The organism is Pseudomonas sp. P7779 (assembly GCF_013386315.1).
Classification (GTDB): domain Bacteria; phylum Pseudomonadota; class Gammaproteobacteria; order Pseudomonadales; family Pseudomonadaceae; genus Aquipseudomonas.
This window is the reverse complement of sequence record NZ_JACARZ010000017.1, coordinates 1-56,661: the sequence shown is the minus strand read 5'-3', so window position 1 is coordinate 56,661 and position 56,661 is coordinate 1. Positions and strand designations below refer to the sequence as shown.

The window sequence follows — 56,661 nt, the reverse complement described above, 5'->3', positions numbered from 1 at the left end:
TCCAGCTGACACCGGATTTCGAGATGGCCGAGTTCAAACGTCAGGACCTGGTGTACGAGAAAGAAGATCTGCTGATCTCTGGTCCCGGTAAAAACCCTGATTACAACTTCTATCGTGTTGCAGGTATGGCCGTTGCCGGTAAGCCGAAGGGCGCCGCACAAAACGAAGCCGAGCCGATCAACGTGAAGAGCTTGCTGCCTTAAGGAAGAAAGATGGAATTCGCTTTCTATTTCGCATCGGGTATTGCAGTGGTGTCCACGCTTCGCGTGATCACCAACACTAACCCCGTGCACGCCCTGCTCTACCTGATCATTTCGCTGATCGCCGTGGCCATGACCTTCTTCAGCCTCGGCGCACCGTTCGCCGGTGTGCTGGAAGTGATCGCCTACGCCGGCGCCATCATGGTGCTGTTCGTGTTTGTGGTGATGATGCTCAACCTGGGGCCGGCGTCTGTCGCCCAGGAACGCGTCTGGCTCAAGCCCGGCATCTGGCTCGGCCCGGTGATCCTCGCAGCCCTGCTGCTGGGTGAACTGCTGTATGTGCTGTTCGCTCACCAGAGCGGCCAGGCCATCGGCCACACCACCGTAGACGCGAAAGCCGTGGGCATCAGCCTGTTCGGCCCGTACCTGCTGGTGGTCGAACTGGCTTCGATGCTGCTGCTCGCTGCAGCCATCACCGCCTTCCACTTGGGCCGCAACGAAGCCAAGGAGCAATGACGATGCCTGCTATCCCTTTGGAGCATGGTCTGGCGGTCGCCGGCATCCTGTTCTGCCTTGGCCTGGTCGGCCTGATGGTTCGCCGCAACATTCTGTTCGTGTTGATGAGCCTGGAAATCATGATGAACGCCGCGGCACTCGCGTTCATCGTGGCCGGTAGCCGTTGGGGCCAGCCGGATGGACAAGTGATGTTCATCCTGGTGATCAGCCTGGCAGCCGCCGAGGCCAGTATTGGCCTGGCGATCCTGCTGCAACTGTATCGTCGCTTCCACACGCTTGATATCGACGCTGCCAGTGAGATGCGCGGATGAACATGATCTTTCTGACTTTCGTATTTCCCCTGATCGGTTTCCTGCTGCTGTCGTTCTCCCGTGGACGCTGGTCGGAAAACCTCTCGGCCCTGGTCGGCGTGGGTTCCATTGGCCTGTCGGCAATTGTCGCCGCCTACGTCATCTGGCAATTCAACGTCGCACCGCCTGAAGGCGGTCACTACACCCTGGTGTTGTGGCAGTGGATGTCGGTGGAGGGCTTCAAGCCCAACTTCGCCCTCTACGTCGACGGCCTGTCGATCACCATGCTCGGCGTGGTGGTGGGTGTGGGCTTCCTGATCCACCTGTTCGCGTCCTGGTACATGCGCGGTGAAGCCGGTTACTCGCGCTTCTTCGCCTACACCAACCTGTTTATCGCCAGCATGCTGTTCCTGGTGCTGGGCGATAACCTGTTGTTCCTGTACTTCGGCTGGGAAGGCGTGGGCCTGTGCTCGTACCTGTTGATCGGTTTCTACTACAGCAACCGCAACAACGGTAACGCCGCACTCAAAGCCTTTATCGTGACCCGGATCGGTGACGTGTTCATGGCCATCGGCCTGTTCATCCTGTTCCAACAGGTGGGCACGCTGAACATCCAGGAACTGCTGGTGCTGGCACCGCAGAAATTCCAGGTCGGCGACTTCTGGATCACCCTGGCGACCCTGATGCTGCTGGGTGGCGCTGTCGGTAAATCCGCGCAACTGCCGCTGCAAACCTGGCTGGCGGATGCGATGGCCGGTCCTACCCCGGTTTCGGCACTGATCCATGCCGCGACCATGGTAACCGCCGGTGTCTACCTGATTGCCCGTACCCACGGCCTGTTCACCCTGGCACCGGAGATTCTGCACCTGGTGGGCCTGGTGGGTGGCGTGACCCTGGTACTGGCAGGTTTTGCTGCCCTGGTTCAAACCGACATCAAGCGTATCCTCGCCTACTCGACCATGAGCCAGATCGGCTACATGTTCCTGGCCCTGGGCGTTGGCGCCTGGGACGGCGCGATCTTCCACCTGATGACCCACGCCTTCTTCAAGGCCCTGCTGTTCCTTGCTTCCGGTGCGGTGATCGTTGCCTGCCACCACGAGCAGAACATCTTCAAGATGGGCGGCCTGTGGAAGAAACTGCCGTTGGCCTACGCCAGCTTCATCGTCGGCGGCGCGGCCTTGTCGGCCCTGCCACTGGTGACCGCAGGTTTCTACTCGAAAGACGAAATCCTCTGGGAAGCCTTTGCCAGCGGTAACCACGGCCTGCTGTACGCCGGCCTGGTAGGTGCGTTCATGACCTCGCTGTACACCTTCCGCCTGATCTTCATCACGTTCCACGGTGAAGCCAAGACTGAAGCCCACGCAGGCCATGGCATTTCCCACTGGCTGCCACTGTCGGTGCTGATCATCCTGTCGACCTTCGTCGGCGCCATGATCACCCCGCCACTGGCCGGTGTTTTGCCGGAAAGCGCCGGCCATGCCGGTGGTGCAGCCAAGCACAGCCTGGAAATCGCCTCGGGCGCCATCGCCATCGCGGGTATCCTGCTGGCGGCCCTGCTGTTCCTCGGCAAGCGCCGCTTCGTCACCGCCATCGCCAACAGTGGCATTGGCCGCTTCCTTTCGGCCTGGTGGTTCGCTGCCTGGGGCTTCGACTGGATCTACGACAAACTGTTCGTCAAGCCGTACCTTGCGATCAGCCACGTGCTGCGCAAAGACCCGCTCGACCAGACCATCGGTTTGATCCCGCGTGCCGCCAAGGCCGGTCACACCGCCCTGAGCCGCAGCGAGACCGGCCAATTGCGCTGGTATGCAGCTTCCATGGCGGCCGGTGCCGTCCTGGTAATCGGCGCCATCATCGTGGTCGCGGTCTGACTATGCACATTGCGAACTTTGCGAACTTGCGAAAGGAAACGAGCCCGTCATGATTCTGCCCTGGCTAATCCTGATCCCCTTTATCGGCGGCCTGCTCTGCTGGATGGGTGAACGCTTCGGCGCCACCCTCCCCCGCTGGATTGCGTTGCTGACCATGTCCCTGGAACTCGCGCTCGGCCTCTGGCTGTGGGCCCACGGTGACTATTCATTTGCTCCGGCACCGGGTGTCGATCCCACCTTCGCGCTTGAATTCAAGCACGTGTGGATCCAGCGCTTCGGCATCAACGTGCACCTGGCCCTCGACGGCCTGTCGCTGTTGATGATCCTGCTGACCGGCCTGCTGGGTATCCTCTCGGTACTCTGCTCCTGGAAAGAGATCCAGCGTCACGTGGGCTTCTTCCACCTGAACCTGATGTGGATCCTGGGCGGCGTTGTCGGCGTGTTCCTCGCCCTCGACCTGTTCATGTTCTTCTTCTTCTGGGAAATGATGCTGGTGCCGATGTACTTCCTCATCGCGCTCTGGGGTCACAGTTCTTCGGACGGCAAGAAAACCCGGATCTACGCGGCGACCAAGTTCTTCATCTTCACCCAGGCTTCCGGCCTGATCATGTTGGTGGCGATCCTGGGCCTGGTACTGGTCAACTTCAACAGCACGGGCGTGATCACGTTCAACTACGCCGACCTGTTGAAAACCAAGATGTCCCTGACCACCGAGTACATCCTGATGCTGGGCTTCTTCATCGCGTTCGCGGTGAAGCTGCCGGTGGTGCCGTTCCACTCCTGGTTGCCTGACGCTCACGCCCAGGCGCCGACTGCGGGTTCCGTCGACCTGGCCGGTATCCTGTTGAAGACGGCGGCCTACGGCCTGCTGCGTTTCGCCCTGCCGCTGTTCCCGAATGCCTCGGCCGAGTTCGCGCCGATCGCCATGACCCTTGGTCTGATCGGGATCTTCTACGGTGCGTTCCTGGCCTTCGCCCAAACCGACATCAAGCGTCTGATTGCCTTCTCGTCCGTTTCCCACATGGGCTTCGTACTGATCGGCATCTACTCCGGCAGCCAACTGGCGCTGCAAGGCGCAGTGATCCAGATGCTGGCTCACGGTGTGTCGGCTGCGGCACTGTTTATCCTCAGCGGCCAACTGTACGAGCGCCTGCACACTCGTGACATGCGCGAGATGGGTGGCGTGTGGTCACGTATCGCCTACCTGCCGGCCATCAGCCTGTTCTTCGCCGCCGCATCCCTGGGCTTGCCGGGTACCGGCAACTTCATCGGCGAGTTCCTGATCCTGATGGGTGCCTTCGTGCATACGCCGTGGGTCAGTGCGATCGCTACGTCTGGCCTGGTGTTCGGTTCGGTCTACTCGCTGATCATGATCCACCGCGCATACTTCGGTCCGGCCAAGTCCGACACCGTGTTGCACGGCATGGACGGTCGCGAACTGATCATGGTGCTCGGCCTTGCGGTACTGCTGGTGTTTATCGGCGTGTACCCGCAACCGTTCCTGGATACTTCTGCCGCAACGATGCATGGCGTGCAGCAGTGGTTCGGCACCGCCTTCTCTCAACTCGCTTCGGCCCGGTAAGAGCGCTATGGAATTCACGATCCAACACTTTATCGCGCTTGCGCCGCTGCTGATCACCAGCCTCACCATCGTGGTGGTGATGCTGGCGATCGCCTGGCGCCGCAATCACTCGCAAACGTTCCTGCTGTCCTGTGCGGGCTTGAACCTGGCCCTGCTGTCGATTATCCCGGCACTCAAGGTCGCGCCACTGGCCGTGACCCCGCTGATGATGGTCGATGACTTCGCGCTGCTGTATATCGCGCTGATCCTGGTTGCCACCCTGGCCTGCGTCACGCTCGCCCACGCCTACCTCGGCGAAGGCGGCACCGGCTACCCGGGCAACCGCGAAGAGCTGTACCTGCTGATCCTGCTGGCTGCGGCCGGTGGTATCGTGCTGGTCAGCGCGCAGCACCTGGCCGGCTTGTTCATCGGCCTGGAACTGCTGTCGATCCCGGTCTACGGCCTGGTGGCGTATGCCTTCTTCAACAAGCGCTCCCTGGAAGCCGGCATCAAGTACATGGTGCTGTCGGCTGCCGGTTCGGCATTCCTGTTGTTCGGTATGGCCCTGCTCTACGCAGAAGCCGGCAGCCTGAGCTTCAGCGGTATCGGTCACGCCCTGGCAGCCTCCGGCAGCCCTGCGCCAATTGCCCAACTGGGCCTGGCCATGATGCTGATCGGCCTGGCGTTCAAGCTGTCGCTGGTGCCGTTCCACCTGTGGACCCCGGACGTGTACGAAGGCGCCCCGGCGCCGGTGGCTGCTTTCCTGGCTACCGCGTCGAAAGTCGCCGTGTTTGCCGTGATGGTGCGTCTGTTCCAGATCTCTCCTGCGGCCAACACCGGTGTACTCAGCAACGTGCTGACCATCATCGCCATCGCCTCGATCCTGTTCGGTAACCTGCTGGCGCTGACCCAGAACAACCTCAAGCGTCTGCTGGGTTATTCGTCCATCGCGCACTTCGGTTACCTGCTGATCGCCCTGGTGGCGAGCAAGGGCCTGGCGATGGAAGCCATCGGCGTGTACCTGGTCACCTACGTGATCACAAGCCTGGGTGCATTCGGTGTGATCACGCTGATGTCCTCGCCTTACAAAGGCCGCGACGCCGACGCCCTGTACGAATACCGCGGCCTGTTCTGGCGCCGTCCGTACCTGACCGCCGTACTGACCGTGATGATGCTGTCCCTGGCGGGTATCCCGCTGACTGCGGGCTTCATCGGCAAGTTCTACATCGTGGCCACCGGTGTTGAAGCGCACGAATGGTGGTTGGTTGCTTCCCTGGTACTGGGCAGCGCCATCGGCGTTTTCTACTACCTGCGCGTGATGGTGACCTTGTACCTGATCGAGCCAAACCTGCGCCGTGTGGACGCCGAGTTGCACTGGGAACAGAAAGCAGGCGGCGTGATGCTGCTGGCAATCGCCCTGCTGGCGTTCTTCCTGGGTGTGTACCCACAACCGTTGCTCACCCTGGTGCAGCATGCGGTGATGGCGGGTTGATCGCTTAGTTAAACGCAGCAAGCAAAACGGCGCCTTCGGGCGCCGTTTTGCGTTTCTGGCGTATTAATTTGTTGTCTGACACACAAAGGGAATTTTCCTCGTCGAGATGCCTCCCCTTCCGGCATCACCCTGCCTGGGTCGCTCGTATCGTGGTTGCGTTTTAGGAAACATCCCACAGCAGGGTCACTTGACCCACCGCAGATGGGCCACCAAACTATACGCAGGCTACGTACAGAACATGGATGCTCTATTTATCGAATTGCCGGCCTTTGAGCGGCACCGCAGGGATTATCTGAGTGATGAGTTATTTCACGGCTTTCAACAAGAGTTGATGAGAAACCCGCAAGCGGGCAACGTGATAGAGGGAACCGGCGGGTTACGCAAGGTGCGCTTTGTCGACGAGCGACGCAACAAGGGCAAACGGGGTGGCCTGCGAGTCATCTATTACTGGTGGTCGGGCGGTACGCAGTTCTGGCTGTTCACCCTTTATGGCAAACACGAACAGGACGACCTGAGCGCTCAACACAAAACGGCGCTCAAACACCTGCTGGACAGGGAAATCAAAGCGAGAAAATCTTATGAAACGTGACATCTTTTCCGAACTGGTCGAAGGCTTCGACGCGCTGGCAGATGAACGAGAAGGCAAGGTAACGCTGCGCAGCCACAAGGTGCAGTTGAGCAAGCTGGCACCGCTCACTGCCGACGAAGTAGTCGCTGTGCGTCAACAACTCAATCTGTCGCGCTCGGTGTTTGCGATGTACCTGCGCACCAACACCCGGACCCTGGAAAATTGGGAGCAAGGCCGGGCCACACCCAATGCTCAGGCGGCAACCTTGATTCGGCTGGTGTCGAAGTTTCCGGAGACGGTGGAACGTTTGGCGCTGTTGACCTGATCGATCAATCCAGCCAAGCCCGTCGGCAACGGGACGTTGCCGATGGCTCAAGCCTGCAATCAAATCCTGAACTGCCCCACCAACTGACCCAACCGCTGCCCCAGGTCCGCCAGGCTGCGAGAGGTCTCGGCACCCTGTTGGGTTTCATCGGCCACGCTGTCAACCGCCACCGCGATCTGATGCACGCTGCGGTTGATCTCTTCGGCCACGGCGGTTTGTTCTTCCGCCGCGCTGGCGATCTGCGCGTTCATCGAGTTGATGGTGCCGATCAGTTGCGCCATGGTGTCCAGGGACGCTCCGGCTTCGTTGGCCTGGGCGGACGTGCCGTCGCCGGCATCGCTGGAGCGGCGCATGGATTCCACGGCGGCTTCGGTGCCTTTTTGCAGGCGGTCGATCATGCCCTGGATCTCCTGGGTGCTTTGCTGGGTGCGGCTGGCCAACGCCCGTACTTCGTCGGCGACCACGGCAAAACCACGACCGGCCTCCCCTGCCCGCGCGGCTTCAATGGCGGCGTTGAGGGCGAGCAAGTTGGTCTGTTCGGCAATCGAGCGGATCACGCCAAGCACGCTGACAATCGACGACACATCCTGCTGCAAGCTGTCCAGGGACACGCCGCTGCTGCGGATGTCGTTCACCAGCGCGTGAATCTGCGCGATGCTGCCATCTACGACTTTTTTCGCGGCCTGGCCTTCGGCGTCGGTTTGCTGCGCAGCGACGGCTGCGCCTTGGGCACTGCGCGCCACTTCATGGGCCGCGGAGGACATTTCGTTGATCGCGGTAGCCACCTGGTCGGTCTCGTGTCGCTGGCGCTCCATGGCCTTTTCCGAGCGGTTGGCTTGCTCGGCGACCTGGCTCACCAGGCCGGTAAGCTGGGAGGTCATCTCGGTGATCTGGCGTACCAGGCTGTGGATCTTGTCGACAAAGCGGTTGAAAGAGCCTGCCAGTTCGCCAAGCTCGTCCTGGCTAGTGATGGCCAGGCGGCGGGTCAGGTCACCCTCACCGGCGGCGATGTCGTCGAGGTTGATCTTCATCAGGTGCAACGGCCGCAGGATGGTATTGGCCACCAGCATGCCCACGGCGGCAATCACCAACAGCACCACCACGGCAATGCCGATGATGCTCAGCAGCACACCTTCCATGCGTTTCTCCACCTTGGCCTGAACCTCGGCAACCTGGGCGTCGATGCCGTCCAGGTTCACCGAGGTACCGATCACCATGTCCCACTTGGGCAAGTATTCGGTGTAGCCAAGCTTGGGCACCAGCTCGGTCTGGCCGGGCTGCGTCGAGCTGTATTGCAGGTAGTGGGTGCCGTCCTTGCCGACTTTCACCAGGTCGCGGTTGACGTAGACGCCGTTCGGGTCGCGGTTGTCCTTGAAGCTTTTGCCGACGCCGTCCGGGCTGTTGCCCTTGAACAGGCGAATGGTCTCGGAGTCGTAGCCGAAGAAATAACCGTCCTTGCCATAGCTGGTGTTGGACAGCAGCTTGACCACTTGCGCCCGTGCGGCCGTATCGCCTTGGGCGGCAGCGTCGTACAGCGGCTTGATGGTGGTCATCGCCACCTCGACGTAGCCGCGCAAGGTGGTCTTGGCATCGTTGAGCAGGTTCTGACGGGTTTCTTCGACCTCGTTGCGGGCCTGCTCCCGAAGGATCCACACCGTGGTCAGGCTGATGATCACGGCAAACAACAACACGGGCAGGACAGCAAGGGACAGTACTTTGGCCTTTAGACTCAGACGCATGGCTCTTCTCTCTTGAGGGACAACTCAAGAGGTTAACGGCTAGTTACAATAAATCTGTAGGACAATCCCGTCAGAGCGTCATCGCGGCAAACCAGCCAAACGCCAGCAGCGGAATGTTGTAGTGCAGGAAGGTCGGCACCACGGTGTCCCAGATATGGTGGTGCTGGCCATCGATGTTCAAACCGGAAGTCGGGCCCAGGGTGGAGTCCGACGCAGGCGAGCCGGCATCACCCAATGCCCCGGCCGTGCCGACGATGCACACGATCGCCAGCGGGCTGAAGCCCAGTTGCACGCACAGCGGCACAAAGATCGCCGCCAGGATCGGCACCGTGGAAAACGACGAGCCGATGCCCATGGTCACCAGCAAGCCCACCAGCAGCATCAGCAGCGCGCCCACACCGCGGCTATGGCCGATAAATGCCGCGGAGGCTTGCACGAGTGTCTGCACTTCACCGGTGGCCTTGAGCACTTCGGCAAAGCCTGACGAGGCGATCATGATGAAGCCGATCATCGCCATCATCTTCATGCCTTCGGTGAACAGGTCATCGGTGTCGCGCCAGCGCACGATGCCCGACACCGAAAAGATCAGGAACCCGGCCAGGGCGCCAATGATCATCGAGTCCAGCCACAGCTGGATAATGAACGCCGCCGCAATCGCCAGGCCGGCCACCAGCAGGGTCAGCGGGTTGTAGTGCACCGCCACCTGCTCGACTCGCTCGATCTTCTCCAGGTCGTACACACGCTTCTTGCGGTAGCTGACAAACACCGCCACCAGCAAACCGACCACCATGCCCAGCGCCGGTAGGCCCATGGCATGGGTGACATTGACCTGGCTGATGTCGACACCGCTCTTGGCCACGTTGGCCAGCAGGATCTGATTCAGGAAGATGTTGCCGAAGCCCACCGGCAGAAACATGTAGGGCGTGATCAGGCCGAAGGTCATGACGCAGGCGATGAGACGGCGGTCCAGCTGCAGTTTGGTCAGCACATATAAAAGCGGCGGTACCAGCAGCGGGATAAACGCGATGTGGATCGGCAGGATGTTCTGCGAGGCGATGGCCACCACCCAGAGCAGACCGATCAGCAGCCATTTGACGTGACTGCCGCCCGTGGCTTCCTGGCGATCCACCAGCAGCAGGGCTTTATCGGCCAGCGCATGAGCCAGGCCGGATTTGGCAATCGCCACGGCGAACGCGCCGAGCAGCGCGTAGGACAACGCCACCGTCGCACCGCCACCCAGGCCGCTGTTGAACGCCTTGAGCGTCGCGTCGATACCCAGGCCGCCGGTCAGGCCACCCACCAGGGCGCCGACAATGATCGCGATCACCACATGCACGCGGGACAAGCTGAGCACCAGCATGGTGCCGACCGCGGCGATTACTGCATTAATCATCGTTACCTCAAGACAGAAAACATGAAAAAAGCACGCACCTGCCCGGGCTGCTGTCGGGAACGGCTGCCGCAAACCAGGTTTTAAGGGAGTTTTATTAGAGGGCGCGCACTTTGCAGCACCCGGCCTGCCTTGTCAAAAAAGTGGGGAGAAGGTTTGTCAGTGGTTAGGGGATTTGTCTGTGGCGAGGGGGCTTGTCCTGTGGCGAGGGGGCTTGTCCCCCGTTGGAGTGCGCAGCGCTCCCGCTTTTTTTGGGGCCGCTACGCAGCCCAACGGGGGACAAGCCCCCTCGCCACACAAACAGCTTTAAATTGATCGTTTGAATAAAGAAAATTTCCGAGCGGCCGATACAGGCAGATCGTCTCTGTCGTATCGAAAGGTTAAGGAAGGCTCCATGTCGCTCAGACAGCTGTCCATTCAATGGAAAATTACCCTGCTGGCCGGTCTTTGCCTGCTGGGCATCGTGACCTTGCTGGTAGGTCTCTCGCTGTACCGCATGGCGCAGAGCTCCGACCTGGTCAAGGCTTCCAGTATGGAAATGCTCGACGAAGCCGCCCAGGCGCGCATCGAAGCCCAGGGTGAGGTCCAGGCCTTGGGCATTCGCCAGCAGTTCATGGACGCCTATCAATACGGCCACGGTTTTTCCCGGCAGGTGTTGTTCCTGCGCGAGCAGGCCGAGAAACGCTTCCTGGATGCCTTCGACCTGCGCGAAGACCTGACCCGCCAGGTCAAGGCTGCGCTGCAGGCCAACCCTGACCTGCTGGGCCTGTCCCTGGTATTCGAGGCCAACGCACTGGATGGCAAGGACGAACTGTTCGCCAACCAGCAAGAGCTGGGCAGCAACGACAAGGGCCGCTTTGCGCTGTACTGGTCCCAGCCGACTGCGGGCAAGCTGACTTCAATGTCGCTGCCCGAAAGCGACATGTCCGACACCAGCGTCGGACCCAGCGGCGAAAAAGCCAACGCTTGGTTCACCTGCCCGCGCACCACACTCAAGCCCTGCGTGATCGAGCCGTACTTCTATGTGATCGATGGGCAAAAGGTGCTGATGACCAGCATCGTCTTCCCGCTGATGGTCAACGGCAAAGTCATCGCCTCGCTGTCGGTGGACATCAACCTCAACAGCCTGCAAGCCGTCAGCCAGGGCGCCAGCCAGAAACTCTACGACGGCCAGACCAGCGTCAGCATCATCAGCCCGGTGGGCCTGCTGGCCGGCTACAGTCCGGACGCCGGCAAACTCAGCCAGCGCCTGGATGCCGTCGACACCGCCAACGGCGCGCAATTGATCAGTTCGCTTTCCACCAGCACCCAGACCCGCAGCGTGCGCACCGACCACCAACTCAAGGTGCTCGCGCCGTTCCAGCCGATCCCCGATGGCAAGCCGTGGGGCGTGTTGCTGGATGTTCCGGAAAAAGTCCTGGTGGCTCCGGCTGAAGCCCTGAAGTCCAAACTGGACGCCGATAACGCCAAGGGCACCCTGCTGGAACTGAGCCTGGGCCTGCTGGCAGCAATCGTCGGCCTGTTGCTGGTGTGGCTGATGGCCCGCAGCGTGACCCGGCCGATCCTCGGCGTGGCACGCATGCTGGAAGACATTGCCAGTGGCGAAGGTGACCTGACCCGCCGCCTGGCCTACGACAAACACGACGAACTCGGCGAATTGGCCGGCTGGTTCAACCGCTTCCTCGACAAGCTGCAGCCGATCATTGCCCAGGTCAAACGCTCAGTGCAGGACGCCCGTGGCACCGCCGACCAGTCGGCCGCCATCGCCACTGAAACCAGTGCCGGCATGGAGCAGCAATACCGTCAGGTCGACCAGGTGGCCACCGCCTCCCACGAGATGAGCGCCACCGCCCAGGACGTCGCCCGCAGTGCAGCGCAAGCCGCCCAGGCGGCCCGCGATGCAGATCAGGCGACGCGTGAAGGTTTGACCGTGATCGACCGCACCACCACCAGCATCGGCCACCTGGCGGCGGATATGAGCACCGCGATGACCCAGGTTGAAGGACTGGCGGCCAACAGCGAGAAGATCGGCTCGGTACTGGAAGTGATTCGTGCAATCGCCGAGCAGACCAATCTGCTGGCACTGAACGCCGCTATCGAGGCCGCCCGTGCGGGTGAAGCCGGTCGTGGTTTTGCGGTGGTCGCCGATGAAGTGCGCAACCTGGCGCGACGTACCCAGGAGTCGGTGGAGGAAACCCGCCTGGTGATCGAGCAACTGCAAAGCGGTACCCAGGAAGTGGTCGGTTCCATGAGCAACAGCCATCGCCAGGCCCAGGGCAGCGTCGAACAAGTGGGCCAGGCCGTGACCGCCTTGCGCCAGATCGGCGATGCGGTAACGGTAATCAGCGACATGAACCTGCAGATCGCCAGCGCCGCCGAAGAGCAAAGTGCGGTGGCCGAGGAGATCAACAACAACGTGGCGACGATTCGGGATGTGACGGAGTCGTTGTCCGAACAGGCGAATGAATCGGCGCGGGTCAGCCAGGCGTTGAACAGCCTGGCGAATCAGCAGCAGGGCCTGATGGATCAGTTCAGGGTTTGATGAGTTGCGGGATACTCCGGCAATCAGCCCGAGTATCCCGTAGCAGCTGTCGAGCCTTGGCGAGGCTCGACAGCTGCTACGGTTTGTTTTCAATGGCGGCGTGGCAGGTCGATGATGACCTTTAACCCGCCCAGCTCGCTCTCCTGCAACAGAAGCACCCCGCCCCACACCTCGACAATATCCCGCACGATGCCCAGCCCCAGACCATGCCCGTCAGTCTGCTCATCCAACCGCGTGCCTCGGCTGAACACCTGATCACGCTGGCTCTCGGGAATCCCCGGCCCGTCATCTTCGACAGCCAACCGAAAGCCTTCCGGGGTTTCGCCGATGCTCAACACAATCTCCGCATCCGCCCATTTGCACGCGTTGTCCAGCAGGTTGCCCAACAGTTCCAGCAGGTCTTCGCGGTCCCACGGCAATTGCAAACCGGGCGGCACGCGGTAACTCAAATCCAGGTGTTCGCCATGGATCATGTTCAGGGTCGCAAGCAACCCCGGTAATTCGCCGTCGCAATCGAACAAGGCACCCGGCAGTGTCTCTCCGGCCAGGCGGGCACGATTGAGTTCACGATTAAGCCGTTGCTGCACCTGCTCCAACTGTTCCCGCAGCAGCTTGCTCAGTTGCGGATGGTCCTTGAGCTGTTCACTGGATGCCACGCTCAACAACACCGCCAACGGGGTTTTCAAGGCATGGCCGAGATTGCCCAGGGCATTGCGCGAGCGCTTGAGGCTGTCTTCGGTGTGGGCCAGCAGATGGTTGATCTGCGCCACCAGCGGCTCCAGCTCCACCGGCACTTGGGTATCCAGTTGCGAGCGCTGGCCCTGCTGCAGTTGGGCGATCTGGTTGCGTGCGGTCTCCAGCGGGCGCAAGGCGCGGCGCACGGTGACCCGTTGCAGAATCAGGATCAGCAACAGCGCCGCCAGCCCCAGCACCAGGCCGATCTGGCGCATCAGCCGAAAGCTTTCTCTGACGGGTGTGTAGTCCTGGGCCACGCTGATGGAAATCGACTGGCCAAACCGTTTGTAGTCCGAACGCAGTACCAGCAACTGCTGGCCTTCCGGCCCCAACTGCAGGTTGCCCTTGAGCCCGGCGTGGGGCAACTGCGGCAGTTCCTGGTCCCACAGCGAGCGGGAACGCCAATGGGTGTCGGCAAAATCGATACGGAAATAGTGCCCGGAAAACGGACGCTGGTACGCAGGAGACAACCGCTGCTCATCCAGTTGCACCCCCGCCGGCCCGCGCACCAGCGCCACCAGCAGGTTCTCGCTGTCGTTGCGCAAGCCGGACTCCAGGTAACGTTGCAGGCCCATTTCGAACAGCCACAGGCTGGTCTGCGCCAGCACCAGACCGACGATCACCATCACACTGATCAGCCCCAGGCTCAGGCGCCGCTGGATCGACTTCATGCCGGGCTGGCGCCAAACCGATAACCCTGGCCGCGCCGGGTCTCGATCACGCTGCGGCCCAACTTGCGGCGCAGGTGGTTGACGTGGACCTCCAACACATTGGAGTCACGCTCGGTCTCGCCATCGTACAAATGTTCGGCCAGGTGACTTTTTGAAAGGATTTGCTCGGGGTGCAGCATGAAGTAACGCAGCAGCCGAAACTCGGCCGCGGTCAGCTGGATCTCCTCGCCATCACGCATCACACACTGGCGACCCTCATCCAGGTGCAAGCCGGCAGCCTGCAAGGTGGGCTGATTGGCGTGGCCATGGGAACGACGCAGCAAGGCCTGGATACGCAGGTGCAGCTCTTCGGGATGGAACGGTTTGCTGAGGTAGTCGTCGGCCCCGGCCTTGAGCCCTTCGATGCGCTCGGCCCAGGAGTCGCGGGCAGTGAGGATCAGCACCGGCGTGGCCAGGCCGGCGGCACGCCATTGCGTCAACACCTCAAGCCCGGGCAAACCCGGCAGGCCGAGGTCAAGGATGATCAGGTCGTAGGGTTCGCTGCGCCCCTGATACACCGCATCGCGCCCGTCTGCCAGCCAGTCCACGGCATAGCCCTGGCGATTGAGCCCAGCCATCAGCTCATCGGCCAGGGGTACGTGGTCTTCCACCAGCAGCAGGCGCATCAGTCGTCTTCCTTGTCTTTGAGCAGTTGACCAGTGTTGGCATCGAGTTCGATCTCGCGCACCACGCCTTCCACCGTCAATAGTTCGATTTCATAGATATAGCGCACAGGGCGATCCTTGTGCTCTTCAAGCTCGGCGTCCAGCAGCTTGGCGCCCGGGTAGCGCTCGAAAGCCGGGCCCAGCAGATGCTCAAGCGGCGCGATCACACCCTCCTGGCGCAGGCGCAGCGCTTCGTCCTGGCCCAGGTCACGAGCGGCCAGGCCTGAGCAAAATGCCAGGAGCACCAGCGCCACTTGAACGCTGGTGCGTAGATTTACCTTCATTACGTATCCTGATGATCCTTGAGGACGGCGCCGGTGACGGCGTCCAATTCCAGGTCCCACTCGACGCCCTGGGCGTCGCGCAGTTCAACCTGATAAAGGTACTTGCCGTATTCCTCTTCAAGCTCGGTTTCATGCACGGTGGCGCCGGGATGTTTGGCCAACGCCGTGGCGTTGAGCTTCTCGAAAGACACAATGGTACCAGCGTCGCGCAACTTCAGTGCTTCGTCCGGCCCCAGGTCGCGAGCCTGGGCGACGCCTGCGGTGAGGGCGATGATACTGCTGGCGATCAAGGCTGTGAGGGTTTTCATGGTGAGTCTCCGTTTCGGGATATTTTGCCTACGGGGCTCACGGTACTGGATCCAACTTAACTGAAACTGAATTGCCACCATGGCAATTCTCTGCGAGACCTTTGCCTGCAACCGGCCAAGATTTTCTATACTGCCCTGCTCGCGGTAAATGAGACCGGTATGACTGCCATCCATATGAAGTTCCCCGCCTTGACCCTCAAGGCCGGTAAACGCGCTTTTGCACGCATTCGTGAGCAGGGGCTTGCGCCTGCGGACGTCGGCATCCTTCCCGGCGCTGCCGGCGGGCCCAAGGCGCTGGGCATCCAGGGTCTGGACCTGGCGCTGTTTGGTGACTGGCTGCCCCGGGCGCCCCGCGAGCGTGCGCTGATCGGCGCCTCGATAGGCTCCTGGCGGTTTGCCAGTGCGTGCCTGCCCGACCCGGTGCAAGGCCTGCTCGACCTGGGCCGGCTGTACAACGCACAAAGCTTTGCCAAAGGCGTGACCATGGCCGAAGTCAGCCAGAGCTGCGTGCGCATGCTCGATGACTTGCTGGCCGGCCGCGATGCCCGCGTGCTCGACAACCCGCACTACCGGCTGAACATCATGGTGGTCAAAAGCCATGGCCTGCTCGCCGACGATCATCGCGGTCGGCTTGGTTTGGGGTTGTCCTCGGTGATCGCCGACAACCTGAGGGGCCGCGCGCGGTTGTCCCGGCACTTCGAACGGCTGATCGTCCACGACCCACGCCAGGCGCCACCGCTGCATGCGCTCAAGGATTTCCCGTCGCGCTTCCTTGATCTGGAACTGGGCAACCTGCGCCAGGCCTTGCTGGCGTCGGGCTCGATCCCCATGGTGATGCAAGGCGTACGCGACCTGCCGGGTGCAGGCCAAGGCACTTACCGCGATGGCGGCCTGCTGGACTATCACCTCGACCTGCCCTACCACGGCGATGACATCGTGCTGTACCCGCACTTCACCGACCGGGTCATTCCCGGCTGGTTCGACAAAGGCTTGCCATGGCGCCGCGCCAATCAACAGGGTTTGCAGGATGTCCTGCTGCTGGCGCCGTCGAAGGAATACCTGGCGCGACTGCCCCACGGCAAACTGCCGGACCGCAGTGACTTCAAGCGCTTCATGGGGGATGACCCGGGCCGCAACAAGTACTGGCAAACCGCAATGAGCGAAAGCCAGCGGCTGGGGGATGAGTTTCTGCAACTGGCCGACAATGGCCAATTGGGCGAACGCCTGCTGGCTCTCTAGCGCCCTCTCCGTAGCAGCTGTCGAGCCCAAGCGAGGCTGCGTCGGCAGCACCTCGGTTTGTCAGACAAATCGCAAACGCAGCCTCGCCATGGCTCGACAGCTGCTACGCGGTATGCGCGCGGCCGCGACAAACTGTTAAACTCGCCGCCTGCCAGACACCTCACCGAGCTGAAAAACCCTGTGGAAATCTTCAAAGAGTTTACCTTCGAGTCCGCCCACCGCCTGCCCCACGTTCCGGAAGGCCACAAATGCGGGCGCCTGCATGGCCATTCGTTCAAGGTGGCGATCCACCTCAGCGGCGACCTCGACCCGCACACCGGCTGGATCCGTGACTTCTCGGAGATCAAGGCGATTTTCAAGCCGCTCTACGAACGCCTCGACCACAACTACCTCAACGACATCCCGGGCCTCGAAAACCCCACCAGCGAAGTGCTGGCCAAGTGGATCTGGAATGAACTGAAACCGCTGTTGCCGGAACTCAGCGCGATTCGCATCCATGAGACCTGCACCAGCGGCTGCATCTATCGCGGCGAATAAGCCGGCGATGTAAAAAACCACCCTTGCGGTGGTTTTTTTATGCCGGTGACTCCCTTACAGTCGTGGCCTCTTGTACAGGAAGCGCTGCGATGCCAACCCATATCCGCCCCGCTACCGGCGACGATATCGCCGCAATTGAAGCGATCGTCCACGCCGCCTACTCCCCTTACATCCAGCGAATCGGGCGCAAGCCAGGGCCGATGCTGGATGACTATCGCCAGCAGGTCGCTGCCGAACGGGTGCATGTGCTGGAGAGTGCGGGCCAGGTCCACGGCTTTGTCGTACTGATTCATCACGATGAGTACCTGCTGCTGGATAACCTGGCCGTCGACCCCGGTGCCCAGGGCTTGGGTTACGGGCGCCTGTTGCTGGGCTTCGCGGAAGGCCAGGCCAGGCATGGCTCCATTCGTCTCTACACCAATGAAGCGATGACCGAAAACATCGCCCTGTACACCCGCAAAGGCTATGTGGAAACCCACCGGGCCGAGGAAAACGGCCTGCGTCGGGTCTACATGCAAAAAGACCTCACCGCCTCGCACTGAAGGAGCTCCCATGGAAAACACCTGGCTGGCCCAGGCCAAGCGCCTGCAAGCATTGGCCTCCACGGGGCTGCACTTCTGCACCGATGACTTCGAGCGCGAGCGCCTTGAGGAAATCGCCCAGATTGCCCACAGCATGCTGGCGCAATTGGGCGAAGTACCGCTGGAGCGCATCACCGGGCTGGTGCCGGATTTTGCCAAACGTTATTCGACGCCCATGATTGATGTGCGGGGCGCAGTGATTGACGGTGACCGGATCCTGTTGGTCCGCGAGCTCACGGATGGCTGCTGGGCATTGCCCGGCGGTTATGCGGATATTGGTTTGTCGGCGGCTGAAAACATCGTCAAGGAAATTCGCGAAGAGGCCGGGCTGACGGTCACGGCCAAGGCGCTGTACAGCGTCACCCACAAGGCCAAAGGCTTGTACCGGCCGGATATCCGGGACTTCTACAAACTCTACTTTCTGTGCGAACGGGTTGATCAACTGGCGCCGGCGGCCGGTTTCGAAACCACCGAAGTTGGCTTCTTCAGCCTGGACGATCTGCCGCCGCTGTCCCGTGGCCGCACCATTGAAAGCGACCTTGAGGCCGCTTTTGCCTTTCATCGCGGGCAGACCACTCACACCCTGTTCGATTGAATCACGGGTGATCCAATTTGTATCACCCTGCACCGCTTTCGCGCCTGAGTGGGCAGAAAGACCAATCCCGCCTGCGTGTTTCCCCTGTTTGGCTATAAATACTGTGCAACCTGCACAGTCCTGACCGTGCGCCCGTCACTGCCTCGCACTTGGCACGACGGGTGCAATAGGCCTGCGTCACTCATTCAGGGAGAACGGCACATGACGCAGAACGAACCGGGCAATGACTACCCTCTCAGCGAGGTGCCCATGCATGCCCGCAAAGGCCTGGCCTCCACCGCCATGGTGCTGCTGGGCTTTACCTTTTTTACCGCGACCATGTTCGCCGGCGGCAAGCTGGGGGTGGCCTTCAGCTTTACCCAGATGCTCGGCGTCGTGGCCCTGGGTAACCTGCTGTTGGGTATCTACGCCGCAGGCCTGGGTTACATCGCGTTCAAGAGCGGTTTGAATTCAGTATTGATGGGGCGCTTCTGCTTCGGTGAAGTGGGCAGCAAACTCAGCGACTTGATTCTCGGTTTTACCCAGATCGGCTGGTACGCCTGGGGCACCGCCACCGCAGCCGTAGTACTGGGCAAGTATTTCGAGTTGAGCCAGGGCAGCGTACTCGGGCTGATGGTGCTGTTTGGCATGGTGTTCTGCGCGACGGCCTACGTGGGCTATCGCGGGTTGGAGATTCTGTCCTACATCGCCGTGCCGGCCATGGGTATTTTGTTGTTTCTGTCGATGTGGGTCGCCACCGTCAAGGTCGGCGGGCTCGATGGACTGCTGGCGGTGGTGCCGACCGGTGAGCTGGACATGTCCACGGCTATCACGCTGGTGTTCGGCACCTTTGTCAGCGGCGCGACCCAGGCTACCAACTGGACGCGGTTCTCACGCTCGGCCAGGGTCGCGGTGCTGGCCAGCCTGATCGGCTTCTTTATCGGCAACGGCTTGATGGTGTTGATCGGTGCCTATGGCGCCATCGTCTACCAGCAGCCCGACGTGGTCGAAGTGTTGCTGCTGCAAGGCTTCGCCATGGCGGCCATGGCGATGCTGTTGCTGAATATCTGGAGCACCCAGGACAACACCATCTACAACTTCGCCGTCGCCGGCTGCAACCTGCTGCGCACCAAGCGCCGCAAAACGGTGACCCTGGCCGGTGCGGTGATCGGCACCCTGCTGGCGTTGCTGGGCATGTACGACATGCTGGTGCCCTACCTGATCCTGCTGGGCACGGTGATCCCACCGATTGGCGGGGTGATCATGGCGGATTTCTTCTATCGCTATCGCGGCCACTATCCGCGCCTGGCCGATACACGCCTGCCGGCCTTCAACTGGCCAGGGCTGATCGCCTATGCCGTGGGTACGGTGCTGGCCTTTCATTCACCCTGGGTGGCGCCATTGGTGGGGATCGTGGCGGCGTCCCTGACCTACATCGTGCTGACCAGCGTATTGCGGGTGCGGGCACCTTTGGCTGACGTCCAGGCATGAGCCTGACAATCGCCGACGTGTTGGCCTTGCCCGGCCTTGAATCGATGTGCCTGCGGGCCGGGGAAGCCGGCCTGGAGAACACGGTGCGCTGGCCCTATGTCGCAGAAAACAGCGGCATTGCCGAATGGGTGCTGGGGGGCGAACTGGTGTTCGTCACCGGTATCAATCACCCACGGGACGAGGCCAATCTGTTGGTGCTGCTGGACGAAGCCTGTCAGCGCCAGGTCGCCGGCCTGGTGATCCTCACGGGGCCGGACTATATCCAGGCGATTCCCCAGCGTTTGCTGGAAGCGGCGCAAGCGGCGGGCATGCCGCTGATCGAACAGCCTTACTCGTTGAAGATGGTACTGGTGACCCAGGCCATCGGTTCGGCGTTGATCCAGTCGCAGCAGTTGGGGCGCTCGCGACACGATGTGCTGGAGCGCCTGCTGGCCGGTGATTATCAATCCCTGGATTTGCTGCTGCACCGCGCTGCGCAGTTGGACATGCCGCTGGCCGGCCATTGGCAACTCGTCCAGTTGCAACTGGACGGCAGCGACGCGCTGTTTGCCCAAGGTGAGGCGCCAGTGGTCGAGGCGCAGCTTGCCCGACAACACGATGCGATTACCCGCCGTCTGCGCCAGTTTGCTGCGCAGCATCCGTCGCGCCCGCCCGTGCTGGGGCGTGCCGGACAATGGACGTTGCTGCTGCCTGCGATAGACGCGGGTGCGGCATTGGCGAACCGTCAGTTGTTGGCGGGTTGGTTGAAGGCACTGAATCTGCGCCTGGCACCGTTGAAACTGTTTATCGGCCTGAGTGCTGCCCCGCACCCACCCGCGCGCCTGGCCCAGGCCCTGGATGAGGCGCGCCAGGCATTGGCCGCTGCGCGACGGTTCAGTGAACGCGCCGGGCTGTGTGTCTACGATGAGTTGGGCGTGCTCAAGCTGCTCAGTGGCGTACGTGATCGCGCCCTGCTCGATCAGTTCCTCAACGAACGCCTGGGGCCGCTGCTGCGCCACGACCTGCACCATGGCCCAAGCCTGATGCCGACCCTGGAGGCCTGGTTCCACGAGAATGGTAACCTTGTGGCCGCAGCCCAACGGCTGGCGGTTCACCGCAACACCCTGACGCACCGCGTCCAGCGTATCGAAGCCCTGTGCGGGCTGACGCTGGACAATGCTTATGACCGCCTGGACATCGGCATCGCGCTGATGATCTGGCGGCTGTCTGCCTGACTGTTTTTTGCCAAGAGGAACTTGCCCATGCACATCATCAACGCCCGCCTGCGCAACCGTGAAGGCCTGCATGATCTGCACCTGGAACACGGCCGGATCGCCAGCATCACCCAACAAGGCGCGGCCCCCCTGGCAGGCCCCGACGACCTGGACGCCGCCGGCAACCTGGTGGTCCCGCCTTTCGTCGAGCCGCACATTCACCTCGATGCCACCCTGACCGCCGGCGAGCCGCGCTGGAACATGAGCGGCACCCTGTTTGAAGGCATCGAGTGCTGGGGCGAGCGCAAGGCCACCATCACCCTGGAAGACACCAAGACCCGCTCCAAAAAAACCATCCAGACCCTGGCCGCCCATGGCATCCAGCATGTGCGCACCCATGTCGACGTCACCGACCCGGACCTCACCGCGCTCAAGGCCATGCTTGAAGTACGCGAGGAAAGCGGCCACCTGATCGACCTGCAAATCGTCGCGTTCCCCCAGGAAGGCATCGAGTCCTACCGCAATGGCCGCGAGCTGATGGAAGAGGCCATTCGCCTGGGAGCCGACGTGATCGGCGGCATCCCGCACTTTGAATACACCCGTGACCAAGGGGTGAGTTCGGTGAAGTTCCTGATGGACCTGGCCGAACGCACCGGTTGCCTGGTCGATGTGCACTGCGACGAAACCGACGACCCACACTCGCGCTTTCTTGAAGTGCTGGCCGAAGAAGCCCGCAGCCGTGACATGGGCGCCCGCGTGACCGCCAGCCACACCACGGCCATGGGCTCCTACGACAATGCTTACTGCGCCAAACTCTTCCGCCTGCTGGGGCATTCGGGCATCAGCTTTGTCTCCTGCCCTACCGAAAGCATCCACTTGCAGGGCCGCTTCGACACTTTCCCCAAACGCCGCGGCGTGACCCGGGTCAACGAACTGCTGGAGGCTGGCATGAACGTCTGCTTCGGCCAGGACTCCATCGTCGACCCTTGGTACCCCTTGGGTAACGGCAACATTTTGCGGGTGCTGGAAGCCGGGTTGCATATCTGCCACATGCTTGGCTACCGCAACCTGCAAAGTGCCCTCGACCTGGTCACCGACAACAGCGCCCGGGCGATGGCCCTGGGGGATCGTTATGGCCTGGAACCGGGACGCCCGGCGAACCTGTTGATCCTGTCTGCAGACAGCGACTATGAAGTGATTCGCAGCCAGGGCTTGCCGTTGTATTCGATTCGAGCGGGCAAAGTGTTGATGAAACGCCGGCCGGCGCAGGTGGAGTTTTTGTAGGCTCATACGATTGAATCTATATCGAGGGTTTGTGGCTTTCCCCAGCCATCATCCGATTGTGGCGGGATGCTCGCCACTTGGGTGAGTACGCGATTTTGCGGGTGAGCGAACCAGCGTTTCAGGCTGGATTGCAGGGTTGGGGATGAAGCGTGGCTGCCGTAGACGTCGCGGGCCTGGAGGCGGCGCCAGCGGAGGGTTGCCAGGCGGTCGCGACTACTTTGCAGACGATCAGCTTCGATGCTCAAGGCCTGGATATCTTCATAACCACGCTGATTGGTCGGTCGATAGCGGTCCAGTTCTCGTTTTTTCTCCCGCAGTTGTTGCCGCATGCTGATCAGCGCTTTTTCGATCAGCTCAAATTCACTCGCAGTCACCAGTGTTCCGTCGGCGTCCACGGTTTGCTGCCAGCGGCGTAACGTCGCCCAGGCTGCCGGGATGTAGCTTGCGGTCATAAAGTGCTGCTTGTATTGGACTAGCTGCTTGATCAGGTTGGCCCGGTCCGGCATATCACCGCTGAGTTGAATCGCGCGATTGCATGCAGCTTCTTCGATCGACTCACACCCGGGGTTCCACAATATTGAAGACTGTGTGCCGTCGGGCAAGGCAATCGGCATGAAATGCTGCTGGGAGCCGTGATGCTGATAGGCGTTCCCGCCCACCCGCACCAACCCAAGTGCGAACAGCAGGCCAGCAGGTGCAGGATTGCTGAACAGGGTAACAAGCCCGGGAATCCAGAGTTTGGCAGTTGTGTTCATCCAGGGTGCCGGGACGCTGGGTACCGGGTCGTTATGATTGACGATGCGGTGATGCACCAAAGATGAAGCACCGTCAGTGAACTCAGAGTCGGCAGCGCGGGGAGCGCCATAGGTGTAAAGAAGGATGTTGCGGTCGTAACCTGGAATTCGCCTAAGAGACTCTGCCAGCAGCAGTGCTATGGCGCCGCCGAGACTATGGCCACAAATTATGATGCGCTGGCCTATGTAGAACCGGTCGAGGTAATGCAGCGCAAAATCACGCATCGCCCGATACGCGCCATAAAAGCCCTCATGAACCTTACCAACACCCTCGACAAAAGCGACCTGGTGAGCATTGGCATCACTCAGCCCATCGGAACGGCTTGCAGTGCCCCGCACTGCGATCAGGATCACATGGTCGTGATGGCTGATAAACGCCTGAGTATCAGTGCCATTCTCCTCGTCATCAAAAAAATGCAGCTTCGCTGGGTGGGCCGGGGACTCTCCTTGCCCCGATCGATTTTGCTCATACAACTCAGGATCAAAAGGCAACACCTCGAATCGTTGCGAGTACGGCACGTCTTCATACACGGGATAAAAGTGTTCCACCTGGTCGGAATCGAACTTCCAAGCCTCCTGATAGCCCGACAGTTGTTCGGAAAAAAAATTGCCCACACTGGGCTCTATGGGAAAGCTGACCTGGTCCATCGGCGGAGTCGATGGTTCCTGCCCAAAATCGCAATAACTCAAGGTAGCCATAAGCGCCAACTGATAAAGGTTCAAGGCACAGAACTGGTCTTCAATCGACAACAACGGGCGTAACGCACGCAGCGGCCTTACCTCCAGCACAGTGTGCAGGTCAGGAAATAAAACCAGCCCTGTCAGCTTGGGCTGAGGGGGGCCAAACCCAAGTTCAGCCAGCATGCGGAGCGCATGCCGCGGTGGTCGATGGGTTCTGGGCGCCAAGGGAGGCAAATGAGCAGTGTGCAAGACCAAGTCACTGACCTCGACTTGATAGAATTTGCCTGTTTCCCGCCCTGCCGGGTTTCGCTCGACGCGCTCCCCGTCTACACGTGAAAACCGCGTCTGTTCGGCTCGTACCTGAAGCTCGGTGATAGGCAGTGGATAACAACCACGCGTTTGCAACGTTGCGTAGTAATCCCCGCTCATTTCATATGGCGCATCGAAGATCAGAACCACAGGCCCTCGATATGGGTTGTCCAACTTTGCGAAACCGTTTCCATCCAAACGACCTGCATATTGTTGACCTGTGCTGTCAAAAACCTTGTACGCAAGACCCCCATAAGCGTTTCCGTCACCTGATTCGTCCACCAGACAAAAACTCAGCCAACATCCACGCACTGCACAAGCCGGCATTTTCCCGCTGAAAAAGGGTTGTTTCCATTCTGTAAGCGCCATCGCTGAATATCCTTATTCAGTAAAAGTTAAAGATAAGTACGCTCCCCATCAGATTTCCCCAAACACGAGCCTCACCGTTTTACCGTTCAGCTCATCACGCTGCACACGGCCACCCGTTGCAGTCGTTGGCGGCAGTCCTCTTGCATCTACCAGGTTGCATTGAAATACGTTATCAGTCGCCTGCGTTGGCCCTGCCGGCCTGAGTAACCACTGACAGGCCCCCGGCACCTCCAAGGTACCTGGCCCCGGCATTCGAGACATATGGGGTTCAACCCAATCATGCACACCGATAAACGCAAAATCCCCCCCACTGTCCGACAAGTGCTCAGCCGACTTCGCATAGACATCAAACGTCATGTAACGCAGCACTAACGGACACCCGTTCACCGTCTCCGTCAGAGGCAACTCAAAGCTCGCCCGATTCGCCACCGACTTCTCAAGAGCGTCGAATATCTTGATCTCTGGCAGATCACCTGGACGCCATCGTAAAGTGCAAGTCTCACCTGTTCCGGGGACGTAAGTTGCATCGCCTCTGAGTCTGTAATTCGCCGGCAAATCGACCTCCAAAGTGAAACTATCAGCAGGCTTCATCACACAACCGGAAACACCCAGCACACTGCAAACGAATACCCCTCGCCACACGCCCGACATAATTCCCCTACGCATCCTGCTGCTCCCGCTCCACCCGACGCCACTCCCCAACCACCCGCTGAAAATGATCCTCCGCCACTTCCCCACGCATCGGCTGCCATCGAATAAGCACGTCCCCAGTGGCTTCCAACAGCCGCCGCACGACCAAAAACTCCAGCTGTTCCGGCCTGTCCCATTGCCAGGCCCGCGCTTGCTCCAGCACCTGCGCCAACCAGATTCTCGGGTCTTGAAATTCAACCAGTGCGCTCAACGCCTCGCTGTACTCGGCCAGCAGGTAACGCAGGATATTGGCTTGCAGAATCACTCCCGCCTGGGGATTGGGCACCTCCAGCCACGGCGCAGGATCGGGTACCGGATACGCCCCCGGAGCCGGGTTATCGACACAACTCCAACGCTCACCCTGCCAGTAACACACGCCGATCAGCGGCCCGAGAAAAACAGGCCAGTCCCGAGCAGGCAGGTGAACCAAGGCCCGCGCCAAGGTGCGGTTATCGTGGAAGCGGTACAGCGCCTGACTGCCCGCCGCTCCCACCACCAACCTGTCGCGCCAGTGCCGGGTAACACCCGATAAATCATCACCAGGCAGGCTGCCCAACCAGCCCCAATTAAGCTGGGGGTTTTGCAGCAAACCCACCAATGCGGGCTCGCTGACATGGTCGAGCAACAGGAGCATCGGCCCATCCGCTGCCATTTCCGATGCGACGGTTTCACCATAGAGGCAGCGATACTCAGCGACCGTGCGTGTCGCCAGCAGTACCCCACGCGCATCGCTTTCACCCTGTAGAACCAGGCACAGCCGGCGCCCTGCCTGCTGCTGTTCAGCCATCCACTGGCCAGGCGCGATCTCCATCAAGCCGCCCTCCCCGTGGATTCGCACAGGCCTTCACGGCAGCGCTCGCACACTGGACAGAAGTCCGCATCCAGTCTTCTGGCCAGCTCCATGACTGCGCCTTGGATAACCGAAACCTTCGGCCCATCCGCTGCAAATGCGGGCGAAGCAGCCACGTCACCCGGTCCAACTGGGTTGGCTGTGCGAATCACGGCAGGCGCACCGCCCAACGTGATCGGCCGACTGCTGAAAATCCCGCCAGCCTGAATCAGCAAATGCTCACCACCGGCCTTGAAGCTCAACTGCGCACCGGCATCGATAACCAGGTTGGCCCCCGCCTTCAGATGGACCTGTTGCCCCGCTTCGATCACCAGGGTCTGGCCGACAAGGGTCTGGCTGTTGCCCTGCACGTGCAAGTGATCATCAGCCCCAAGCCGAACCTTGCGGTCGCCGGCGATGCTGCGGTGTTCCTCGTCTTCCAGGGTGGTGGCACTCAAGCCGTGGATGGTTTCCCGACGTTCGCCCACCACCTCCAGCCGACTGTCGTGGCCGACCTGCTGCTCCAGATCGCGTTGGGCGCGCAGGTAGATGAGTTCCTGGCCGCTGCGGTCCTCGAGGTGCAGCTCGTTGGCCCCCGTCCCGCCCGGCGAACTGCGGCTGCGTAGCACACTGCGGGTCTTGTGTTGGGGCAACGGATAGGCAACAGGCTGCAAGGTATTGGGCAGGCAACCATTGATCACTGGCCGGTCTGGATCACCTTCCAGGAACGTCACCAGTACCTCCATGCCCACACGCGGGATCATCACCGCGCCATAGCTGTCACCCGCCCATCCGGACGCCACACGCACCCAGCAGCTGCTCTTGTCGTCGTGCTGGTCCAGGCGGTCCCAATGAAAGCGAATTTTCACCCGGCCGTGAGCGTCGCAATGCACGTCTTCACCCTCGGGCCCGGTGACGGTTGCGGTCTGGCTGCCGCTGATACGCGGTTTGACGTGCTTGAGCGGCGGGCGGTAAGCGGCGCGCCAGGGCGTTGCGGTAAATCGATTGCGATAGCCGTGGAATGCCTCGACATCCACCACCGCCTCCTCCAGCACCTGCGGTTGATAGCCTTCGTGACGCACGCCGGTGATCAGCCACAAGTCATTACAGGTGCGGTCCGGATGGCCGCGCAGTTCCAGGAAATGCCCGCTGCGCAAAGCCGGCTGGTCACTGCGGCCCAGGGCCCGATGACGGTCGCGTTGATGACGTTCCAGGCCACGCCGGGCCAACTGCGAACCTCGCAGATGCCCCGTGAATCCCGCAGGGTATTGATAGTCTTCAAGTGCCGGGAAAGATCCGGCCTGCTCCTGCAAGCGCAGCGACGGATGTTCGAAGTCGTAGTCACGCCGAACAACCTGAGCACTGCGCGTGGCCAGGCGCACATCGAAACGCTGGATCACCAGCGTTTCGGCAGCCGGGCCTCCGGCCGGGCAGTAGCGTTGCGCCGGCAAACGACGAAACACCGTCTGGTCATCACCCAACACCAGTACATGGGCGTCTGCACTGTGGCGAAAGTGGTAGTGAATGCCCTCTTCCTCGCACAGCCGCTGGATAAAGTGCAGGTCGGTTTCCGCGTATTGCACACAGAACGTACGCGGTGGGTAAACCACCGGCCCCAGTTCGAAGGTATAGGCATCAGCAAGGATGCCGTGCTGCTCAAGCACTGCCGCGATAATTTGCGGCACGCTGCGCTGCTGGAAAATCCGCTGGTCGCAACGATGGGCCAGGTACGCCACGCGCGGCGCAAGGGTGAGGTGGTAGCGGGTCAGCCGCTGCCCCGGGCCTTCCCGGCCAATGCTGTAGATTTGCCCGTGCAGGCCTTCACCGGGCTCGCCAAAATCCAGATAGGCCGGTTGGTGAAGTAACTTCTCCAGATCCAGGCTGGGGTTTTCACTGACCCACTGCACTTCAATAAAAAAAGGCTGGTCAATCGTTTCGCTGCCTTTAAAAGCCAGCACCTGAAATGCCTGGTTCATTCCTGCAACGACCAGTTTGAAACGTGACGAAACAAGCGTATTGAACATCCGTTGTTACCCGCCATTCATTGTCGAGCTGAAATAACTTCTCCCGTAAAACGCAGATAAAGCCACTCAATTCGAAGCCGATAAAAAGTGCCTGAACTCCAGGAATACTAGCGATTTCAGGCGAAATTCGGCCGCTTCAAAATAAAAAAGAAGATTCGTACATCGATATTGGAAGGGTCTTTTACCAATTACAGAAATGCAGTTAAACAGCCAGTACTCACTAACAGGAATACTCTTACGCCGCCACTCACCAAGACCGCTTATTTATAGAGAAGCGACTGACAAAGATAATTAAGCCAGCCACTCCGTTTTTCAAACGTCCTGCAGCCGCGCAGTCCCGAACAGGCTAACGCTCAGCAACTCACCCGGCTCTGCTTGCAACCGTACGGGTGCGGTACCGCCCGGCATCACCACCGCCACCTGACCCGCCGTCACCCATCCTACAGACCAGGCGGCGCATGCCACCGCACTGGCGCTGGTCCCGGAGGACGCCGTGGGCCCCTCACCACGCTCAAACACTCGCGCGATCACGCGATTGCCTGAATCCCGGGCGACCCATTGCAGGTTGACCCCGGAAATACAAGGTTGGCCGGCCCCGGCAGGTGGTGCGAAAGCAATCGCCCTCAGCGGATCGAACCAGGCTGATCGATGCAGCTGGGCGTTGTCCGGCAACGCTGACGCGTCCTGTACCAGCGTCACACAATGCGGGTTGCCCACACGCACAAACTGGCTGTGATTCCACTCGGGGTTGAGCGCAGCCAGTGGCGAAACATGGCTCACCTCAGTTCCCTCAAGCGAGACCGCGCCCACACCAACAGCCCCTACCGCCAAAGGCCCGAACTCGGGACGCCCGAGCGCCAGCCAAAAGCCCTGCACCTGTTCGTACTCCGCCGGCTCAACCCGCGTAACCACCGGCGACAGTGCGTCTGTCTTGTCGTGATGCACCCGCAACTCACAGCCTTGCGCCATCAATCCCTGGTCGGTCAACGACTGGGCGAAGATCGTCAGGCCATTGCCACTGCGTTCGGCCAGGGAACCGTCGGTGTTGACGATCAACAGGTCAAAAGGCGGCGCGGCCTGGAACGGCCCCACCAACAAACCGTCACAACGATGCGCCTTGGCCTCTGCCGGGCGCGGCAACTCATCCCAACCGCACTCGGCGGCAATCGCCGCCAATGCCCAAACACCTCGGGTGCCAGCGGCCAAGTCGGCACGGTCCGGCACGTCGATACCCTTGCTGCGTAAATGCTCCGGGCTCACTACGCCGTAGATATTGCCGCGGGCGTCATAGAAAACGCTCATTGCGCTGCCCGCATGAAAATCCGTACCACCTCTTCCAGGTGCTTGCGCATCGCCTGTCGCGCACCCTCCACGTCTCGCTGTTCCAGTGCATCGAGGATCTTGCGGTGCTCGTCTTCCGAGCGATGGGGCATGTCGTCCGAGGTGTAATGCGCCTGCAACCGCTGGAACATGCTGCCGTAACGATGCCCCAGCAAATGCGCAATCATCAACGCATACGCCGGATTGCCCGAGGCCTGGGCGATACGAATGTGAAACAGGCGATCGCCCGGATGGGTATGGGAGCCGTCGCGGTTGTCCTGCACATTACGCTCGAAGGCCTCGCGGATCCCCGCCAGCTCTTCGTCGGTGGCATGTTTGGCGGCCAGGGCGGCGGCTTCCGGCTCAATCAGGCGACGGGCCTGGAGCAGGGAAAACGGTGGAATCTCGGCATTGAAGTCGACGTGCAGGTTGAGTTCCGGATCGAACTCTTTCCATTGATCCCGGGTGGCCTGGGCCATCACCGGTTCCTGGCTGACTGTCGGTTGCACGGGTTCACACACCAGCACGCCGTTGCCCACCCGCACGTCTACCAGGCCGATCACCTCCAGGGCAATCATCGCCTCACGCACGGAAGCGCGACTCACGCCCAGCAGTTTGGCAAGTTCACGCTCAGCGGGAAGTCGACTGCCCGGCGGAAATTCTCCGCTGTCGATCAACGCCCGCAACTGGTCGGCAATCTGTCGATAAAGACGTTGGTTATCAATCACTTGAAATGGCATCTAGGCTCAGCTCGATTCATGCACAGCACGGTCAAAGCGATCAACCCGCAAAAAAGCCGCTTGTTGACCGGGATGCCCCATGCTAAAAATTGGATCAATGGCCTGACCATTGGATCGTTTCCAGTGTGCTGATCATAGCAAACCCACCAGGGTTCGCTATGCCGCAGATGCAGGTGTTTCACGCCCTCAATGGCCTGACCATTGAGCCAATAACAATAATCAAGGGAGTCTGTCATGGACCTCACCGGTAAACGCGTGCTGATCACCGCCGCCGCCCAGGGCATTGGCCGCGCCAGCGTCGAAGCCTATCTGGCGGCAGGGGCCGAAGTGATTGCAGCCGACATCAATCAACAGGCGCTCGCTGACTTGTCGGGCGCGCAAACGGTCTTGCTCGACGTCACCGACGCCAGCGCTATTCAACGCCTTGCTGCCGAGATCGGCCCGCTCGATGTGCTGTTCAACTGCGCAGGCGTGGTGCACGCCGGCAATATTCTCGAATGCCCGGAAAGCGACTGGACGTTTGCCCTGGACCTGAACGTCACCGCCATGTACCGCATGATCCGCGCGTTTCTGCCGGGGATGCTGGCGGCGGGCGGCGGCTCGATCATCAACATGTCGTCGGTGGCCTCCAGCCTCAAGGGCGTGCCCAACCGCTTTGCCTATTGCGCCAGCAAGGCGGCCGTCATCGGCCTGACCAAATCCGTCGCGGCCGACTTTGTTACCCAGCGCATCCGCTGCAACGCTATCTGCCCGGGCACCGTGGAGTCGCCTTCGCTGCAGCAACGCATCGTCGAACAAGCCCGCCATGAAGGCCGTCAACAGGACGAGGTGTACGCCGCATTCACCGCCCGCCAGCCGATGGGACGCCTGGGCACGCCCCAGGAAATTGCCCAGTTGGCGCTTTACCTTGGCGCCGATGCCAGCGCGTTTACCACCGGCACCACCCAGATCATTGACGGCGGCTGGAGCAACTGACCGCCCACTTCCAATAAGAGGATTGCTCATGAAATTGCTGCGCTATGGTGAAAAAGGTCAGGAACGCCCGGCCCTGCTGGACGCTGATGGACGTCTGCGTGACCTGTCCGCCCACATCAGTGATATCGCCGGTGACGCCCTGCTCCCGCAAAACCTCGCTCGCCTGCAAGAACTCGACCCCGCGAGCCTGCCCCTGGTACCGGGCAATCCGCGTTTGGGCGCCTGTGTCGGCCAGGTAGGCAAATTCATCTGCATCGGCCTGAACTACGCCGATCACGCTGCCGAAACCGGCGCCCCCATCCCTGACGAACCGATCATCTTCAACAAGTGGACCAGCGCCATCGTCGGCCCCAACGACAACATCGAAATCCCCCGCCACTCCACCAAGACCGACTGGGAAGTGGAGTTGGGCGTGGTGATCGGCCAGGGTGGCCGCTACATCGAGGAAAGCCAGGCCATGCAGCACGTGGCCGGCTACTGCGTGATCAACGATGTCTCCGAGCGCGAGTTCCAGCTGGAACGCGGCGGCACCTGGGACAAGGGCAAGGGCTGCGACACCTTCGGCCCGCTCGGCCCCTGGCTGGTCAGCCGCGATGAGATCGCCGACCCGCACCAACTGTCGATCTGGCTGGAAGTCGACGGCCACCGCTACCAGAACGGCAACACCCGCACGATGATTTTCCAGATCCCCAAACTGATCAGCTACCTCAGCCAGTTCATGAGCCTGCAACCGGGGGATGTGATTTCCACCGGCACCCCGCCCGGTGTCGGCCTGGGGATCAAGCCAGTGCCGGTCTACCTCAAGCCCGGGCAAAAAATCCGCCTGGGTATCGAAGGCCTCGGCGAACAGAACCAGACCACGGTCGACGCCTGACAAGAGACTAGGAGCCGTTCATGACTACCATTACCGCGATTCGCGTCGAAGATATCCGCTTTCCTACGTCCCAGTCCCTGGACGGTTCCGACGCCATGAACCCGGACCCGGACTACTCGGCCGCCTATGTGATTTTGCAGACCGACAACCCGGCCCTTGAAGGCCATGGCCTGACCTTCACCATCGGCCGTGGCAACGAGATTTGCTGCGCGGCGATCCAGGCCATGCAGCCGCTGCTGGTGGGCTTGACCCTGGAATGGATCGCCGAAGACATGGGCCGCTTCTGGCGGCATGTCACCAGTGACAGCCAGTTGCGCTGGATCGGCCCGGACAAGGGCGCAATCCACCTGGCCACCGGCGCGATCGTCAATGCCGCGTGGGACTTGTGGGCCAAGGCCGAAGGCAAACCCCTGTGGCGCCTGGTCGCCGACATGAGCCCGGAACAGCTGGTGCGCTGCATCGATTTCCGCTACATCACCGACTGCATCACCTCCAGCGAAGCCCTGGCCTTGCTGCGCCAACGCGCCGAAGGCAAGGCTGAACGCCTGGCCGACCTGCAAGCCAACGGCTACCCCTGCTACACCACCTCCGCCGGCTGGCTCGGTTACGGCGACGAAAAGCTGCGCAGGCTGTGCCAGGAAGCGGTGGATGCCGGCTTCAACCACGTCAAGCTCAAGGTCGGCCACGACTTGCAGGATGACCTGCGGCGCGTACGCATCGCCCGCGAAGTATTGGGCCCGGACCGCCAATTGATGATTGACGCCAACCAGGTGTGGGAAGTCGACACCGCCATCGATTGGGTGCGCGAATTGGCGTTTGCCAAGCCGTGGTTCATCGAGGAACCCACCAGCCCCGACGATATCGAGGGCCATCGCAAGATTCGCCTGGGCGTGGCGCCGGTCAAGGTCGCCACCGGCGAAATGTGCCAGAACCGGATCATCTTCAAGCAATTGATCATGCGCGAAGCCATCGACGTGGTGCAGATTGACGCCTGCCGCCTGGGTGGGGTCAACGAGGTGCTGGCAGTGATGCTGATGGCGGCCAAATATGGCCTGCCCGTGTGCCCGCATGCCGGCGGTGTCGGGCTTTGCGAGTACGTGCAGCACCTGTCGATGATCGACTACCTGTGTATTGCCGGCACCCACGAAGGCCGGGTGATCGAGTATGTCGACCACTTGCACGAGCATTTCGAGGAACCTTGCGTGGTGCGCGGTGCGGCCTATCTGCCGCCGAAGGCGCCGGGCTTTTCGATCCAGATGAAAGCCGCGTCCCGGGAGCAATACCGCCACCGGCCGTGAGCTGAACCGCAATTTGAATGGACGGAGCACAATAACAATGTCGTCCCCATCACCTTTGAGGCTCGATGCGCACCAGCATTTCTGGCGCTACCGGGCCGCTGATTATCCGTGGATCGGTACGGCTGAGGCTGACCTGCGGCGGGACTTTCTCCCACAGGACTTGCGGCCGTTGCTCGACGCTGCCGACCTGGATGGCTGCATTGCCGTGCAAGCCCGCGCCGGTGAGCAGGAAACCGACGCGCTGCTGGAAATGGCGCGGCAGCACCCATGGATACTCGGCGTCGTCGGCTGGGTCGACCTGTGCGACCCACGCCTGGAACAGCACCTGGAACAGTGGCGCGACGCACCGGGACTCAAGGGCTTTCGGCATCAGATTCAGGATGAGCCTACGCCTGCCAGCTTTATGGCCGACGCCAGGTTCTCCCGTGGCCTGCAGCACCTGCAGCAACAAGGCTACGTCTACGAGGTGCTGATCCGCTGCGCCGACCTCGACGCCGCGACAGCCCTGTGCCAGCGCCACGACCGGCATCATCTGGTGCTGGACCACCTGGGCAAGCCGGACATCGCCAACGGCCCCGTCGGTTGGGCCGAACACCTGGCGCCACTGGCCGCCCTGCCCCACGTCAGTTGCAAGCTGTCGGGCCTGCTCACCGAAGCCGGGCCCGAGCAACGCAACGCCCGAGCCCTGCGCCCCTACATCGAACTGGCGCTGGAATTGTTCGGCGCCGAGCGCCTGATGTTCGGTTCGGACTGGCCGGTGTGCCTGCTGGCCGGGGAATACCAGGGCACCTGCCAATTGCTGCAACAGACCCTCGGCCCACTGTCGCCCGATGAACAGCAAGCCATCTGGGGCGGCACGGCCCAGCGGGTCTATCACCTTGAAGGAAACTGCCCATGAATCTGCATTTGCAGGACCGCGTGATCATCGTCACCGGCGGCGGCTCGGGGATTGGCGCCGCCATTTCCCTGGGATTGATTGCCGAAGGCGCAATCCCGGTAATTTTCGGCCATCAACCGTTGTCGCCGGCCTTCGCGGCCGAGCTTGAGCAGCACGGTCAAAGCCACTTCATCCGTGTCGAGTTGCGCGATGAGGACGCCTGCCGCGCAGCCGTCAACGAAGTGTTGCGACGTTTCGGACGCATCGACGGCCTGGTGAACAACGCCGGGGTCAACGACGGCGTGGGCCTGGATGCGGGCCGTGCAGCGTTCGTCGAATCCCTGGAAAAGAACCTGATTCATTACTACTTGATGACCCACTTGTGCCTCGATGCCCTCAAGGCCAGCCGCGGGGCAATCGTGAATATCAGCTCCAAGACGGCCCTCACCGGCCAGGGCGGTACCAGCGGTTATACCGCCGCAAAAGGTGCGCAGCTGTCACTGACCCGGGAATGGGCCGCCTCCTTGCTGGAGTTCGGCATCCGGGTCAATGCCGTGGTGCCCGCCGAGGTGCTGACGCCGCTGTATCAACGCTGGATCGACGGCTTCGACAACCCCGAGGCCAAGCTCGCCGCCATCGTCGAAAAAATCCCCTTGGGCAAACGGATGACCACTCCCGAGGAAATTGCCGACAGCGTGCTGTTCCTGCTCTCACCCCGCGCCTCCCACACCACCGGACAGTGGCTGGTGGTGGATGGAGGCTACACCCACCTCGACCGGGCGCTGACATGAGCGGCCAACGTTACTGCCTGGCGCTGGACCTGATCGACGATGCGGCATTGATCGCCGAGTACCAGCAGCTGCATCGACGCATCTGGCCTGCCGTGGCAGAGCATCTGCGCAGCCAGCAAATCCTGGAAATGCAGATCTGGCGCCTGGGCACGCGGCTGTTCATGGTCATGGACACCGCGGCCGGGTTCAGCTTCGAAGGGCTGGACCACGCTGCACGCGCCAACCCCGACGTGCAAGCCTGGGAAACCCTGATGTGGCGCTTCCAGGCCCCCACGCCGTGGACTGACCCCGGCGGCAAATGGCAGCCCCTGGAGCAGATTTTCTGCCTTACCGACCAACCCTGATACCCGCTGCATCGCACGCCTTGATCCCATAAAAACAACAGGAGAAGCGTCATGTTAAGCAAAGATACACACCTGCCAGGCACCCGTGCCGTGCCGACCTATCGCTGGGCGCTGATGCTGGTGACCAGTCTGTTTTTCCTCTGGGGCTTGTCCTACGGTTTGCTCGACGTACTGAACAAGCACTTCCAGGAAGTCCTGCACGTCAGCAAGGCCCAGTCCGGGCTGTTGCAAAGCGCCTATTTCGGCGCGTACTTCCTGATTGCCCTGCCGGCCGGGTTGTTGATGGACCGCCACGGCTACAAGGCCGGGATCCTGCTGGGCCTGTGCCTGTATGCGACGGGCGCGCTGCTGTTCATGCCGGCGGCTGCGGCGGCGAGCTTTCCGTTTTTCCTGTTCGCGCTGTTTGTCATCGCCTGCGGCCTGGGCTGCCTGGAGACCGCTGCCAACCCCTATGCCACCGTGCTGGGCGAACCCCAGGGCGCCGAGCGGCGGTTGAACCTGGCGCAATCATTCAATGGCCTTGGCCAGTTCTTCGGCCCGCTGATTGGCGGCGCGATGTTCTTCAGCGCCGGCAGCACACCGGCCTCGGACATGAGTTCGTTGCAGACCACCTACGTGGTGATCGCGGTTCTGGTACTGCTGGTGGCGCTGCTGATCGCCCGCACGCCGCTGCCGGATTTGCGCGCCCAGGAACAGGCACTGCAACCGACGGCCGGCAAAGGTCTGTGGCAGCACCGGGAGTTTGTCGGTGGGGTGATCACGCAGTTTTTCTATGTGGCGGCCCAGGTCGGAGTCGGCGCATTTTTCATCAACTACGTCACCGAGCATTGGGCACAGATGGGCAATCAGCAAGCCGCCTACCTGCTGTCGATCGCAATGCTGGCCTTCATGTTCGGGCGCTTTTTCAGTACCTGGCTGATGGGCCGGGTCAGCGCGCGGAAGCTGCTGCTGATTTATGCGCTGATCAATATCGCGTTGTGCGGCCTGGTGGTGATCGGCCTGGAAGGTATCTCGGTGATCGCGCTGATCGCGGTGTTCTTCTTCATGTCGATCATGTTCCCGACGCTGTTCGCCATGGGCGTGAAGAACCTCGGGCCGCACACCAAGCGCGGCAGTTCGTTCATGATCATGGCGATCGTCGGCGGCGCCCTGATGCCCTACTTGATGGGCAAGGTGGCGGACAACAGCACGGTGGCGCTGGCTTACCTGTTGCCTATGGGGTGTTTCGTGATTGTGGCGGTGTATGCCCGTAGTCGCTTGCGCCATCCGTGAAGTACCGCCCCGGCGTCGTCCCGAACGTACGCCGGAACATCGCAATAAAGGCACTGACGTTTTCATAACCCAGGTCCAGCGCAACCCGGGTCACGGGTGCATGCGCCGCCAGCAACTCCAGGGCGCGCAACAACCGTGCGCGCTGGCGCCACTGGCTGAAGGTGAACCCGGTCTCGGCAACAAACCGCCGGGCCAGGGTACGCGGCGAGACACCGGCCCACTGCGCCCAGTGTTCCAGCAGGCGGTTGTCGTCGGGACTGTCGGCCAGCGCCTGGGCGATGCGCAACAGGCGCGGGTCCCGGGGCAGCGGCAAGCCGAATGGCTCCTGGGGCAACCCGGCGATTTCATCAAGAATCACCTGGGCGATCCGTGACTGAGGCGGCTCAAGCAGCGCCTGGCTCCAGGTTGCCGCGCGCCTGACGGCTTCCAGCAACAAGGCCGACGTGGCGATAACGCACGTCTGTCGGGGCAGCCCTGCACACGCCTGGGGTTCGACATACACACTCCAGCCATCAAACGGCCCGTGGGAACGCAAGGCGTGGGAACAATCGGGGGCAATCCACACCGCGTGGGTGGCCGGTACTACCCAATGCTGGTGCGCCGCCTGCACCGACAACAACCCGCGCTGGGCTCCGAGCAATTGCCCGCGGGCATGCTGATGAAGGGCCGTGGTGCGTGCTACCGGACTGCTGCGCAACGTCGCCACCAGCAACGGACCGCCGGTCGCATTGGCGAGCTGGGCTGAAACGAGTGTTGACGGCATATGGCAGCTTTACCGTATTGAATGACCTGGATAAGGCAGTGTAGCCATTTGCGCACGCCCAGACTGCGGATTCATTCATTGAGGGCTCCGCCATGCGTGCAGAAGACGTGCTTCCCGACCATCTCGACCAAGGCCAATTCAATGGCGTGACCGTGCGCAAAGGCACGGTGGGCGCATTCCTCGCCAACGCCAGAACCTGGTGCGATCCGGCCACCCCGGACGAGCAGCGCTTGCTGGCCGAACAGGACATCCTGCAAGCCCTCCCCGCCCTGCAGGCCCTGGGCTTGTTTGAAGTGTTGCAGGTGCGGGATGCGAAACTGGCGCGGCTGCTGAAGTGAGAGGATCGGCCTGGAAGGTGGTAATCCGTCGCTGGAAGCCCGGGGTTCACCAGTTCTCGCGGGGATTACGCACCTTCCAGGCCACCTCGCACCTCAAGTGGTTACTTGTCCTACGAACTGATAGTGGTTGGAAAGGCCCGTCGCGTTCCATGATCCTGGAAAAAATGTTTGGCCCTGTGTTCAGGCATGCCAAGGGAACCCGGCTCGCTCGATACGGCCTGATGTGCAAGGATGTTGCGCTGCACATCGTTCGTTGAACGCAAAACCAAGGATTTTTCATGACCGCCATCAGCACCCCAGCGCCCGTGGTACCCGGGCGGCTGGAACAAATGTCGACCCGCATCGCGTTTTTCATCGCCGGCTTCGGCATCGCCGCCTGGGCACCACTGGTGCCTTATGCCAAGGCCCGCGCCCAACTCAATGAGGGCACCCTCGGCCTTTTGCTGTTGTGCCTGGGGGTGGGCTCGATGATCGCGATGCCGGTCGCCGGGGCCCTGGCGTCGCGCTACGGTATCCGGCGAGTGGCCACCGGCGGCACCCTCCTGATCTGCCTGGGCCTGCCGATGCTGGCCACCGTCACCTCGATTCCGTTGCTGATGGCCGCGCTGTTTGTGTTTGGTGCCGGCCTGGGCACGGTGGACTCCACGGTCAACCTGCAAGCGGTGATGGTCGAACGAGCCAGCGGCAAGACCATGATGTCGGGCTTCCACGGGCTGTTCAGCCTGGGCGGGATCGTCGGGGCGGCAGGTGTCAGCGGGCTGCTGGGGTTGGGCTGGTCGCCGTTGCAGGCCACCCTCGCCGTGATCGTCGTCATCGTAGTGGCCTTGCTCAAGGCCGGGCCACACCTGCTGCCTTACGGCAGTGAAAGCTCCGGGCCGGCCTTTGCCGTGCCCCACGGCGTGGTGCTGTTTATCGGCTGCCTGTGCTGCATCGTGTTTCTTGCCGAAGGCGCCGTGCTGGACTGGAGCGCGGTGTTCCTGAGCGCCGAGCGCGGCCTTGACGAAGCCTATGCGGGCCTTGGCTACGCAGCCTTTGCCTTGACCATGACCGTCGGGCGCCTTACCGGCGACAGGATAGTTCGCCGCCTGGGCGCAACCCGGGTGATTGTATTCGGTGGCGCGCTCGCCGCCGGCGGCACGCTGTTGGCGACGCTATTCCCTGCGTGGGAAACCGCCCTGCTGGGGTATGCGTTGGTCGGTGCCGGGTGTTCGAACATCGTACCGGTGCTGTACACCGCCGTCGGCAAGCAGACCGTCATGCCGGAACACATTGCGGTGCCCGCCATCACCACCCTGGGCTACACCGGCATTCTCGCCGGCCCTGCGGTGATCGGCTTCATCGCCCATGGCAGCAGCTTGAGCACTGCCTTTGTGCTGATTGCCGTACTGCTGATCGGTGTGGCGATCAGCGGGAAAATACTGCGGGTCTGACCACCCAGCCCCATCACGCCTCGTACATTGAGGCGTCAACCCGGGGTCATTTGGCTTTCTGGAGTTCCAGCCAGCGATCAAGGGTTTTGTTGCTGAGCCAGCCCGCCTGGTGATGACTGCCGAAAATTCGCCGACCGCTGTCGGCGGTGTTTTCCAGCGACCGCAACAAGCCCGGCCGGTCCACAAGGTTTTTCGCCATGTACACCTGCTGTTCGTCGTACTTCTTCTTCGGTAGCCCCGTGGCCGGGTCCAGTACAACTTGGCCATGGCTGTCGAGCTCATCCGGGTCTTTGCTCATCATCGCCAGCACCTCGATATTGACGTAGCAGATCTGCTCGAAAAACCCCATGCGGTCCCGTAACTCGGTGAACATTTCCTTGAACAGGCGGACGAGATCGGCATTGTTTTTTGTGTGGAAAGGGTCCGGGCTGAAGGCACTGGGATCGCTGTTGCCGAACACGACGTTCTCGGCCTGTGCCAGGCTTTCGCGGGTGATGTAGCCGTCCTGGTCGAGGATCGCATCGATCAGGCGCGGGCGCTGGATGATCGCCTTGGCAAGCAGGATAGCGCTGTCGGCCTCTCGGCTGGCACCGAGCTTTTTACTGGCGATTCGTTGCAGTGAAGACAGCTTCAGTCCGTCAGTTCTCATGGAGTTTTTTCAGCATGGCAAATTGGGCGTTCGCCGCGCTCACCAAATCGCTGTCCGGCAAACGAATGTAGGGATTGGGCCCGCGGAGGCGGCTGGCCACTTCGTTCTGAAGCCCCAGGTGTTGCAGCAGACTCCTGCAGTGACTCTCCCCCCGCAAAGGAGGCCGATAGCCTGATGAGCGGACGGGCGCCCCGCCGGATTGATGGCTGTGCTTTCGCGCAGCCTCACCGGGTTCACTTGAAGCGGCGTGAATTGCCCGTGTACCGCCGTCCAGTGCCGGGGCAATACAGGGTGTAGCACCGAGGTGCTGGCAGACCGACCCGCCGTTGATTGTCATGATTCATCTCCACCATTTTCCGGTTCCACATTGACCTGGTCATCATCCCGGCAATCGCCGTATCGTTCAGGTGAAAACAGGCCAAAGGTGTGTGGTGTGCCGGTGGCAATGGTTCCGAGATAGAGCAGCGTTCCAATGACAACATGTAAAAACCGAAGAATCAGTCGGCTTTTCGAGACCCTGGCCAGGTCGGTTTCGTCTCCTGCCAAAGGCCTTTGATCGCTGCGACCATGGCGCCCATCACCGCGCGCAACGGGCGTAACCCAGGCGCGTGGGAGGCAGGCAACTGCCCGTGCGGCAACATGCCTTTGATGAAGTCGTCAGCCGCCGGCGCCTGGAACGTGTGCTGCCCGGTGAAGTTCTTCACTCGCCGGGCTTCGGCGCCCTCTTCGCACCGTTTGCCCGGTGCGGCAACGGGGGGCGGTTGCAGGGTATCGCTGCCCGTCGGCGCAAGACAGGCTGGCTGATAGCCAGGATTGTGCGATCCACACGAAGGTGTAGCCATGTCTGAGCCCTGGCTGAGAGTTTGAAAGCAGCGGATTGATCAAGGCAGGTCATCACGCCGCGAGAGGGTCGCGGCGTGATCGAGCTAAAACAGGTTCAGAGAGAGGTGGCGCAGGGCGGCTCTGCCGATCTTGCCGTCATACCGGTCAAGAGAGTCCATCAGCGTCAACAGGCTTGAGCGCTGAGTGACTTCCTTGGCCAACTCGATGAGCCGCTGTTGCTTTGGGTCGCTCGACGACGATGCGGCCAATTTTTTCAAATCTTTGATACTGATGGAGCGGCTCCAGATACCCTTCAGGGCGTCGAAGTCCTTCAACATCTGTTCGGCGAGCTGTTTGTCGGTCTTGTACTTCAAGGCGTTGCCGGAGTCGAGCACGGCGTTGAGGTCCCGCCGGGAGATTCGACCATCCAGATCACCGGTCCTGCCGGCTCGGTCAAAGGCTTGTATTACGTCTGGGCGTCGCAGCAGTTCCCGGGCCAACAGAATGTTCTCATTACGGTCCTGGTCGTTGGTCAACCGTCTGCCCGCCATCTCCTCCAGGCTTTGTTTTGTGATGAAGGGCTGGCCCGGCACCGTGAACGCATCAAATTTGTTCTTGAGGAGGTTCCCCAGTTGATCGGGGGTTTGCCTCGAAAAGTGTGGGTCCGGGCGACCGTATCCCGGGTCAGGCTTGCAGGGGGTCGGACGGCAGTGTCCGGGAAGAGGCCTGAGTGGAATGGAAGGATCAGGACGACCATAACCGGGGTGAGGCCGGAACGGATTGAACAGCTTGTGCAGAAAGTCCTGAAGCTGTCCGATCAGCCCGCCCAGGAACGAGTTTGCATAGGACGCCCGGAATGAGTTGTTGGCGGCACCATGGCGATCCATCGTGCTCTGCGTCGTCGTCCAATTCGAATATCCCGGGCCGATCCCATTCTGTGGCAAGTTGAAGCTGATGTGGATCGACCCCTGCCCGGAGCGTGAGCGTGACTGCGTCGATGTGGCGGCATCAGTATGCGGCTGCGCGGCGTTATCAGAGGGGTTGGCAACAGTTGAGTTGGATAAGGTTACCGACATAGGCATCTCCAGTTCGGCGTATTGACACGATTCACTCCCGGCTCAAAGACACCTCGGCGATACAAGGTATCCCATGGAAAGTGGGCACCTCCTTGTGTGGTAGACCTGTCGGATTCAGTTCCTGCGGACGCAGAAAATCGTTAGAAAAAGAGTAGGAAGAAGGGCTATGGCGAGGGGGCTTGCGCCCCCTCGTCACTGTCGATACCTGGGATCAGGCACGCATCAGAAGCCGACGCTGGCCTGCACGAAGAACGTGCGCGGTTCACCCAGGTAGATCCCGGAGTTGTTGTCGCTGGAGCGGGTGTAGTGTTCCTGGTTGAACACGTTTTTTACCCCGACGCCCAGCTTCAGGTTCGACAGTTGCGCACCGAAGTCATAACCGCTGCGCACGTTCACCGAGACGTAGCCGGGAATATCCCCGTACTGGCCATCAGCAGTCGGCTGGGTGATGTAGGTGGTACCGGTGCCCGGCGCACGCTGGCCGGACTGGGCATAGACGTCCAGGTTGTGGGTCCAGTGGTTGATGTCGTAACGCAGCCCCAGGGTGGCCACTTCACGGGAGTACAGCGGCAAGTCGCGGCCCTTGAAGGCAACGTCGCCTTCGGAGGTGGCCCTGGTGTAGGTGAAGCCGGCGTTGGCGGTCAGGCCGTCCAGGCGCGGGTCGAGGTTCGACAGGTCGTAATGGGCCGACGCTTCGATGCCCTCGTGCTTGGTAGCGCCGAGGTTGGTCCAGCCCACATCGTTGCTGACGTATTGCAACTCGTCCGAGAAGTCGATGTAGAACAACGTCACTTCGCCGCCCCAGACGCTGTCGTTGTAGCGGGTACCGATTTCGTAGGTCTTGGCTTTTTCCGGGTTCAGGCCGTTCGCGGTCTGGTCGCCGTTACCGCCCTGGCCCAGCTGGAAGTATTGCAGGCTGCCGAAGGAGGTTTCGTAGTTGGCGAACAGCTTCCAGGCATCGGAGACGTGGTACATCACGCTCAGGGCCGGCAGCGGTTCGTTGTTGTGGATCTCGCGGCGCTTCTCCTGAACCGTGGCGCCATTGAGGCCTACCACCGGACGGTCGTGCCATTCGGTGCGAATCTGCTCAAAGCGAATGCCCGGGGTGACGGTCCATTTGCCGATATCAATCTTGTTGTCGATATAGAACGAGTTGGCCTCGGTGCCACCGGTACGGTCCTGGTACACGTGGCCGTCACTCTGGCCCACGGGCGTCGGCACGTTGTTGACCAGCGCCAGGCTGGTGGCCTGCTCGTGCATGCCTTCCTTGAGGTAGCGATAACCGACGCTGACTTCCTGGGTGCTCGGCCCCAGGTCAAATACATGGGACACACGCGGCTCGATGCCGAAGGTGTAGTAGGTGCGCGGGTAGGAACCCAGGGTCTTCAGGTCGCGGTTGGCGATGTTGCTGCCGCGGAAACTGTCGGAGTAGTAGGTCAGCACTTCAGCCTGGGTGCGGTCGTCGATCTGCCGGATGTACTTGAAGGACATATCCTTGCGCCGGCCATTGAAGTTGTCCCAGTCACGTACCGATTGATACGGGTTGGCGTCGTACTGCTTCTGGGTCAGGCCGCCGGGCATGTCGGCGCTGGCGTCGTAGTAGTGGAAATTCAGCGAGAAATCGTCTTGATCGGTCGGCGCCCAGTGGGTCTTGAAGATCACGTCGTCGATGTCGTTGGAGTTGTTGCGGTCGCGGTAACCATCGCCCTTGGTCCCGGAATACAGCAACGCAGCACCGATACCGTTGTCGGCGGTGCCGCCGATGAAGGCGTTTTCAATGTGTTTCCAGCCACCGTGGGCCGCGGTTTCCAGGGTGGTGCCGACTTCGCCGGAGAATTTTTCCGGGATGGCCCGGGTGACGAAGTTGATCACGCCGCCGACGTTCTGTGGTCCATAACGTACGGAGCCTGCGCCACGCACCACGTCGATGCTGTCGAGGTTGCCGGAGGAAATCGGCGCCATCGACAACTGCGGCTGGCCGTAGGGTGCAAACGCTGCCGGTACGCCGTCGATCAATACCGTGGAGCGTGGCGACAGACGCGAGGTCAGGCCGCGTACCCCGACGTTGAGGGAAATATCACTGCCACCGGTGCCGTTGGCCTCCTGCACCTGCACCCCGGGAATGCGCCGCAGCACGTCACCGACGTTCATCGCGCCCTGCTCCACCATGGCTTCACGGCGCACCACGGTGCGCGCGCCCGGGTGGTTCTGCACCACTTGGGCATTCGCGTCGCCGAGCCAGTCGCCAACCACCTTGATGTCGGTGGCACCCAACTCCAGCGGCGAACCGGCTTCGCCGGTGCCCTTGCCCAGCGGGCGCAGGGTCACGGAGCCCGCATCGATCTGGTAATCCAGGCCGCTGCCCTGCAGCAACTGGCGCAGCGCTTGTTCGGGCGACAGGTTGCCGTCGACGGCCGGGGCTTGTTTGCCGGCCACCATGTCGGGGCTGAAGAACACTTGCAGCGACGTCTGCTGACCCAATTGGCTCAAGGCCGAACCCAGGGACTGGGCCTGGATATGAATGCCATCGTCAGCATAGGCCGCCGGCAGTGCGGCGCTGACGGCCAGCGCCAGGGCGAGGGGTGCCCAGCGGGATGATTTATTGTTTTTCATGGCGAGTTTTTTCACGTCGAACGTAGTCCTGTGATCGCAAGAGAGTGCGGCTGTTAATGCAAACCAGTTGCAGTTGCACAAGAAGACGAAGAACTCGAAAAAAACCTGAATCTATCGCGAAATTATTTCCTGGCTACCGTCCGGCAAGGTGCGCAAGGCCACCGGAAGAATGTGCGGCAAGGCCTTGAGCAAGGCGTCGGTGTCGGTGGATTTGAACACGCTGGTCAAGCGCAGGTTGCTCACCGCGGGCGCGCTGACCCGCAAAGGTTGCTCGCGGTAACGTGAGACCTCCCGAGCCACTTCGCCGAGAGTGGCGTTGTTGAACACCAGTTTGCCGGTGCGCCAGGCCGTGAGCTCTTCAGGGTTGACGGCGTAGGCAGCCGCCACCTGGCCCCGGGTATCCACATGGGTGCCCCGACCAGCCGTGAGCATCACGATGTCATCGGATGAGCGCCCTTGCACTTTGACCGTACCGGCCTCGACCACCACGCGGGTCTGGTCGTCATCGCGGCGCACGTCGAAACGCGTACCGGTAACCGTCACCTGCCCTGCCCCGGCGTCCACCACGAAGGGCCGGCTGGTGTCGTGCTCGACGCTGAACATGGCCTCGCCCTGCTTGAGCTCGATGCCGCGCTGGCCTTTTACATAGTGCACGGCCACCACGCTGCGGCTGTTCAAGTCCATCAGCGAGCCGTCGGGCAACGCCACCTGCCGGCGCTCCCCCAACGCAGTGCGGAACTCGGCGTTGTACGTCGCCGGATGATCCAGGCCACTGAACAACCCCAGGCCCAGGGCCACCGCCAGCACACTTGCAGCCACTGCATAACGCAGCACGGGCCGGCGCTTCGCACGCGGCTGCGGGGCATCGCACAACGCCTGCAAGCGCGCCTTGGGCACCAGGTCGGTGGCACTCCACAAACCTTGCAGCACATCAAATTCGTACTGGTGCTCGGCATGCTCTGCACGCCAGGCATCAAAACGCTCGCGTTCTTCTGCGCTCAATGGGCTGTCCTGCACACGCACAAACCATTGCGCCGCCTCGTCGCGGGCCGTCGCGCTGCCGCAGGCACACTCACGGGTATCCATCATGGAAGATCCTGTTTCAAAGCGGGCATTGGTCATGGTGCCATCGCATCCAGGCGGTCACGTAGATGCCGCAGGGTGCGGATCATATACTTTTCCACCATGTTTTTAGACAGGCCCAGGCGTTCGGCGATTTCCTGCTGGGTCAGGCCCTCGATTTTCTGCCAGATGAAAATCTTGCGGCAATTGAGCGGCAGCTCGGCCAGGGCTCGCTCGATGGAATCCGCCAGCTGGATCGCGTGCATGAAATGCTCCGGGTCGCCACTGTGGGGCGAACTCTGGTCAAAGGCTTCCAGGGCCATCGCCTCCCGCCGGTCCTCGCGGCGATAGGCGTCAACGGCGATATTGCGCGCCGTTTGATGCAGATAGGCGCGAGGTTGCTCAACCTTGGTGGCGCTGGATTCAAGCACCCGTACAAAAGTGTCGTGGGCCAGGTCTTCGGCCTGCTGACGGTTTCTCAGGCGGCGCGTCCAGGTCCCGATCAACTCTTCGTAGTGCTCGAAAAAGCCTGTTCTGCGGGGCGGCTGAGGAGTCATCAAGGAAGCACTGGGGAGGCGGGGTATGAATAGTAATGCTTCCTATTAAGTGGAGCAATGCTACCCGTCAGCTATCAATCACCCGCTGCAAATGAATCGCCAACTCCGTGGCAAACCGCCGTTCCGGCGTTTCCACATCAATCCCGAACAACTCCTGGATCCGCGCCAGCCGATAGCGCAGCGTCGTCACATGCACCCCCATCGCGTCCGCGCATGCCTGGCTGCGGCAGCTCTCCCGCAGATACGCCGTCAGGGTTTCCAGGTACGGCGTCTGGTGCTTGCGGTCATGGGCGAGCATGGCGCCAACGCTGTCGTTGACGAAGGTGCGGATGTCTTCTCCGCCCACGGCCGCGACGAAGATCGGGATCGGCCCGAAATCCTGATCGGAGATCGGCCCGCTGCGGCCGAACGAGCGGGCAATCTCGATCAGCCGCCGGCAGCGCTCCCACGCGGCAGGATAATCCGCCAGCGCCCGGCACACCCCGCTGGCCAGCAGGATCGGCTCGGCACCCAGGTAGTGCGCCAGGTCATCGGTAATCTGCCGTTTGATTTTGCTCAAGCGCTCGCCTTCCGCCGGCACCAGGCACACCAAACCGTTGTCGACAATGATCACCGTGGCCTGCATCCCTGCACGCTGCAGGATGCGCGCGACGTTGTGGTGCAGGTTCTTCGCCTCCCGGGCCTTGGCGCCGTAGTCGACGATGATCATCTGCTGCGCGGTGCTGAAGCTGATGCCCAGCCGCTGGGCGCGCTGCTGGATGTCATCGGCATCGCGCCAGCGGCCCTCGAGCACTTCGAGCAGCAGCTCGGTCTGGGTCCGGGTTTCAAAACGAAAGCGGATAAAACTGCGCATCATCTGCACGCTCAAGGCGAACTTGGCGCTTTCCAGCATCAGCAGGTCCAGCTCGTTGACCGGCGCCGCCACCGGGAACAGCACCAGCGCGCCCACCAGTTCGTGGTCGACCATCAACGGTTCGATCTGCGCCCGCAGGGTGAACTGGCGCTGGCCATCGTCGAGGAACAGGTTGACCGTACTGCGCAGGGCGCTGCGCAAACTTTCCTGGGCGGCTTTGGTGATCTGCACGCTGAGCACCCCGGCGACTGCGGCCTGCCAGGCATTGTCGTCAAACAATGCGGGATCCGGGGAACGCCCCGCCACCACCTGGTTGGCGGTGAAGTCCACGGCGATCACCGGGTTGGGCAACTGGTCGCCGACCATCAGCGACAACGATGTCACCGAACCGCCGCCCAATACGTGTTCAAGCATCGTGGTATGCACATGCAACGCCTGCTGCAGGCGCTCGGCGGCGCGGCGTTCGGCTTCCAGCTGGCGCTGGCGCTCCACGGCAATGGCGCCCAGGTGGATGATCATGCCGAGGAACACCCGGTCTTCTTCCGAAACGTCCATCAGCGTGCGGGAAATCACACTGAGCACCATGGGCCGGCCGTCGAAGTCGGTGCAGTTCATCGGCATCACCATCACCGTGCGGTAATCGCGCTCCAGGGATTCGCGGCGGTAGCCGGGGTACTCGCATTCGCGCACGTCGCGGATGAACACCGCCTCGTTGCGTTGCAGGGCGGTCATCACCGGGCTGGAAGACAGCTCCCAGCAATCCACCAGCGGGCGCTGCACCAGGGTCGGGTCATGGCGGGCGATCACGTGGCCGAAGCCGGCGTCCATGTCGATGGCCATGATCGAACTCATGGTCCAGTGGGTGTGGCGGCAACTGGCGTACACCAACTGGTGCAGCATCGACTGCAGGTCACCGCCGGAGTTGATCTGACTGGCCACATCGCGCAACGACAGTATCTGCATTTCTCGATTCAAGGCGCTCACCCGAACATGGAGGTCACGGCAGCCACGTTGCCTGCCAGGCCCGCCTGATACTTGCTCCGGTTCAGAGCAATGTCCAGTGGATTTGCACTGCGTAACCACGGAAGACGCTGCTGCCCAACGCTCCTAGCCTAAGGCCACAACCAACAGCCAAAAGGGCGACGAGTGATCATGAATCTGGAAAATCTGGGCGTCAGGAAGTACTGCACCTTTATCGAAGAAACCTTTATCGAAGGCGGCAAGGACGCCGGCAAACCGATCACCCTGATCGTGGTGGCAGCCGTGTTGAAAAACCCTTGGGCCGGCCAGGGCTTCGTCGAGAACCTGCGTCCGGAAATCCTGCGCCTGGCCCCCGGCCTGGGCCATGAGATGACCCGTCGCCTGATCGCCCTGATGCCCGGGGGCAAGGTCGAAGCCTTCGGCAAGGCGGCGGCTGTCGGGGTCAACGGCGAAATCGAACACGCCTCGGGCCTGATCCACACCCTGCGCTTCGGCAACCTGTTCCGCGAAGCCGTGGAAGGCACCGCCTACTTGAGCTTCACCAACACCCGCAATGCACCGGGCGCCCTGCTTTCGCTGCCGATGGTGCACAAAAGCGAAACCGGCAAGCGCTCGCACTTTCTCACCGCCAACTTCCAGGTCGCCGATGCCCCGGGCCCCGACGAAGTGCTGATCGCCATCGGCGCCAGCGACGGCTCCCGTGCCCACCCACGGATTGCCGACCGCTACCAGGACATGGCCGAGATGGAAGCGGAACAACCCAAGGACTGACGTCTGGCTGAAGAACGACGCTCAATTGTGGCGAGGGAGCTTGCTCCCGCTGGGTCGCGGAGCGGCCCCATGAGCCCCGCCATGGTCCGCCTGAAAGAACCCGGTTGCCGTTGTGGGGCTGCTTCGCAGCCCTGCGGGAGCAAGCTCCCTCGCCACAGGGTTGATGTTTGCCACAGAAATGCCGGAGCACTGCGAAACGAAGCAAAACTTTCGTCTTCGCTACCATTTTTCGACGCAAGCCCCCGGTTTCCCTTGCTCGTAGGCTTGCTTCACACCACAAGAACAAAGGAGTACCCCGATGCCGAGCACCGCGATCAGCGCCAACGTTGCAGCCGTCGATCCGGGCGCCTTGCGCCAGGCCTTCGGCACCTTCGTCACCGGCGTCACCGTCATCACCACCCATGACGCCGATGGCAACCCGCGCGGCATGACCGCCAATTCGTTTACCTCGGTGTCCCTCGACCCGCCGCTGCTGCTGGTGTGCGTGGGCAAGTCGGCCGCCAGCTACACCGCGTTTGCCAGCACCGAACAGTTTGCCGTGAACCTGTTGCACGAAGGCCAGGTGGACGTCTCCGGGACCTTCGCCTCCAAGTCGCCAGACAAATTCCACACCGTCAACCACGACACCGTGCACACCGGCGCACCGATCCTCACCGACAGCCTGACCTGGTTCGACTGCAGCGTGCACCAGCGCATCGAAGCCGGCGACCACCTGGTGCTGATCGGCCAGGTCCGCGCCTTCGGCACCAGCCCCAAGCTGCCGCTGTGCTTCTGCCGGGGCCGCTACGCGAACATCCAGGACCCGCTGCCGGCCAGTTGGCTGGACTCCCACAAGATGATCATCGGCTACCTGATCGAAGCCGGCGACGCGATCCTGTTTCGCGCCGATGGCCAGGGCGGCTGGACGCTGCCGGTGGCCGGCAAGCGCAAGGGTTTTATCGACGCCGGCGACAGCTCGCTGCCGGTGGAGCTGGAATCGACCTTCCTGTACTCGGCGTTCGATGTCGACGACACCGACCCCGGCTACCTGATCTACCGCGCCCAGCTCGGCCCGTTCGACGCCGAGCTGCCCGACACCCTGCGCTTCTTCCCGCTGGACGCGTTGCCCATCGAGCAGATGCCGGTCAACGAACTGCGCTCGGTGGTGCGCCGCTATGCCCGCGAGCGCCAGAACCAGCAGTTCGGCATCTACACCGGCTCTGCCGCCAGCGGCCGCATCGCGATGCTCGAAAACGCGCCCCTTTGACACGCACCTACAGGACTCTTGCATGAAAACCACGGTCAGCGCCCTTGAGGGCAACCGCCTCAACCTGTTTATCGACGGTCGCTTTGTCGCTCCCGACAGCGGCAGCTATGTCGACAGTTTCGACCCCACCACCGGCCAGTCCTGGTACCAGTTCGCCCAGGCCGATGCCGGCGACGTGGCCCGCGCCGTCGCTTCCGCCCACAAGACCTTCAACGACCCGCAGTGGCGCAACATGACACCCACCGCACGCGGCAAATTGTTGTATCGCCTGGCCCAGCTGGTGGCCGAGCACGCCGAAGAACTGGCGCTGCTGGAAACCCGCGACAACGGCAAGCTGCTGCGGGAAATGCGCGCGCAAATGAGCGCCCTGCCCGATGCCTACGTGTACTTCGCCGGCATGGCCGACAAGCTGCAAGGCGAGGTGATCCCGGTCAACAAGCTCAACCAGCTCAACTACAGCAGCCGCGAGCCGTTGGGCGTGGTCGGCATGATCACCCCGTGGAACTCGCCGCTGATGCTGCTCACCGGCACCCTCGCACCGTGCCTGGCCATCGGCAACACGGTGGTGATCAAGCCCTCGGAACACGCCAGCGCCTCCACACTGGCGCTGGCCGAACTGATCATCGAAGCCGGCTTCCCGGCGGGTGTGGTCAACGTAGTCACCGGCAACGGCGCCGTCACCGGCGAGGCCCTGACCCGCCATCCCGACATCGCCAAATACGTGTTCACCGGCAGCACCGAAACCGGTCGGCGTATCGCTGGCAACGCCGCCAATAACCTGGTGCCGTGCCAGATGGAACTGGGCGGCAAATCGCCCCACGTGGTGTTTGCCGATGTGGATATCGAGAAGGCCGTGAACGGCGTGGTCTCCGGGATCTTCGCCGCCGCCGGGCAAAGTTGCGTGGCCGGTTCGCGCTGCTTTGTCGAAGCGCCGATCTACGACAAGTTCGTCGAGGCCCTGGTGGCCCGCACCCAACAGATCAGCGTCGGCCACCCGATGGAAGAACACACCGACATCGGCCCGCTGGCTCTGCAAGCCCAACTGCCAAAGCTCGAAGGCTACATCGCCAGCGGCGCCCAACAAGGCGCGCAGATCGCCGTCGGCGGCAAGCGCCCCAGCGCCGCGCACCTGTCCGAAGGCTGGTACTTCGAGCCCACGGTGATGGCCAACGCCACCAACGACATGCCGTTCATGCGCGACGAATTGTTCGGCCCGGTAGTGGGTGTGATGCCCTTCACCTCCGAAGAGCAAATGCTCAGCCTGGCCAACGACACCCACTACGGCCTGGCGTCCGGAATCTGGACCCAGAACATCGACCGCGCGATGCGCTTTGCCAACCGCATCGACGCCGGCACGGTGTGGATCAACACCTACCGCAGCTCGGCCTACATGTCCGCCAACGGCGGCTTCAAGCACAGCGGATATGGCCGTCGCGGCGGCTTTGACGTGATGCGCGAGTTTTCCCGGGCCAAGAACGTGGTCATCGATTACTCCGGCGAAATGCAGGACCCCTTCGTCATTCGCCTGCGCTGATTATTCAAGGAGCATCTTATGAAATTCGCCGTATCCCTGAGCATGGAACGCTTCTCGCCAGACGTGCCGATGCAGACCGTCATGGCCAACCTGCTGGAGTTGGCAAAGATCGCCGATGCCGGCGGCTTTGAAACCCTGTGGACCTCCGAACACCACACCCTGGAATGCACCATCGCGCCCAACCCGTTCCAGACCCTGACCTGGCTCGGCCAGCACACCGAGCGTATCCGCCTGGGCACCGCGACCCTCGCTGCCGCCTATTGGCATCCGATCCGCCTTGCCGGTGAAGCCGCGCTGTGTGATCACCTGACCCACGGCCGCCTGGAATTCGGCATCGCCCGCGGTTCCTACCAGTACGAGTTCGACCGCATGACCCCCGGCCTGCAACAGCAGGAAGGTGTGGGCTACATGAAGGAACTGGTGCCGGCGGTGCAAAAGCTCTGGACCGGCGACTACGCCCACGACGGCCACTACTGGAAATTCCCGCAGACCGCCGCCGTACCGAAGCCGCTGCAAAAAGGCCACCCGCCGATCTGGGTCGCCGCACGGGACCCGGGCACCTTCGACTGGGCAGTGAGCATTGGCGCCAACATCCTGTCCACCCCGCTCTCGCTGCCGGCGGCCGAAATCGCGGTGCTCGGCGAAAAATTCAACAAGGCCGTGGCCGACAACCCCCACGTGCCACGCCCGCGCTTCATGATGCAGCGCCGCACCTGCGTGTACGCCAACGCCAACGACTGGGAACTGCCGGTCAAGCACAGCATGGATTTTGGCCGCGCCTTCGAGAACCTGATGCAGAACATCGGCACCGTGCACAACGGTTTCCCCGAGCCGGTGCCGTTTGAAAGCGTGCGCGGCAAAGACAACTACAACCCGGAAAACCTGCGACGCAACTTGATGTTCGGCACCCCGGAAGAAATCATCGAAAAGCTGCTCGACTACGAAGCCGCCGGTGTCGACCAGTATTGCCTGGGCCTGACCTTCAACCTGCCGTTCGAACTGCAGAAGCAGACCCTGCGCCTGTTCATCGATGAAGTGATGCCATTCTTCGCCGAGCGCGAACGCGCCAGACAACGCAACCAGGTCAGCGCGTGATGGGCCAGGCACAACGTTTCAGCGTGGCCAACGTCACGCTCAACTATCGCCTGGACGGGCATGGACCGCGCCCGCTGGTGTGCATCCATGGCGTGGGTTCCAGCCTTGAGGCGTGGGCTGAAACGGTGGCGGGTCTGCAGGAGCAATTCACCGTGCTGACCTTCGACCTGCGCGGCCACGGCCAGTCGTCCCGCACGCCCGGGCGTTATGAGATTGATCATTTGGTGGGTGAGGCGCTGGCCCTGGCGGATCACGTGGGCTTCAAGCAGTTCGACCTGGCCGGGTTCTCGTTGGGCGGGCTGATCGCCCAACGCATGGCCCTGACTCATCCGTCGCGGGTTCACCGGTTGGTGCTGCTGTCGACCGTCGCCGGGCGTAACGCCGAGGAGCGCGAGCGGGTACACGCGCGCCTCGCCGCCTTGCAGGCCGGGGAGCCGGTGGCTCACTACGAGGCATCGCTGTCGCGTTGGCTGACCGAGGATTTTCAGGCGCGCAATCCCGAGGCCGTTACCCGTCTGCGCCAACTGAATGCCGACAACGACCCGGGCTGTTATGCCGCGGCGTATCGCATCCTGGCCGAGTCGGATTTCGGCGAACAGCTGTCACGGATCCGCTGCCCCACGCTGATTGCCACCGGTGCCGAAGACGCCGGCTCCAACCCACGGATGGCGGCGTTCATGCACGATCGCATCGAGGGTTCGCAACTGCGGATTCTGCCTGGGCTGCGCCATTGCATCCTGATCGAGGCGCCGCAACAGGTGGCCGCCCTGATACGCGATTTTCTAACCCCTTCGGAGACTCACCATGGATAAATCATTGCAGGCCCAAGGCGAAAGCGTTCGCCGCCAAGTCCTCGGGGATAGCTACGTCGACCAGGCCCTGGGCCGCGCCGACGACTTTTCCCGGCCCTTCCAGGCGGTGCTCAACGAGTACTGCTGGGGCATGGTCTGGACCGACGACAGCCTGGACCTCAAGCAACGCAGTCTGCTCAACCTGGGAATGCTCGCGGCGCTGGGGCGCATGGACGAATTCGGTACGCATTTCTGCGGCGCCCTGCGCAACGGACTGAGCGACGACGAACTGCGCGCCGCCCTCGTGCAGATCGCGGTGTACTGCGGCGTGCCGGCGGGTGTCGAGGCGTTTCGCGTGGCCCGCAAAGCCCGGGAAAGCATGGCTCCATCGGATTCAACGACCGGTTGACGCCCAACCCTTGCACTCGCCACACCGCTCATGCTGTAAGTGCCTTGGCACCACAACAAGAAATTTTTGCGACTGCGCCTTGCGTCGCCTTAGCTCGAAGATTTTTAACTGCCAGTAGCCCAAAAATTTCTATTGATGAAGTTTTCCGCAGATTGCAAAACAACAATTGGAGGCAATTGGTGAGCGAACGACTAAAGATTGAGAACCTCTACAAGGTCTTTTCCTCAACCCCGGACAGGGCCATGCAGCTCTTGACCGCCGGGGCCAGCAAAGACCGGATCCTGGCCGAGACCGCCACCGTGGTCGGCCTCAACAACGTATCGCTGTCGATCCCCAGCGGGGCGATCTACATGATCATGGGCCTCTCGGGCTCGGGCAAATCCACCCTGGCGCGCTGTATCAACCGCCTGAATGAACCGACCGCGGGCAAGATCCTGCTGGACGGCGAAGACCTGGTGAGCCTCGACGAAAACCAACTGCGGGAAGTGCGCCGCACGCGTATCTCCATGGTGTTCCAGCACTTCGCGCTGCTGCCGAATAAAACCGTGATCGAGAACACCGAGTTCGGCCTCAAGCTGCGCGGTGTCTCGGCGGCCGAGCGGCGCAAGCGGGCCCTGGAAGTACTGGCGATTGTCGGCCTGGCCAAGTGGGCCGACCACCATCCCCACGAGCTGTCCGGCGGCATGCGCCAGCGCGTCGGCCTGGCCCGCGCACTGGCCACCGACGCCGACGTGCTGATCATGGACGAGGCCTTCAGTGCCCTCGACCCATTGATCCGCACCGAGATGCAGGACGAGTTGCTGCGCCTGCAACGCACCCTGAAAAAAACCATCCTGTTCATCACCCACGACTTCCAGGAAGCCCTGAAGCTGGGCACACGCATCGCGATCATGGCCGACGGCCAAGTGGTGCGCGAGGGCACGCCCCAGGAAATCGTGATGGACCCGGGCAGCGATTACGTCGCGGCGTTCACCCGGGAGGTGGACCGTTCGCGGCTGTTCGATGCGCGCTCGATCATGGAAAAAGCCCACACGCTGCTGGTGCAGGGTGACACCCGGGTGGTGGGCAATGACGGCACGGCTGCATTCGTACTGAACACCAGCGGCAAGGCGGTCGGCGTGCTGGACTCGGCAGCGCTGCTGGCCGTGGGCGGCGGCGCCGACGCACTGCAACGGCTGTCGAGCCAGTTCGTTTGCGTGCCGGCCAGCGCCAAGCTGGTGGAAGCCGCGCGCCTGCTCAAACCGGGTTTGCCGGTGGCGGTGGTGGATGGCGACGGGCAGTTCGTCGGCACCCTCAACAGCGCGCACATTCTTGATTGCATAGCCAGCGTCCCGGCCCCGCGCCCTGCCGCTGCGGAGGTTGCACAGCATGCTTAGTTCAGAAGACCTCGCGGTTTTACCCGTAGACCAGTGGATCAGCCAGAGTGTGGAGTGGCTGGGGATTCACCTGCGGCCAATGTTCCAGGCGATTCGCTGGCCGGTGGAGCATTTGCTGGGGCTGAGTGACACGGTGATCCACGCGATCCCTTTCCCGGTCATGGTGTTGCTGATGTTCCTGATCGCCTACCGTGCGGCGAGCCTGGGGGTGGCGGTGTTCAGCGCCGTAGCCCTGGTGGTGATCGCCGCGTTGGGGGTGTGGGACGAGGCCATGACCACCTTGTCGCTGATCACCACGGCGATTGTGATCTGCATGGTGGTGGGCATTCCGGTGGGCATCTGGTGCGCCCGCAGCGAGCGGGTGTGGGGCGTGATGCGGCCGATCCTCGACATCATGCAAACCACCCCGACCTTCGTGTACCTGGTGCCGGTGGTGATGCTGTTTGGCGTCGGCACGGTGTCGGGTGAAGTGGCGGTGGTGATCTCCGCCTGCCCGCCGCTGATTCGCTTTACCTACCTGGGCATCCGCATGGTCGACACCGAACTGGTGGAAGCCGGCCACGCCTTTGGTGCGGACAAGCGCCAATTGCTCTGGGAAATCCAGCTGCCCCTGGCGATCCCGACGATCCTCGGCGGCCTCAACCAGACCGTGCTCACGGCCATGGTGATGTCGGTGGTGGTGGCGATGATCGGCGCCGAAGGCCTCGGCCTGGTGGTGCTGCAAGGCCTGGGCCGGATGGACGTGGGCCGCGCGGCGGTGGGCGGGATTGCCATTGTGCTGCTGGCGATGATGCTCGACCGGATCACCCAGAACCTGGCGCAACCGACCATGCGCAAGCGCAAGTCGCTATTCAAGCGACTGCTCAATCCGAACCCGGTAAACGCATAACAAAAAGAACCTCATGAATGCCCGTTGTTGACTGCCAACCCTAACCATAACGAGAAAAAAAAGAGGAAATCATGATGCATCCATTCAAAGCCTTGCTTGGATTTGCAGCAGTGTTGTACCTGGCAAGTACGCAGGTGTGGGCCGAGGATTTGCCGGGCACCGGCAAGACCATCCGCTTCGTGCAATCGGAAAGCACCGGCGGCAACTACGTACTGACCAAAATCGCGATCGAGGCCACCAAGCGCCTGGGCTACGCGAGCAAGTTGAGCACCGTCAACACCACCCTGTTCTTCCCCGCCGCGGCCCAGGGCGACCTGGACCTGTCGATGGACGTGACCTTGCCGATGCTGCAACCGAGCTTTGACAAGGTGAAGGACCGTACCGAAGTGGTGGGCTCGGGCTTCATTACGGGCGCGGGCTATAACGGCTACATGATCGACAAGAAAACCGCCGACGCGTACGGCATCACCAGCCTGGAACAAATGAAGGACCCGAAAATCGCCGGGTTGTTCGGCAAGGACGGCAAAGCCAACCTGATCAGTTGTGATCCGGGCTGGGGCTGTGGCGATGTGGTGGATTACCAGCTCGACAAGTTCGGTCTCAAGGACACGGTTAACCCGGTACGCGGCAAATACGAAGCACTGATGTTCGAAAACGTCGCCCGGCTGAAACGTGGCGAGCCGGTGTTTTTCTATGCGTGGGCACCGTCGTGGATGACCAACACCATGGTGCCGGGCAAGGACGTGGTGTGGCTGCCGACGCCGTTTGATGCGTTGCCGGGCAATGTGCCGAGCACGACTTCGGCACTGACGCCCGGGGTTGCCGGGTGCGCCGGCGGGGCTGATCCATGCCGCATGGCGATGGCGGCGTGGAACTGGTATGCGATTGGCAACAAGCAATTCATCGCGGCGAATCCGGCGATCAGGAAGTTGGTGGAGCAGATGACGTTTTCCCAGGCAACCTGGAGTTATTGGGAAAAAACCATCAGCGCCGACGGCTCCAGCGAACGCAACATTCGTAAGCTGGCGGAGGACTGGATGAAGGAAAACAAAGCGACGTTTGACGGCTGGGTTGCCACCGCAAAAACCGCCAAGTAGCACCGATTCAATGTGGGAGCTGGCTTG

At 61.8% G+C, this 56,661-nt stretch carries 53 protein-coding genes and 2 pseudogenes (1 of these 55 only partly in view); 35 read left to right on the top strand and 20 right to left on the bottom strand.

From position 1 onward, the window contains the following. The 8 genes from nuoI to HX869_RS05795 form a co-directional block, all read left to right on the top strand. Positions 1–203 carry the end of an NADH-quinone oxidoreductase subunit NuoI gene (gene nuoI, locus HX869_RS05830; RefSeq protein ID WP_003174725.1) on the top strand. The gene continues 346 nt to the left of window position 1, outside the view, so 203 of the gene's 549 nt are visible here — the last part of the coding sequence; its start codon lies beyond the left edge, outside the window; it ends in the stop codon at positions 201–203. A 9-nt stretch (positions 204–212) separates the two neighbouring features. Beyond that, complete coding sequence (gene nuoJ / locus HX869_RS05825; protein WP_003219561.1) at positions 213–716, top strand: NADH-quinone oxidoreductase subunit J; 504 nt, start codon at positions 213–215, stop codon at positions 714–716. A 2-nt stretch (positions 717–718) separates the two neighbouring features. Beyond that, positions 719–1,027 (top strand): NADH-quinone oxidoreductase subunit NuoK, encoded by a 309-nt coding sequence (gene nuoK, locus HX869_RS05820; RefSeq protein WP_003219560.1) that lies wholly within the window; start codon positions 719–721, stop codon positions 1,025–1,027. Beyond that, entirely contained in the window at positions 1,024–2,877 is a 1,854-nt protein-coding gene (nuoL, locus tag HX869_RS05815) for an NADH-quinone oxidoreductase subunit L (RefSeq protein WP_003219559.1), read from the top strand. The genes nuoK and nuoL overlap by 4 nt, the downstream gene beginning before the upstream one ends. A gap of 49 nt (positions 2,878–2,926) precedes the next feature. Beyond that, positions 2,927–4,459, top strand: coding sequence for an NADH-quinone oxidoreductase subunit M (gene nuoM, locus HX869_RS05810; protein ID WP_003219558.1), 1,533 nt, complete (start codon positions 2,927–2,929; stop codon positions 4,457–4,459). A gap of 7 nt (positions 4,460–4,466) precedes the next feature. Further along, on the top strand, positions 4,467–5,930 hold the full coding sequence (nuoN, locus tag HX869_RS05805) for an NADH-quinone oxidoreductase subunit NuoN (RefSeq protein WP_003219557.1): 1,464 nt from the start codon (positions 4,467–4,469) through the stop codon (positions 5,928–5,930). A 238-nt stretch (positions 5,931–6,168) separates the two neighbouring features. After that, positions 6,169–6,519 (top strand): toxin, encoded by a 351-nt coding sequence (locus tag HX869_RS05800; protein ID WP_032899042.1) that lies wholly within the window; start codon positions 6,169–6,171, stop codon positions 6,517–6,519. Further along, positions 6,509–6,823, top strand: coding sequence for a DNA-binding transcriptional regulator (locus HX869_RS05795; protein WP_003219555.1), 315 nt, complete (start codon positions 6,509–6,511; stop codon positions 6,821–6,823). Before HX869_RS05800 ends, HX869_RS05795 begins: the two co-directional genes overlap by 11 nt. Positions 6,824–6,882: 59 nt before the next feature. Here the strand turns inward: HX869_RS05795 and HX869_RS31800 are convergent, their stop codons facing one another. The 3 genes and pseudogenes from HX869_RS31800 to HX869_RS05785 form a co-directional block, all read right to left on the bottom strand. Continuing rightward, positions 6,883–7,638 (bottom strand): methyl-accepting chemotaxis protein, encoded by a 756-nt coding sequence (locus HX869_RS31800; protein WP_371132964.1) that lies wholly within the window; start codon positions 7,636–7,638, stop codon positions 6,883–6,885. Between the two features lie 102 nt (positions 7,639–7,740). After that, a pseudogene (locus tag HX869_RS31795) lies at positions 7,741–8,562 on the bottom strand (cache domain-containing protein); the annotation flags it as partial. A gap of 70 nt (positions 8,563–8,632) precedes the next feature. Then, complete coding sequence (locus HX869_RS05785; RefSeq protein ID WP_161635727.1) at positions 8,633–9,952, bottom strand: Na+/H+ antiporter family protein; 1,320 nt, start codon at positions 9,950–9,952, stop codon at positions 8,633–8,635. 394 nt (positions 9,953–10,346) lie between these two features. On the opposite strand from HX869_RS05785, the pseudogene HX869_RS31790 reads away from it, so the two are divergent. Further along, positions 10,347–11,636 (top strand): annotated as a pseudogene (locus tag HX869_RS31790) (HAMP domain-containing protein); the annotation flags it as partial. Between the two features lie 102 nt (positions 11,637–11,738). Beyond that, complete coding sequence (locus HX869_RS31785) at positions 11,739–12,494, top strand: methyl-accepting chemotaxis protein (RefSeq protein ID WP_371132963.1); 756 nt, start codon at positions 11,739–11,741, stop codon at positions 12,492–12,494. A gap of 89 nt (positions 12,495–12,583) precedes the next feature. Here HX869_RS31785 and HX869_RS05775 read toward each other — a convergent pair whose 3' ends face one another. From HX869_RS05775 to HX869_RS05760, 4 genes are read right to left on the bottom strand one after another with little or no spacing between them, the layout of a single operon-like run. Then, positions 12,584–13,900 (bottom strand): sensor histidine kinase, encoded by a 1,317-nt coding sequence (locus HX869_RS05775; protein ID WP_008432791.1) that lies wholly within the window; start codon positions 13,898–13,900, stop codon positions 12,584–12,586. Then, positions 13,897–14,565: a response regulator transcription factor gene (locus HX869_RS05770; protein WP_003219550.1), complete on the bottom strand. Its 669-nt coding sequence runs from the start codon at positions 14,563–14,565 to the stop codon at positions 13,897–13,899. Before HX869_RS05770 ends, HX869_RS05775 begins: the two co-directional genes overlap by 4 nt. After that, positions 14,565–14,888 (bottom strand): PepSY domain-containing protein, encoded by a 324-nt coding sequence (locus tag HX869_RS05765; RefSeq protein ID WP_008432790.1) that lies wholly within the window; start codon positions 14,886–14,888, stop codon positions 14,565–14,567. The genes HX869_RS05770 and HX869_RS05765 overlap by 1 nt, the downstream gene beginning before the upstream one ends. Beyond that, positions 14,888–15,196, bottom strand: coding sequence for a PepSY domain-containing protein (locus tag HX869_RS05760; protein ID WP_003219548.1), 309 nt, complete (start codon positions 15,194–15,196; stop codon positions 14,888–14,890). The genes HX869_RS05765 and HX869_RS05760 overlap by 1 nt, the downstream gene beginning before the upstream one ends. Before the next feature lie 159 nt (positions 15,197–15,355). Here HX869_RS05760 and HX869_RS05755 point away from each other — a divergent pair, with 159 nt between their 5' ends. The 7 genes from HX869_RS05755 (at position 15,356) to codA (ending at position 22,095) form a co-directional block, all read left to right on the top strand. Continuing rightward, positions 15,356–16,435: a hypothetical protein gene (locus HX869_RS05755; protein WP_003219547.1), complete on the top strand. Its 1,080-nt coding sequence runs from the start codon at positions 15,356–15,358 to the stop codon at positions 16,433–16,435. A gap of 180 nt (positions 16,436–16,615) precedes the next feature. After that, the gene (queD, locus tag HX869_RS05750; protein ID WP_003190259.1) at positions 16,616–16,972 is read left to right on the top strand and encodes a 6-carboxytetrahydropterin synthase QueD; all 357 of its coding nucleotides are present in this window, start codon (positions 16,616–16,618) and stop codon (positions 16,970–16,972) included. An 89-nt stretch (positions 16,973–17,061) separates the two neighbouring features. Continuing rightward, a complete protein-coding gene (locus HX869_RS05745; protein WP_087693060.1) occupies positions 17,062–17,514 on the top strand; it encodes a GNAT family N-acetyltransferase in 453 nt (150 codons plus the stop codon). A gap of 10 nt (positions 17,515–17,524) precedes the next feature. Continuing rightward, positions 17,525–18,148 (top strand): NUDIX hydrolase, encoded by a 624-nt coding sequence (locus HX869_RS05740; protein ID WP_008432778.1) that lies wholly within the window; start codon positions 17,525–17,527, stop codon positions 18,146–18,148. A gap of 201 nt (positions 18,149–18,349) precedes the next feature. Continuing rightward, entirely contained in the window at positions 18,350–19,618 is a 1,269-nt protein-coding gene (gene codB, locus HX869_RS05735) for a cytosine permease (RefSeq protein WP_003219542.1), read from the top strand. Next, positions 19,615–20,832 carry a PucR family transcriptional regulator gene (locus HX869_RS05730; protein ID WP_178902857.1) on the top strand — a complete coding sequence of 406 codons (1,218 nt, stop codon included), beginning with the start codon at positions 19,615–19,617 and terminating at the stop codon, positions 20,830–20,832. The genes codB and HX869_RS05730 overlap by 4 nt, the downstream gene beginning before the upstream one ends. 27 nt (positions 20,833–20,859) lie before the next feature. After that, on the top strand, positions 20,860–22,095 hold the full coding sequence (gene codA / locus HX869_RS05725; RefSeq protein ID WP_003219538.1) for a cytosine deaminase: 1,236 nt from the start codon (positions 20,860–20,862) through the stop codon (positions 22,093–22,095). A 2-nt stretch (positions 22,096–22,097) separates the two neighbouring features. On the opposite strand, the gene HX869_RS05720 is transcribed toward codA, so the two are convergent. The 5 genes from HX869_RS05720 to HX869_RS05700 all read right to left on the bottom strand — a co-directional run bounded on the left by HX869_RS05720 (position 22,098) and on the right by HX869_RS05700 (position 29,851). Continuing rightward, the gene (locus tag HX869_RS05720; RefSeq protein WP_178902856.1) at positions 22,098–24,248 is read right to left on the bottom strand and encodes a lipase family protein; all 2,151 of its coding nucleotides are present in this window, start codon (positions 24,246–24,248) and stop codon (positions 22,098–22,100) included. 658 nt (positions 24,249–24,906) lie between these two features. Continuing rightward, positions 24,907–25,749: a DUF4123 domain-containing protein gene (locus HX869_RS05715; RefSeq protein WP_178902855.1), complete on the bottom strand. Its 843-nt coding sequence runs from the start codon at positions 25,747–25,749 to the stop codon at positions 24,907–24,909. Next, positions 25,749–27,791 carry a type VI secretion system tip protein VgrG gene (locus tag HX869_RS05710; protein ID WP_178902854.1) on the bottom strand — a complete coding sequence of 681 codons (2,043 nt, stop codon included), beginning with the start codon at positions 27,789–27,791 and terminating at the stop codon, positions 25,749–25,751. Before HX869_RS05710 ends, HX869_RS05715 begins: the two co-directional genes overlap by 1 nt. A 312-nt stretch (positions 27,792–28,103) precedes the next feature. Next, positions 28,104–29,093 (bottom strand): diaminopimelate epimerase, encoded by a 990-nt coding sequence (locus HX869_RS05705; RefSeq protein ID WP_178902853.1) that lies wholly within the window; start codon positions 29,091–29,093, stop codon positions 28,104–28,106. Further along, positions 29,090–29,851 carry a FadR/GntR family transcriptional regulator gene (locus tag HX869_RS05700; protein ID WP_102369450.1) on the bottom strand — a complete coding sequence of 254 codons (762 nt, stop codon included), beginning with the start codon at positions 29,849–29,851 and terminating at the stop codon, positions 29,090–29,092. The genes HX869_RS05705 and HX869_RS05700 overlap by 4 nt, the downstream gene beginning before the upstream one ends. 234 nt (positions 29,852–30,085) lie before the next feature. Here HX869_RS05700 and HX869_RS05695 point away from each other — a divergent pair, with 234 nt between their 5' ends. Genes HX869_RS05695 through HX869_RS05665 form a run of 7 tightly spaced genes read left to right on the top strand, consistent with a single transcriptional unit; the run spans position 30,086 to position 36,282 of the window. Beyond that, entirely contained in the window at positions 30,086–30,826 is a 741-nt protein-coding gene (locus HX869_RS05695) for an SDR family oxidoreductase (RefSeq protein WP_102604550.1), read from the top strand. A 28-nt stretch (positions 30,827–30,854) separates the two neighbouring features. Continuing rightward, complete coding sequence (locus HX869_RS05690; protein ID WP_177068404.1) at positions 30,855–31,700, top strand: ureidoglycolate lyase; 846 nt, start codon at positions 30,855–30,857, stop codon at positions 31,698–31,700. Positions 31,701–31,720: 20 nt separating this feature from the next. Continuing rightward, a complete protein-coding gene (locus tag HX869_RS05685) occupies positions 31,721–32,998 on the top strand; it encodes an L-fuconate dehydratase (protein ID WP_008432761.1) in 1,278 nt (425 codons plus the stop codon). Between the two features lie 37 nt (positions 32,999–33,035). After that, entirely contained in the window at positions 33,036–33,896 is an 861-nt protein-coding gene (locus HX869_RS05680; RefSeq protein WP_023658957.1) for an amidohydrolase, read from the top strand. Next, complete coding sequence (locus HX869_RS05675; RefSeq protein WP_003219518.1) at positions 33,893–34,666, top strand: SDR family oxidoreductase; 774 nt, start codon at positions 33,893–33,895, stop codon at positions 34,664–34,666. The genes HX869_RS05680 and HX869_RS05675 overlap by 4 nt, the downstream gene beginning before the upstream one ends. Further along, positions 34,663–35,010 (top strand): L-rhamnose mutarotase, encoded by a 348-nt coding sequence (locus HX869_RS05670; protein WP_003219515.1) that lies wholly within the window; start codon positions 34,663–34,665, stop codon positions 35,008–35,010. The genes HX869_RS05675 and HX869_RS05670 overlap by 4 nt, the downstream gene beginning before the upstream one ends. 51 nt (positions 35,011–35,061) lie before the next feature. Then, entirely contained in the window at positions 35,062–36,282 is a 1,221-nt protein-coding gene (locus tag HX869_RS05665) for a sugar MFS transporter (protein WP_177067148.1), read from the top strand. Here the strand turns inward: HX869_RS05665 and HX869_RS05660 are convergent. After that, on the bottom strand, positions 36,224–37,045 hold the full coding sequence (locus tag HX869_RS05660) for a helix-turn-helix domain-containing protein (protein WP_177048443.1): 822 nt from the start codon (positions 37,043–37,045) through the stop codon (positions 36,224–36,226). The genes HX869_RS05665 and HX869_RS05660 overlap by 59 nt on opposite strands. 92 nt (positions 37,046–37,137) lie before the next feature. Between HX869_RS05660 and HX869_RS05655 the strand changes: the two genes are divergently transcribed. Beyond that, positions 37,138–37,383: a hypothetical protein gene (locus HX869_RS05655; protein ID WP_102369456.1), complete on the top strand. Its 246-nt coding sequence runs from the start codon at positions 37,138–37,140 to the stop codon at positions 37,381–37,383. A 278-nt stretch (positions 37,384–37,661) separates the two neighbouring features. After that, a complete protein-coding gene (locus tag HX869_RS05650; protein ID WP_178902852.1) occupies positions 37,662–38,813 on the top strand; it encodes an MFS transporter in 1,152 nt (383 codons plus the stop codon). 46 nt (positions 38,814–38,859) lie between these two features. Here the strand turns inward: HX869_RS05650 and HX869_RS05645 are convergent, their stop codons facing one another. From HX869_RS05645 to HX869_RS05615, 7 genes are all read right to left on the bottom strand, one after another. After that, the gene (locus HX869_RS05645; protein WP_178902851.1) at positions 38,860–39,462 is read right to left on the bottom strand and encodes a type III secretion effector protein; all 603 of its coding nucleotides are present in this window, start codon (positions 39,460–39,462) and stop codon (positions 38,860–38,862) included. A 497-nt stretch (positions 39,463–39,959) separates the two neighbouring features. Beyond that, complete coding sequence (locus HX869_RS05640; protein WP_256344310.1) at positions 39,960–40,304, bottom strand: hypothetical protein; 345 nt, start codon at positions 40,302–40,304, stop codon at positions 39,960–39,962. A gap of 84 nt (positions 40,305–40,388) precedes the next feature. Beyond that, entirely contained in the window at positions 40,389–41,360 is a 972-nt protein-coding gene (locus HX869_RS05635; RefSeq protein ID WP_177023251.1) for a type III secretion protein, read from the bottom strand. Between the two features lie 222 nt (positions 41,361–41,582). After that, a complete protein-coding gene (locus tag HX869_RS05630) occupies positions 41,583–43,988 on the bottom strand; it encodes a TonB-dependent receptor (protein ID WP_177009178.1) in 2,406 nt (801 codons plus the stop codon). 96 nt (positions 43,989–44,084) lie between these two features. Further along, positions 44,085–45,059, bottom strand: coding sequence for a FecR family protein (locus tag HX869_RS05625; protein ID WP_008432738.1), 975 nt, complete (start codon positions 45,057–45,059; stop codon positions 44,085–44,087). 32 nt (positions 45,060–45,091) lie between these two features. Next, a complete protein-coding gene (locus HX869_RS05620; protein ID WP_003219490.1) occupies positions 45,092–45,592 on the bottom strand; it encodes a sigma-70 family RNA polymerase sigma factor in 501 nt (166 codons plus the stop codon). 67 nt (positions 45,593–45,659) lie between these two features. Then, a complete protein-coding gene (locus HX869_RS05615; RefSeq protein ID WP_003219488.1) occupies positions 45,660–47,408 on the bottom strand; it encodes a helix-turn-helix domain-containing protein in 1,749 nt (582 codons plus the stop codon). Between the two features lie 189 nt (positions 47,409–47,597). Between HX869_RS05615 and HX869_RS05610 the strand changes: the two genes are divergently transcribed. The 9 genes from HX869_RS05610 to proX all read left to right on the top strand — a co-directional run bounded on the left by HX869_RS05610 (position 47,598) and on the right by proX (position 56,634). Beyond that, positions 47,598–48,197 carry an amino acid synthesis family protein gene (locus HX869_RS05610; protein WP_003219487.1) on the top strand — a complete coding sequence of 200 codons (600 nt, stop codon included), beginning with the start codon at positions 47,598–47,600 and terminating at the stop codon, positions 48,195–48,197. A gap of 298 nt (positions 48,198–48,495) precedes the next feature. Further along, positions 48,496–49,443: a flavin reductase family protein gene (locus tag HX869_RS05605; protein ID WP_178902850.1), complete on the top strand. Its 948-nt coding sequence runs from the start codon at positions 48,496–48,498 to the stop codon at positions 49,441–49,443. 22 nt (positions 49,444–49,465) lie between these two features. After that, on the top strand, positions 49,466–50,977 hold the full coding sequence (locus HX869_RS05600) for an aldehyde dehydrogenase (protein WP_177067142.1): 1,512 nt from the start codon (positions 49,466–49,468) through the stop codon (positions 50,975–50,977). Between the two features lie 18 nt (positions 50,978–50,995). Further along, complete coding sequence (locus HX869_RS05595) at positions 50,996–52,072, top strand: LLM class flavin-dependent oxidoreductase (RefSeq protein ID WP_003219483.1); 1,077 nt, start codon at positions 50,996–50,998, stop codon at positions 52,070–52,072. Beyond that, the gene (locus HX869_RS05590; protein WP_178902849.1) at positions 52,072–52,884 is read left to right on the top strand and encodes an alpha/beta fold hydrolase; all 813 of its coding nucleotides are present in this window, start codon (positions 52,072–52,074) and stop codon (positions 52,882–52,884) included. The genes HX869_RS05595 and HX869_RS05590 overlap by 1 nt, the downstream gene beginning before the upstream one ends. After that, on the top strand, positions 52,877–53,272 hold the full coding sequence (locus HX869_RS05585; protein WP_003219479.1) for a carboxymuconolactone decarboxylase family protein: 396 nt from the start codon (positions 52,877–52,879) through the stop codon (positions 53,270–53,272). The genes HX869_RS05590 and HX869_RS05585 overlap by 8 nt, the downstream gene beginning before the upstream one ends. A 242-nt stretch (positions 53,273–53,514) precedes the next feature. Next, a complete protein-coding gene (locus HX869_RS05580; RefSeq protein WP_003219477.1) occupies positions 53,515–54,648 on the top strand; it encodes a glycine betaine/L-proline ABC transporter ATP-binding protein in 1,134 nt (377 codons plus the stop codon). Then, complete coding sequence (locus HX869_RS05575) at positions 54,641–55,537, top strand: proline/glycine betaine ABC transporter permease (RefSeq protein ID WP_178902848.1); 897 nt, start codon at positions 54,641–54,643, stop codon at positions 55,535–55,537. Before HX869_RS05580 ends, HX869_RS05575 begins: the two co-directional genes overlap by 8 nt. Before the next feature lie 71 nt (positions 55,538–55,608). Next, positions 55,609–56,634 (top strand): glycine betaine/L-proline ABC transporter substrate-binding protein ProX, encoded by a 1,026-nt coding sequence (proX, locus tag HX869_RS05570; RefSeq protein ID WP_087693082.1) that lies wholly within the window; start codon positions 55,609–55,611, stop codon positions 56,632–56,634. Positions 56,635–56,661 lie beyond the last annotated feature (27 nt).

Excerpts from the sequence above, each read along its gene's own strand:
- nuoJ (WP_003219561.1), top strand. The coding sequence starts at position 213 with ATGGAATTCGCTTTCTATTTCGCATCGGGTATTGCAGTGGTGTCCACG.
- nuoK (WP_003219560.1), top strand. The coding sequence starts at position 719 with ATGCCTGCTATCCCTTTGGAGCATGGTCTGGCGGTCGCCGGCATCCTG.
- nuoL (WP_003219559.1), top strand. The coding sequence starts at position 1,024 with ATGAACATGATCTTTCTGACTTTCGTATTTCCCCTGATCGGTTTCCTG.
- nuoM (WP_003219558.1), top strand. The coding sequence starts at position 2,927 with ATGATTCTGCCCTGGCTAATCCTGATCCCCTTTATCGGCGGCCTGCTC.
- nuoN (WP_003219557.1), top strand. The coding sequence starts at position 4,467 with ATGGAATTCACGATCCAACACTTTATCGCGCTTGCGCCGCTGCTGATC.
- HX869_RS05800 (WP_032899042.1), top strand. The coding sequence starts at position 6,169 with ATGGATGCTCTATTTATCGAATTGCCGGCCTTTGAGCGGCACCGCAGG.
- HX869_RS05795 (WP_003219555.1), top strand. The coding sequence starts at position 6,509 with ATGAAACGTGACATCTTTTCCGAACTGGTCGAAGGCTTCGACGCGCTG.
- HX869_RS31800 (WP_371132964.1), bottom strand. The coding sequence starts at position 7,638 with ATGGAGCGCCAGCGACACGAGACCGACCAGGTGGCTACCGCGATCAAC.
- HX869_RS31785 (WP_371132963.1), top strand. The coding sequence starts at position 11,739 with ATGGAGCAGCAATACCGTCAGGTCGACCAGGTGGCCACCGCCTCCCAC.
- HX869_RS05775 (WP_008432791.1), bottom strand. The coding sequence starts at position 13,900 with ATGAAGTCGATCCAGCGGCGCCTGAGCCTGGGGCTGATCAGTGTGATG.
- HX869_RS05770 (WP_003219550.1), bottom strand. The coding sequence starts at position 14,565 with ATGCGCCTGCTGCTGGTGGAAGACCACGTACCCCTGGCCGATGAGCTG.
- HX869_RS05765 (WP_008432790.1), bottom strand. The coding sequence starts at position 14,888 with ATGAAGGTAAATCTACGCACCAGCGTTCAAGTGGCGCTGGTGCTCCTG.
- HX869_RS05760 (WP_003219548.1), bottom strand. The coding sequence starts at position 15,196 with ATGAAAACCCTCACAGCCTTGATCGCCAGCAGTATCATCGCCCTCACC.
- HX869_RS05755 (WP_003219547.1), top strand. The coding sequence starts at position 15,356 with ATGACTGCCATCCATATGAAGTTCCCCGCCTTGACCCTCAAGGCCGGT.
- HX869_RS05745 (WP_087693060.1), top strand. The coding sequence starts at position 17,062 with ATGCCAACCCATATCCGCCCCGCTACCGGCGACGATATCGCCGCAATT.
- HX869_RS05740 (WP_008432778.1), top strand. The coding sequence starts at position 17,525 with ATGGAAAACACCTGGCTGGCCCAGGCCAAGCGCCTGCAAGCATTGGCC.
- codB (WP_003219542.1), top strand. The coding sequence starts at position 18,350 with ATGACGCAGAACGAACCGGGCAATGACTACCCTCTCAGCGAGGTGCCC.
- HX869_RS05730 (WP_178902857.1), top strand. The coding sequence starts at position 19,615 with ATGAGCCTGACAATCGCCGACGTGTTGGCCTTGCCCGGCCTTGAATCG.
- codA (WP_003219538.1), top strand. The coding sequence starts at position 20,860 with ATGCACATCATCAACGCCCGCCTGCGCAACCGTGAAGGCCTGCATGAT.
- HX869_RS05720 (WP_178902856.1), bottom strand. The coding sequence starts at position 24,248 with ATGGCGCTTACAGAATGGAAACAACCCTTTTTCAGCGGGAAAATGCCG.
- HX869_RS05715 (WP_178902855.1), bottom strand. The coding sequence starts at position 25,749 with ATGGAGATCGCGCCTGGCCAGTGGATGGCTGAACAGCAGCAGGCAGGG.
- HX869_RS05710 (WP_178902854.1), bottom strand. The coding sequence starts at position 27,791 with ATGTTCAATACGCTTGTTTCGTCACGTTTCAAACTGGTCGTTGCAGGA.
- HX869_RS05705 (WP_178902853.1), bottom strand. The coding sequence starts at position 29,093 with ATGAGCGTTTTCTATGACGCCCGCGGCAATATCTACGGCGTAGTGAGC.
- HX869_RS05700 (WP_102369450.1), bottom strand. The coding sequence starts at position 29,851 with ATGCCATTTCAAGTGATTGATAACCAACGTCTTTATCGACAGATTGCC.
- HX869_RS05695 (WP_102604550.1), top strand. The coding sequence starts at position 30,086 with ATGGACCTCACCGGTAAACGCGTGCTGATCACCGCCGCCGCCCAGGGC.
- HX869_RS05690 (WP_177068404.1), top strand. The coding sequence starts at position 30,855 with ATGAAATTGCTGCGCTATGGTGAAAAAGGTCAGGAACGCCCGGCCCTG.
- HX869_RS05685 (WP_008432761.1), top strand. The coding sequence starts at position 31,721 with ATGACTACCATTACCGCGATTCGCGTCGAAGATATCCGCTTTCCTACG.
- HX869_RS05680 (WP_023658957.1), top strand. The coding sequence starts at position 33,036 with ATGTCGTCCCCATCACCTTTGAGGCTCGATGCGCACCAGCATTTCTGG.
- HX869_RS05675 (WP_003219518.1), top strand. The coding sequence starts at position 33,893 with ATGAATCTGCATTTGCAGGACCGCGTGATCATCGTCACCGGCGGCGGC.
- HX869_RS05670 (WP_003219515.1), top strand. The coding sequence starts at position 34,663 with ATGAGCGGCCAACGTTACTGCCTGGCGCTGGACCTGATCGACGATGCG.
- HX869_RS05665 (WP_177067148.1), top strand. The coding sequence starts at position 35,062 with ATGTTAAGCAAAGATACACACCTGCCAGGCACCCGTGCCGTGCCGACC.
- HX869_RS05660 (WP_177048443.1), bottom strand. The coding sequence starts at position 37,045 with ATGCCGTCAACACTCGTTTCAGCCCAGCTCGCCAATGCGACCGGCGGT.
- HX869_RS05655 (WP_102369456.1), top strand. The coding sequence starts at position 37,138 with ATGCGTGCAGAAGACGTGCTTCCCGACCATCTCGACCAAGGCCAATTC.
- HX869_RS05650 (WP_178902852.1), top strand. The coding sequence starts at position 37,662 with ATGACCGCCATCAGCACCCCAGCGCCCGTGGTACCCGGGCGGCTGGAA.
- HX869_RS05645 (WP_178902851.1), bottom strand. The coding sequence starts at position 39,462 with ATGAGAACTGACGGACTGAAGCTGTCTTCACTGCAACGAATCGCCAGT.
- HX869_RS05640 (WP_256344310.1), bottom strand. The coding sequence starts at position 40,304 with ATGGCTACACCTTCGTGTGGATCGCACAATCCTGGCTATCAGCCAGCC.
- HX869_RS05635 (WP_177023251.1), bottom strand. The coding sequence starts at position 41,360 with ATGTCGGTAACCTTATCCAACTCAACTGTTGCCAACCCCTCTGATAAC.
- HX869_RS05625 (WP_008432738.1), bottom strand. The coding sequence starts at position 45,059 with ATGGATACCCGTGAGTGTGCCTGCGGCAGCGCGACGGCCCGCGACGAG.
- HX869_RS05620 (WP_003219490.1), bottom strand. The coding sequence starts at position 45,592 with ATGACTCCTCAGCCGCCCCGCAGAACAGGCTTTTTCGAGCACTACGAA.
- HX869_RS05615 (WP_003219488.1), bottom strand. The coding sequence starts at position 47,408 with ATGCAGATACTGTCGTTGCGCGATGTGGCCAGTCAGATCAACTCCGGC.
- HX869_RS05610 (WP_003219487.1), top strand. The coding sequence starts at position 47,598 with ATGAATCTGGAAAATCTGGGCGTCAGGAAGTACTGCACCTTTATCGAA.
- HX869_RS05605 (WP_178902850.1), top strand. The coding sequence starts at position 48,496 with ATGCCGAGCACCGCGATCAGCGCCAACGTTGCAGCCGTCGATCCGGGC.
- HX869_RS05600 (WP_177067142.1), top strand. The coding sequence starts at position 49,466 with ATGAAAACCACGGTCAGCGCCCTTGAGGGCAACCGCCTCAACCTGTTT.
- HX869_RS05595 (WP_003219483.1), top strand. The coding sequence starts at position 50,996 with ATGAAATTCGCCGTATCCCTGAGCATGGAACGCTTCTCGCCAGACGTG.
- HX869_RS05590 (WP_178902849.1), top strand. The coding sequence starts at position 52,072 with ATGGGCCAGGCACAACGTTTCAGCGTGGCCAACGTCACGCTCAACTAT.
- HX869_RS05585 (WP_003219479.1), top strand. The coding sequence starts at position 52,877 with ATGGATAAATCATTGCAGGCCCAAGGCGAAAGCGTTCGCCGCCAAGTC.
- HX869_RS05580 (WP_003219477.1), top strand. The coding sequence starts at position 53,515 with ATGCAGCTCTTGACCGCCGGGGCCAGCAAAGACCGGATCCTGGCCGAG.
- HX869_RS05575 (WP_178902848.1), top strand. The coding sequence starts at position 54,641 with ATGCTTAGTTCAGAAGACCTCGCGGTTTTACCCGTAGACCAGTGGATC.
- proX (WP_087693082.1), top strand. The coding sequence starts at position 55,609 with ATGATGCATCCATTCAAAGCCTTGCTTGGATTTGCAGCAGTGTTGTAC.